Origin of the sequence: Aquipuribacter hungaricus (assembly GCF_037860755.1) — a bacterium.
GTDB classification, from domain to species: Bacteria; Actinomycetota; Actinomycetes; order Actinomycetales; family JBBAYJ01; genus Aquipuribacter; species Aquipuribacter hungaricus.
Genome location: NZ_JBBEOI010000007.1, coordinates 1 through 48,530, shown reverse-complemented (window position 1 = coordinate 48,530; position 48,530 = coordinate 1). Strand labels below are relative to the sequence as shown.

At 70.0% G+C, this 48,530-nt stretch carries 37 protein-coding genes, 1 tRNA gene and 2 pseudogenes; 17 read left to right on the top strand and 23 right to left on the bottom strand.

The window, feature by feature from the left end; genetic code table 11:
* From WCS02_RS02800 to yjfF, 5 genes and pseudogenes are all read left to right on the top strand, one after another.
* Positions 1–909: pseudogene (locus tag WCS02_RS02800) on the top strand (hypothetical protein); the annotation flags it as partial.
* A gap of 912 nt (positions 910–1,821) precedes the next feature.
* Positions 1,822–2,847: an ABC transporter substrate-binding protein gene (locus WCS02_RS02795; protein WP_340289425.1), complete on the top strand. Its 1,026-nt coding sequence runs from the start codon at positions 1,822–1,824 to the stop codon at positions 2,845–2,847.
* A 100-nt stretch (positions 2,848–2,947) separates the two neighbouring features.
* Positions 2,948–4,528, top strand: coding sequence for a sugar ABC transporter ATP-binding protein (locus tag WCS02_RS02790; protein WP_340289422.1), 1,581 nt, complete (start codon positions 2,948–2,950; stop codon positions 4,526–4,528).
* On the top strand, positions 4,525–5,562 hold the full coding sequence (locus tag WCS02_RS02785) for an ABC transporter permease (protein ID WP_340289419.1): 1,038 nt from the start codon (positions 4,525–4,527) through the stop codon (positions 5,560–5,562). The genes WCS02_RS02790 and WCS02_RS02785 overlap by 4 nt, the downstream gene beginning before the upstream one ends.
* Positions 5,562–6,599 carry a galactofuranose ABC transporter, permease protein YjfF gene (yjfF, locus tag WCS02_RS02780; RefSeq protein WP_340289416.1) on the top strand — a complete coding sequence of 346 codons (1,038 nt, stop codon included), beginning with the start codon at positions 5,562–5,564 and terminating at the stop codon, positions 6,597–6,599. The genes WCS02_RS02785 and yjfF overlap by 1 nt, the downstream gene beginning before the upstream one ends.
* 61 nt (positions 6,600–6,660) lie before the next feature.
* Here the strand turns inward: yjfF and WCS02_RS02775 are convergent, their stop codons facing one another.
* Positions 6,661–7,347 carry a nucleoside/nucleotide kinase family protein gene (locus WCS02_RS02775; protein ID WP_340289413.1) on the bottom strand — a complete coding sequence of 229 codons (687 nt, stop codon included), beginning with the start codon at positions 7,345–7,347 and terminating at the stop codon, positions 6,661–6,663.
* Between the two features lie 150 nt (positions 7,348–7,497).
* Here WCS02_RS02775 and WCS02_RS02770 point away from each other — a divergent pair, with 150 nt between their 5' ends.
* The 3 genes from WCS02_RS02770 (at position 7,498) to WCS02_RS02760 (ending at position 10,491) form a co-directional block, all read left to right on the top strand.
* Positions 7,498–7,983 carry a nitroreductase/quinone reductase family protein gene (locus tag WCS02_RS02770; RefSeq protein ID WP_340289410.1) on the top strand — a complete coding sequence of 162 codons (486 nt, stop codon included), beginning with the start codon at positions 7,498–7,500 and terminating at the stop codon, positions 7,981–7,983.
* A 194-nt stretch (positions 7,984–8,177) separates the two neighbouring features.
* On the top strand, positions 8,178–10,301 hold the full coding sequence (locus WCS02_RS02765; protein ID WP_340289407.1) for a fibronectin type III domain-containing protein: 2,124 nt from the start codon (positions 8,178–8,180) through the stop codon (positions 10,299–10,301).
* A gap of 117 nt (positions 10,302–10,418) precedes the next feature.
* A tRNA-Thr gene (locus WCS02_RS02760) sits at positions 10,419–10,491 on the top strand.
* A 55-nt stretch (positions 10,492–10,546) separates the two neighbouring features.
* Here WCS02_RS02760 and WCS02_RS02755 read toward each other — a convergent pair.
* The 10 genes from WCS02_RS02755 to WCS02_RS02710 all read right to left on the bottom strand — a co-directional run bounded on the left by WCS02_RS02755 (position 10,547) and on the right by WCS02_RS02710 (position 17,787).
* Entirely contained in the window at positions 10,547–11,746 is a 1,200-nt protein-coding gene (locus tag WCS02_RS02755) for a tyrosine-type recombinase/integrase (RefSeq protein ID WP_340289405.1), read from the bottom strand.
* Positions 11,746–11,922, bottom strand: coding sequence for a helix-turn-helix domain-containing protein (locus tag WCS02_RS02750; RefSeq protein WP_340289402.1), 177 nt, complete (start codon positions 11,920–11,922; stop codon positions 11,746–11,748). The genes WCS02_RS02755 and WCS02_RS02750 overlap by 1 nt, the downstream gene beginning before the upstream one ends.
* Complete coding sequence (locus tag WCS02_RS02745; RefSeq protein WP_340289399.1) at positions 11,922–12,212, bottom strand: helix-turn-helix transcriptional regulator; 291 nt, start codon at positions 12,210–12,212, stop codon at positions 11,922–11,924. Before WCS02_RS02745 ends, WCS02_RS02750 begins: the two co-directional genes overlap by 1 nt.
* The gene (locus WCS02_RS02740) at positions 12,202–14,064 is read right to left on the bottom strand and encodes a replication initiator (protein WP_340289397.1); all 1,863 of its coding nucleotides are present in this window, start codon (positions 14,062–14,064) and stop codon (positions 12,202–12,204) included. Before WCS02_RS02740 ends, WCS02_RS02745 begins: the two co-directional genes overlap by 11 nt.
* Entirely contained in the window at positions 14,061–14,942 is an 882-nt protein-coding gene (locus WCS02_RS02735; protein ID WP_340289395.1) for an FtsK/SpoIIIE domain-containing protein, read from the bottom strand. The genes WCS02_RS02740 and WCS02_RS02735 overlap by 4 nt, the downstream gene beginning before the upstream one ends.
* Positions 14,943–15,463: 521 nt before the next feature.
* The gene (locus WCS02_RS02730; protein ID WP_340289392.1) at positions 15,464–15,724 is read right to left on the bottom strand and encodes a hypothetical protein; all 261 of its coding nucleotides are present in this window, start codon (positions 15,722–15,724) and stop codon (positions 15,464–15,466) included.
* Positions 15,721–15,978 carry a hypothetical protein gene (locus tag WCS02_RS02725; protein ID WP_340289389.1) on the bottom strand — a complete coding sequence of 86 codons (258 nt, stop codon included), beginning with the start codon at positions 15,976–15,978 and terminating at the stop codon, positions 15,721–15,723. Before WCS02_RS02725 ends, WCS02_RS02730 begins: the two co-directional genes overlap by 4 nt.
* Positions 15,971–16,297, bottom strand: a complete 327-nt coding sequence (locus WCS02_RS02720) for a hypothetical protein (RefSeq protein ID WP_340289386.1) — start codon at positions 16,295–16,297, stop codon at positions 15,971–15,973. Before WCS02_RS02720 ends, WCS02_RS02725 begins: the two co-directional genes overlap by 8 nt.
* Before the next feature lie 144 nt (positions 16,298–16,441).
* Complete coding sequence (locus tag WCS02_RS02715) at positions 16,442–16,918, bottom strand: plasmid replication, integration and excision activator (RefSeq protein ID WP_340289383.1); 477 nt, start codon at positions 16,916–16,918, stop codon at positions 16,442–16,444.
* Between the two features lie 98 nt (positions 16,919–17,016).
* Complete coding sequence (locus tag WCS02_RS02710; RefSeq protein WP_340289380.1) at positions 17,017–17,787, bottom strand: GntR family transcriptional regulator; 771 nt, start codon at positions 17,785–17,787, stop codon at positions 17,017–17,019.
* A gap of 58 nt (positions 17,788–17,845) precedes the next feature.
* Between WCS02_RS02710 and WCS02_RS02705 the strand changes: the two genes are divergently transcribed.
* The 4 genes from WCS02_RS02705 (at position 17,846) to WCS02_RS02690 (ending at position 26,636) form a co-directional block, all read left to right on the top strand.
* On the top strand, positions 17,846–18,322 hold the full coding sequence (locus WCS02_RS02705; RefSeq protein ID WP_340289377.1) for an NUDIX hydrolase: 477 nt from the start codon (positions 17,846–17,848) through the stop codon (positions 18,320–18,322).
* A 194-nt stretch (positions 18,323–18,516) separates the two neighbouring features.
* Positions 18,517–21,603: a helicase-related protein gene (locus WCS02_RS02700; protein ID WP_340289375.1), complete on the top strand. Its 3,087-nt coding sequence runs from the start codon at positions 18,517–18,519 to the stop codon at positions 21,601–21,603.
* Positions 21,600–25,004 (top strand): type ISP restriction/modification enzyme, encoded by a 3,405-nt coding sequence (locus WCS02_RS02695; RefSeq protein WP_340289372.1) that lies wholly within the window; start codon positions 21,600–21,602, stop codon positions 25,002–25,004. Before WCS02_RS02700 ends, WCS02_RS02695 begins: the two co-directional genes overlap by 4 nt.
* Positions 25,005–25,199: 195 nt before the next feature.
* Positions 25,200–26,636 carry a hypothetical protein gene (locus tag WCS02_RS02690; protein WP_340289369.1) on the top strand — a complete coding sequence of 479 codons (1,437 nt, stop codon included), beginning with the start codon at positions 25,200–25,202 and terminating at the stop codon, positions 26,634–26,636.
* An 824-nt stretch (positions 26,637–27,460) separates the two neighbouring features.
* On the opposite strand, the gene WCS02_RS02685 is transcribed toward WCS02_RS02690, so the two are convergent.
* From WCS02_RS02685 to WCS02_RS02650, 8 genes are all read right to left on the bottom strand, one after another.
* Positions 27,461–28,018, bottom strand: a complete 558-nt coding sequence (locus tag WCS02_RS02685; RefSeq protein ID WP_340289366.1) for a hypothetical protein — start codon at positions 28,016–28,018, stop codon at positions 27,461–27,463.
* Positions 28,019–28,685: 667 nt separating this feature from the next.
* Positions 28,686–29,051 (bottom strand): hypothetical protein, encoded by a 366-nt coding sequence (locus tag WCS02_RS02680; protein ID WP_340289363.1) that lies wholly within the window; start codon positions 29,049–29,051, stop codon positions 28,686–28,688.
* Positions 29,048–30,319: a C40 family peptidase gene (locus WCS02_RS02675; protein WP_340289360.1), complete on the bottom strand. Its 1,272-nt coding sequence runs from the start codon at positions 30,317–30,319 to the stop codon at positions 29,048–29,050. The genes WCS02_RS02680 and WCS02_RS02675 overlap by 4 nt, the downstream gene beginning before the upstream one ends.
* Positions 30,319–30,603: a hypothetical protein gene (locus WCS02_RS02670; protein ID WP_340289357.1), complete on the bottom strand. Its 285-nt coding sequence runs from the start codon at positions 30,601–30,603 to the stop codon at positions 30,319–30,321. Before WCS02_RS02670 ends, WCS02_RS02675 begins: the two co-directional genes overlap by 1 nt.
* 245 nt (positions 30,604–30,848) lie before the next feature.
* Positions 30,849–32,813: a hypothetical protein gene (locus WCS02_RS02665; RefSeq protein WP_340289355.1), complete on the bottom strand. Its 1,965-nt coding sequence runs from the start codon at positions 32,811–32,813 to the stop codon at positions 30,849–30,851.
* Entirely contained in the window at positions 32,810–33,715 is a 906-nt protein-coding gene (locus WCS02_RS02660; protein WP_340289353.1) for an ATP-binding protein, read from the bottom strand. The genes WCS02_RS02665 and WCS02_RS02660 overlap by 4 nt, the downstream gene beginning before the upstream one ends.
* 1,895 nt (positions 33,716–35,610) lie before the next feature.
* Positions 35,611–35,967, bottom strand: a complete 357-nt coding sequence (locus WCS02_RS02655) for a hypothetical protein (protein WP_340289351.1) — start codon at positions 35,965–35,967, stop codon at positions 35,611–35,613.
* Between the two features lie 7 nt (positions 35,968–35,974).
* Positions 35,975–36,241 carry a hypothetical protein gene (locus WCS02_RS02650; protein WP_340289349.1) on the bottom strand — a complete coding sequence of 89 codons (267 nt, stop codon included), beginning with the start codon at positions 36,239–36,241 and terminating at the stop codon, positions 35,975–35,977.
* An 888-nt stretch (positions 36,242–37,129) separates the two neighbouring features.
* Here WCS02_RS02650 and WCS02_RS02645 point away from each other — a divergent pair.
* A complete protein-coding gene (locus WCS02_RS02645) occupies positions 37,130–38,230 on the top strand; it encodes a hypothetical protein (protein WP_340289347.1) in 1,101 nt (366 codons plus the stop codon).
* A 448-nt stretch (positions 38,231–38,678) separates the two neighbouring features.
* Here the strand turns inward: WCS02_RS02645 and WCS02_RS02640 are convergent, their stop codons facing one another.
* Together WCS02_RS02640 and WCS02_RS02635 are read right to left on the bottom strand one after the other, a co-directional pair.
* A complete protein-coding gene (locus WCS02_RS02640) occupies positions 38,679–39,854 on the bottom strand; it encodes a PD-(D/E)XK nuclease family protein (protein ID WP_340289345.1) in 1,176 nt (391 codons plus the stop codon).
* 695 nt (positions 39,855–40,549) lie between these two features.
* Positions 40,550–41,083, bottom strand: coding sequence for a DinB family protein (locus WCS02_RS02635; RefSeq protein ID WP_340289343.1), 534 nt, complete (start codon positions 41,081–41,083; stop codon positions 40,550–40,552).
* Positions 41,084–41,203: 120 nt separating this feature from the next.
* On the opposite strand from WCS02_RS02635, the gene WCS02_RS02630 reads away from it, so the two are divergent.
* The 4 genes from WCS02_RS02630 (at position 41,204) to WCS02_RS02615 (ending at position 47,489) form a co-directional block, all read left to right on the top strand.
* On the top strand, positions 41,204–43,741 hold the full coding sequence (locus WCS02_RS02630) for an EAL domain-containing protein (RefSeq protein WP_340289341.1): 2,538 nt from the start codon (positions 41,204–41,206) through the stop codon (positions 43,739–43,741).
* Positions 43,742–43,874: 133 nt separating this feature from the next.
* Positions 43,875–44,582, top strand: a complete 708-nt coding sequence (locus WCS02_RS02625; RefSeq protein WP_340289339.1) for a class I SAM-dependent methyltransferase — start codon at positions 43,875–43,877, stop codon at positions 44,580–44,582.
* Positions 44,583–44,676: 94 nt separating this feature from the next.
* Positions 44,677–45,711 carry a TIGR03885 family FMN-dependent LLM class oxidoreductase gene (locus WCS02_RS02620; RefSeq protein ID WP_340289337.1) on the top strand — a complete coding sequence of 345 codons (1,035 nt, stop codon included), beginning with the start codon at positions 44,677–44,679 and terminating at the stop codon, positions 45,709–45,711.
* A 122-nt stretch (positions 45,712–45,833) separates the two neighbouring features.
* Positions 45,834–47,489: an alpha-amylase family protein gene (locus WCS02_RS02615; RefSeq protein ID WP_340289428.1), complete on the top strand. Its 1,656-nt coding sequence runs from the start codon at positions 45,834–45,836 to the stop codon at positions 47,487–47,489.
* A gap of 40 nt (positions 47,490–47,529) precedes the next feature.
* Here WCS02_RS02615 and WCS02_RS02610 read toward each other — a convergent pair whose 3' ends face one another.
* Positions 47,530–47,961, bottom strand: coding sequence for a ChaB family protein (locus WCS02_RS02610; RefSeq protein ID WP_340289335.1), 432 nt, complete (start codon positions 47,959–47,961; stop codon positions 47,530–47,532).
* A gap of 70 nt (positions 47,962–48,031) precedes the next feature.
* Positions 48,032–48,530: pseudogene (locus WCS02_RS02605) on the bottom strand (hypothetical protein); the annotation flags it as partial.

Sequence of the window (48,530 nt, the reverse complement as noted above, 5' to 3'; positions counted from 1 at the left end):
CAGGCGCGCGCGGCCGCTGCGCCGGCTCGTCCCCCGGCCGCCCGGGCCGAGGCGCCGACGGCCGTCGTCCCGACGGTGCAGCAGCCCTACGGCGGCTGGGACACCCGACCGCCCCTCGCGCCCGCCTCGTACGCGCCCATCGCCCCCCAAGGCCACCGCACCCCGGAGCCGTACCGGGGCGGCTGCGCCGGCGCCGGGTCCACCCCGGTCGTCGGCCGCACGGACCAGGGCGGCCGCACGGACCAGGGCGGGCGGCCGGACCAGGGCGGGCGACCGTTCCACGGCGGACGACCGGACCAGGGCGGGCGGCCGGACCAGGGCGGTCGCCCGGGCGACGCGCCGGTCCGCTCCCTGCCCCGACGGGCGTGGACCGCCGTCCTCGGCCTGCTGGTCGCCGCCTCGGTGGCCGCGGTCACGCCTCTCGGGGGCGCCGTCCTCCTGCTCGCCTGGGTGACGCTCGCCCGGTCGGTGCAGTGGACCCGTGTCGCCGCCGCCATGGGCCGCGCCCGCTCGGGGGGCCGGCTCGGCGCGGGGGCGCGTACGGGGCTCGCGCTCGCCTACCCCTTCCGGGCGGTCGGCGCGCTGCTGGCCAGCCTTGGCTACCTGCTCGTGTCGGCGGTCCTCGTGTCACCCGTGCTGCTGGCCGGCGCGTGGGTGCTGCTCGACCTGCAGGTCCCCGGCTCGTGGGAGGTGGCGCGGGCCGCGGTCTGGCAGCCGCCCGTGCAGAGCGCCCTCGTCGTGCTCGCGGCCGTGCTGGCCCGGGTGGGTCCGGGTGGGAGGGCCGTCCGGCACGGCTCCCGCGCGCTCAGCGAGCCCGTCGCCCGCCACCGCGACGGCCGCCTCGTGCTCGCGGGTCTCACGGGCCTCGTCGTCGTCGCGGCGGTGCTCGTGGTGACCTCCGGCCTCTGACCCCGGGGGCGGCGGTCGCGCGGGCGCCCACCGCGCCCCGTCAGACCCTCACGGGGACGAACTACTGATGCTGAACAGGTGTGCAGCCTGAACAGGTGTTCAGCGACCTGCAACGTGTCCCGGCAGCACCGGCGGCGAGCCGGGCCTGACACCCGCCGAGCCGGGAGCCCGCCGAGCCGGATGCCAGCCGAGCCGGACGCCCGCCGCGCCTGGCACCGGGTGGGGAGACGGCCCGCGACCGGGACTGAACGGCTCCGTGGGACAGGCCCGACGACCGTTCGGTCCCAATCGGGGCCGGGGCTACGCGCCCGGCAGCCACCCCGGCTGCACAAGCCACCGTCGTCCGACCGCCAGAACGGACCCAGACGCCCAGCCGTGTGCTGGTCGGGTCGCCGGTCCGGGCTCCCGACCGGGATCGAACGGCTGCGTGCGGACAGGTCCGACGACCGTTCGGTCCTTGCCAGTGGCCCGGGCGCCGCGCCCGGGGGCGGCGACCCCAGCAGCACACGTCACCGCTGTTCCATCGCCAGCGCAACGCCGACCGCCCAGCCGTGTGCTGGTCGGGTTGCCGTGGGGGCCGGTCTCACGGGCTCGCCCGTGGGCTGCACGGCCCCGCGGTCGGCGGAAGGTCCGCCGGGACCTCGCGCGGGCCGGTCCGGGACACGCTCGGAGCCGGCTCGCCAGACGGCGGCGGAGCGCCCCGCGCGCCCTGCCGCGGACGCGCTGCGGAGTCGTACGCTCACCCCCGCGGACCTCTCGTCGACGAGCTGTCCTCGTTACGGCTTCGTTACCCGAGACGGTGGCGACAGACCAAATGTTAGCCCTAACATCACGCTACGACCCGCGGACCGCTCGCCCTGAGCAGGCCGCGCACCCGGCACAGACGCCGGGACGCATCTCGAGGAGGAGTGCATGGAACGCATCACGGGTGCTCGTACCCGCCGGACCGTCCTGGCGGGCGCGTCTGTCCTGGCCCTGGCCACCGCGCTGGCAGCCTGCGGCGGTGGCAGCACCGAGCCCGCGGCCGGCGGCGGCTCTGCCGCGGCGGGCGGGGGCGGCGGCGACACCATCACCGTCGGCTTCTCCCAGGTCGGCGCCGAGAGCGGCTGGCGCGCGGCCAACACCAAGTCCATCCAGGACACGCTGACGGAGGAGAACGGCTTCCAGCTCAGCTTCTCCGACGCGCAGCAGAAGCAGGAGAACCAGATCCAGGCGCTGCGCAGCTACATCGCGCAGGGCGTGGACGTCATCGCCTTCTCCCCGGTCGTCGAGACCGGCTGGGACGCCGTGCTCGAGGAGGCCAAGGCCGCCGAGATCCCCGTCGTCCTCACCGACCGCGCGGTCGACACGGCGGACGAGTCGCTCTACGTCTCGTTCATCGGCTCCGACTTCGTCCTCGAGGGCGAGCGCGCCGGCACCTGGGTCTCCGAGACGCTCGGCACCGAGCCGATCAACGTCGTGGAGCTGCAGGGCACCACGGGCTCGGCCCCGGCCAACGACCGGAAGTCCGGCTTCGAGAGCGCGATCGCCGACAACCCCAACGTCACGGTCGTCGCCTCCCAGACGGGCAACTTCACCCGCTCCGAGGGCCGCACGGTCATGGAGGGCTTCCTCCAGAGCCAGGACGACATCGACGTCGTGTACGCGCACAACGACGACATGGGCCTCGGCGCCATCGAGGCCATCGAGGCCGCCGGTCTCGTGCCGGGCGAGGACATCAAGATCGTGACGATCGACGCGGTCAAGGACGGCATGCAGGCGCTCGCCGACGGCAAGATCAGCTACATCGTCGAGTGCAACCCGCTCCTCGGGCCGGACCTGGCCGAGATCATCAAGTCGGTCGTCGCCGGCGAGGAGGTCGAGAAGCGCATCGTGGTCGAGGACCAGGAGTTCGACCAGGAGGCCGCCATCGAGGCCCTCCCCACCCGGGAGTACTGAGCCCGACCTGATCACCCCGGGGGCGGCGGCCGCGCTGCCGCCCCCGGGGTCACCCCGTCCCACATCACGAGGCCTGGGAGCAGGCGCTCGGGAGGCAGACATGACGACGACGTCCGACGCACCGCTCGCGGCCCCCGCGGCCGACCCGGTGCCCGTGGTGCAGATGAGCGGGATCACGATCTCGTTCCCCGGGGTCAAGGCCCTGGAGGACGTGGCGCTCACGCTGCGCGCCGGCGAGATCCACTCCCTCATGGGGGAGAACGGCGCCGGCAAGTCCACGATGATCAAGGCGCTGACCGGCGTCTACCAGGTGGACTCGGGCAGCATCCGCGTGCACGGCCAGGAGATGACCTTCAAGGGCCCCGCGCAGGCCCAGGCCGCCGGCATCAGCACGGTGTACCAGGAGGTCAACCTCTGCGAGAACCTCAGCGTCGCCGAGAACATCATGCTCGGGCACGAGGTCCGCCGCGGCCCGGTCATCGACTGGCGCGCCACGCGGGCCCGCTCGCGCGAGCACCTCGCCGCGCTCAACCTCGACATCGACCCGGCCTCGACGCTGTCGTCGCACTCGCTCGCGGTCCAGCAGCTGGTGGCCATCGCCCGCGCCATGACCGTCGACGCGCGCCTGCTCATCCTCGACGAGCCGACCTCGAGCCTCGACGCCGAGGAGGTCGCCCAGCTGTTCGCCGTCATGCGGACCCTGCGCGACCGCGGCGTCGCCATCCTCTTCGTCTCGCACTTCCTCGAGCAGGTCTACGCCGTCAGCGACCGCATGACGATCCTGCGCAACGGCAAGCTGGTCGGGGAGTACCGGACCGCCGAGCTGCCCCGCATGCAGCTGGTGTCCAAGATGATCGGCACCTCGCTGGAGGTCCTCGAGGAGCTCGAGGAGAACCCGCGCCGCAGCGCGGCGACCCGCGAGGGTGCCACCCCCTACCTGCAGGCGATCGGCCTCGGCCGGCGCGGCTCGGTCCAGCCCTTCGACCTCGACGTCTACCCCGGCGAGGTCGTCGGGCTCGCGGGCCTGCTCGGCTCCGGCCGCACGGAGCTCGCGCGCCTGCTCGCCGGCGCCGACCGCCCCGACGCGGGCGAGGTCAAGGTCGAGGGCCGCCCGGTCCGGCTGCGCACGCCGCGCACCGCGCTCGGGCACGACATCGCGTTCTCCTCCGAGAGCCGCAAGACCGAGGGCATCGTCGGCGACCTCACCGTCCGCGAGAACATCGTGCTGGCCATGCAGGCCGAGCGCGGCTGGGCCCGGCGCATCCCGCGCAGGCAGGCCGACGAGGTCGTCGCCAAGTACATCGACGCGCTGGGCATCCGCCCGCCGCAGCCCGAGGCGCTCGTGCGCAACCTGTCCGGCGGCAACCAGCAGAAGGTCCTGCTGGCGCGCTGGCTGGCCACCGCGCCCAAGCTCCTCATCCTGGACGAGCCGACCCGGGGCATCGACGTCGGCGCCAAGGCCGAGATCCAGCGCCTGGTCGCAGGCCTGGCGGAGGAGGGGATGTCGGTGGTGTTCATCTCCGCCGAGCTGGAGGAGGTGGTGCGGCTCAGCCACCGCATCGCCGTCATGCGGGACCGCGAGAAGGTGGCCGAGATCGACAACTCCGAGCACGTCACCGTCCCCGACGTCGTGTCGCTCATCGCCGGCTCCGACGTGCACCCCTCGGACGTGCACGCATGAGCGCCGTCATGGGGGTGAGCAGGCACCGCCTGTTCTGGCCCGTCATGGCCCTGCTCGTCCTGCTGCTGCTCAACACCCTGCGCGCCCCGACGTTCCTGGCGATCGAGGTGCGCGACGGGCACCTGTTCGGCGCCCCGATCGACATCCTCCGCAACTCCTCGCCGCTGCTGCTCGTCGCGCTGGGGATGACCCTGGTCATCGCCACGCGCGGCATCGACCTGTCGGTCGGCGCCGTGGTCGCGATCTCCGGGGCGGTGGCGCTGTCGTTCATCGCGTCCTCGTCGGACCCGGGCTCGGTCGGCACCGTGCTGGTCGCCGTCGTCATCGCGGTCGTGCTGTCGTTCGTCCTCGGCTCGTGGAACGGGTTCCTCGTCTCCGTCGTCGGGATCCAGCCGATCATCGCCACGCTCGTCCTCATGACGGCCGGTCGCGGCATCGCCATGCTCATCACCGGCGGGCAGATCACGACGATCACCAGCGCGCCGTTCCGCACGCTCGGCTCGGGCTTCCTGCTGGGCCTGCCGGTCGCGGTCCTCATCGCGGGCGGGATCTTCGCCCTGGTCACGGTGCTCACCCGGCGCACGGCGCTCGGGATGCTCATCGAGGCCGTCGGCATCAACCCGGCCGCCAGCCGCCTGGCCGGCCTGCGCTCGCGGGGCATCATCTTCCTCGTCTACGCGCTCAGCGGGACCTTCGCCGGGATCGCCGGCCTGCTCATCAGCTCCAACGTCATGGCCGCGGACGCCAACAACGCCGGCCTGTTCATCGAGCTCGACGCGATCCTCGCGGTCGTCATCGGCGGGACGTCGCTCGCGGGCGGCAAGTTCTCGCTGTCGGGGACGCTCGTCGGTGTCCTCGTCATCACCACGCTCACCCTCACGGTGACCGTGCTCGGCGTGCCGCCGTCGGTGACGCCGCTGTTCAAGGCCGTCGTGGTCATCGCCGTGTGCCTGCTCCAGGCGCCGGTGGTGCAGCGACAGCTCAGGGCCCGGCGCCGTGCCGCGGTCCCCGCTGCGGTGGAGGCGACCGTCTGATGCTGACCGACCGGACCGACCCTGCCCTCAAGCCCGCCTCGGGTGCCGTCGTCGCGGCCCCCGCCCGGGACCGCCGGCGCCTGCCGAAGCTCGACCAGCGGTTCACGCCGATGCTGGGGACCTTCGTCGTCCTCATCGCCATGTTCGTCATCGGCGGCCTGCGCTACGAGAACTTCCTGTCCGGCGCGGTCATCTCGAACCTGTTCATCAACAACAGCTTCCTCATCGTCATCGCGGTGGGCATGACCTTCGTCATCCTCACCGGCGGCATCGACCTGTCGGTCGGGGCGGTCGCGGCGCTGTCCGGCGTCATGGCGGCGGCGCTCTTCCAGGCCGGCTGGCCCGCGGGGATCGTCATCCCGCTGTCGATCCTCGTCGGCTCGCTGCTCGGCCTCGTCGTCGGGCTGATGATCCACTACTTCGAGATCCAGCCGTTCATCGCGACGCTCGCGGCGATGTTCCTGGCCCGGGGGCTCTGCTACGTCATCAGCCTCAGCTCCATCCCGATCGCCGACCCGACCGTCGTGGCGCTGTCCGGCACGCGGTGGGTGTTCGGGGACGGCTGGACGCTGACGCCGAGCGTGCTCATCGCGCTCGCCGTGGTCGCGGTCGCGGTGTACGTGCTGCACCTGACCCGGTTCGGCCGCACCGTGTACGCCATCGGCGGCGGCGAGCACTCCGCGCAGCTCATGGGCCTGCCCGTCGCGCGCACCAAGGTGCTCGTGTACGTCATCAGCGGCAGCTGCGCCGGGCTCGGCGGGTTCCTGTTCTCGGTGTACTCGCGCTCGGGCTACTCCCTCACCGGCGTCGGCATGGAGCTGGACGCGATCGCCGCGGTCGTCATCGGCGGCACGCTGCTGACCGGCGGCTTCGGCTTCGTGCTGGGGTCCGTGCTCGGTGTCCTCGAGCTCGGTCTCATCCAGACAATCATCACCTTCGAGGGCACCCTGAGCTCGTGGTGGACCCGCATCGTCATCGGTGTCCTGCTGCTCGCCTTCGTGGTGCTGCAGCGCGTGCTGGTGCTGCGCCGGCGCTAGCCGTGCCCGTCCCCGGCGGTCGGTCCGCCAGGGAGGACGTCGACGGGGTCGTGGCCCGGGCTCAGGCCCAGGCGACGACCCCGTCGGCGCGTCCGCGGGTCCCCTCGACCAGGCGGGCGTTGACCTCGTCGGTGCGCTGCACCCAGTCCAGGGCGGCCTCGGGCGTCCGGCCGTGCGCGACGTGCCGGGCGACGAGCCGCTCGACCCGGGTGGCGGGGTCGACGTCGACGTACCAGCAGGCGTCCAGCTGCTCGCGGACGTTCTTCCACCCGGTCATGCTCATGTCGTCCGACAGCGGGCGCGGCAGGTCCGCGTGCCGCAGCAGCAGGTAGTTGCCCTCGGTGACCACGACCCGGGTGGCGGGGGTGATCGGGAGGGCGCTGCCGATGGACTGCTCGAGGTCCCGGTCGAACCGGGGTGCGAGGACGACCGGCTCGTCCGCCGTGCGCAGCCGGCGCAGCAGGGCGACGTAGCCGCCGACGTCGAAGGTGTCCGGCGCGCCCTTGCGGTCCGCGCGGCCGAGCCGCTCGAGCTCGCGCTGGTCCAGGTGGAAGCCGTCCATGGGGACCAGGGCGGCGGACGTACCGTGCACCCGCAGCCGGGCGACCAGGGCCGCGGCGACGGTCGACTTGCCGGTGCCGGGCGGTCCGACGAGGCCGACGACGATGCGGTAGCGCTCGGCCAGGACCGCGCGCAGCTCCAGGGCGAGCGAGACGACGGCGGGGTGGTCGGCGTGGGCGACGGTCACGCGAGGAGTCTTGCGCCTCGGCCGTCGGGACGCGGCCCGACGGGCGGGTCCTGTGGGCCGACCGCGACGCGCGGCCCTGGGGACACCCGGGTCCCCGCCGTGGGGCCCGCCCCCTGGTGACGGCCGTCCCGGTCCTGGTGCGCTGGCCCCGTGAGCACCGACGTCGTCCGACCGCGGACACCGCCGCCCTGGTTCGTCCACACCGCCTGGCGGGTCCACCGCCTGCTGCACCGCCTGAGCGGCGGGCGGTTCCTGTGGACGACCGCCGACCGGCGCGGCTGGGGAGCCCTTCGGCTGACCACGACAGGGCGCCGCTCGGGGCAGCAGCGCGACGTCATCCTCGGCTACCTCGAGGACGGCGACCGGCTGGTCCTGCTGGCCATGAACGGCTGGGACGAGGGCGAGCCCGCCTGGTGGCTCAACCTCCGGGCGCACCCGCACGCGGTCGCCCGGCTGGCCGGGCAGGAGCCCCGCGCAGTGGTGGCCCGTGCGGCCGAGGGGGACGAGCGGGACCGGCTGTGGGCGCGGTGGGTCGCGGTCGACGCGACGCTCGGGCCGCTGGCCGCGGCGCGGGCGACGCCGACCGCGGTGGTGGTGCTGACGCCGGGGACGGTCACGGCGGACCCGGCGACCTGAGCGGCCCTGCCCCGGGAGCCGGCGGCCGCCACCCGCGGGTCCGGCGCTGGGCCGCCCGGGTGGGGCGGGCGACGAGCAGCGCTACTCGTCGTGCACGTTCCGCAGCCTCGTTGCTCAAGTCGGAGGGGGTCCGGGCCGAGGGGAGGGGGAGCCGTGGTCCCGAGCCCCGGCACCCATCCTGGGAGCGCCTCGACATGAAGCCCCGCACGACCCGCCCGACGCACCACGCCAAGGGGGTCCGGTCCGTCGCCGCCCTGGCCGCCGTCCTCGTCGCCGGCACCACCGGTATCGCCGCCGCGTCGGCCTCCGACGGTGCTCCCGACCCGGTGGTGCAGGACGCGTCCGCCGAGGTCGCCCAGGCCCCCGCCGAGGAGGCGCCCGAGCCCGAGCCCGAGGTCGGGGTCTCGGTCTCGCCCGAGCCGGAGGTCACGCCGGAGCCGGAGCGGGAGCCGGAGCCCGAGGTCGAGGCGGAGCCCGCGCCCGAGCTGGAGGTCGAGCCGGAGACCGGGACCGAGCCGGAGCCGGTGGAGCCCGAGGAGGCGCCCGCCCCCGTCGCGCGGCCCGTCGACGCGCCCGCCGCCGAGACGGGCACGGTGCCCGTCGAGGAGCCGGCCACGTCGGTCGACGGGGCGCCCGCAGCCCCCGAGGACGAGGTCGCCGCCGCCATGCCCACGGGTGTCCGGGCGACCTGGGACAACGGCGTGTTCACGGCGTACTGGGACCCGTCGGACGCACCCACCCGGTTCCGCGCCGGGGTCTGGAACGAGGGCGGCAACTGCGACGCCTCGCCCGCCGCAGGGACGTGCTCCTTCGCGCTCACCCTCCCCCCGGGGCAGTACCAGGTCTTCGTCGCCGACTCCTATGTCGGCGGCGACTACCAGCTGACGGACGTCACGGTCGGCGTGGTGGTCCCCCCTGAGGCACCCTCGCCCCCCATGTCCCTGACCGCGGTCCCCGGCAGCGACGGGGCAGTGACCGTCACGTGGGACGAGCCCATGGACGACGGCGGCGGCGAGGTGCTGTCGTACGCGGTGTCCGTGGACGGCGCGCTGGTCCGCTCGGTCCCGGCCGGCACGCTGTCGACGACGCTGACAGGCCTCGTGGGTGGCCAGCACACCGTCGCGGTGACCGCCACGAACGCCGCCGGGCCGAGCCAGGCCGCGACGGCGACGGTCGAGGTCCTCGCGGACCCGTCACCGGTCCGCGAGCTCGCGGTCGCCGTCGACGACGCGGACGCCAGCGCGAAGGTCTCCTGGGCGGCTCCCCAGTCGCTCGGCTACCCCGAGGTCAGCTCCTACGAGATCGAGCTGGACGACCGGCCGGTCGTCCAGGTGGACGCCAGCACCCTCACGTCCCTGCTGGAGGACCTCGAGGTCGGCGAGCACACCGTCGTCGTCACGGCGGTCTCGAGCGAGGACGTCTCCAGCGAGGGCGCCTCCCTCACGTTCGAGGTGGACGAGGTCCCGGTCCTCGCGCCGACCGCCGTCACGGCCGAGCAGAGCGGACCCGGCACGGTCACCGTCACGTGGGTCGACACCTCCGGCGACGAGCGCATCACCGGCTACCGCGTCACGGCATCGCCGTCCGCCCTCGGCTCGCTGGACCCCGACCGCGGGGTGCTCGCCGCGACCCCCGCCCCCGTCACCAAGGACGTCGGTGCGGAGGTCCGCGAGACCGAGCTCACCGGGCTGCAGGACGGCCAGGTGTACACCTTCACCGTCGCTCCCGTCACGGCAGCGGGTGCCGGCCCCAGCGGCAGCGACACCACGACGACGGACGAGTGGCGCGTGCCGTCGGCCGTCCAGGGCGTCACGCTCGAGCAGACCGGTCCCCGCCAGATCACCCTGCGCTTCTCCGCCCCGGCGGACGAGGGCAGCTCGCCCGTCACCGGCTACGTCGTCGCGCTGTCCAGCGACGAGGCCGCGGGCTACGAGGAGTTCCCGGCCGACACCCGCGAGGTCGTCATCGACGACCTCGACCCGATGACCTACGAGGTCAGCGTCACCGCCCTCAACGAGGAGGGGGACGGCGAGCGCGTCGACCTCTCCGTCGTCGTGCGTGCGGACTGGCGGGCACCGGGTACCGGCGCTCCGGGTACCGGCGCTCCCGGGACCGGCCGCCCCGGCGTGACCCCCGTCGTCGTCTCCCCGGTGACCCCGGCCGTCCAGGGCCGCCCCGCCCCGGCGGCTGCCCCTGTGCGTGCCCAGCTCGCGCAGACCGGCGTCGAGGCAGGCGTCCTCGCCGCCGGCGGCACGATGCTCCTCGGGCTCGGCGGTGCCCTGATGGCCGCCACCCGTCGCGGACGTCGCTCCGTCTGACCTGCACCACCCGGGCCCCGGCCGCACGCGACGCGCGTGCGGCCGGGGCCTCGTGCGTGCCGCCGGGACGGCCCGGGTGCCCCGCTAGCATCGACCTCGGGGCGCCCCCGTCCCGACGCTGGCGTGGCGCAACTGGTAGCGCACCCGACTTGTAATCGGGCGGTTGTGGGTTCGAGTCCCACCGCCAGCTCCCCCGTGACCTGCGGCTTCGTCCACCCTCGTTGGAGCGAGCTGCGGGAAGAGCGTCAGTTGCTAACGCCGCTGCTAACAGCGAGGCGTTCCGAGGCCTCGACGAGGGACGCAAAGACGCCGGCGACCTCGGTTGCTTGCTGCTCGATCACGTGGGCGTAGACGCGCAACGTGATGGCCGGATCGCGGTGGCCGAGCCGGGCGGCGACGACGTGGACCGGCACCGCAGCTCGGAGCAGGAACGTCGCGTGCAGGTGGCGCAGGTCGTGAAGACGGATGGCCGGCAGGGGGCTGCTCGACGTCGCGACGTTGTACTCATCGGTGATCTTCCGCATCAGCGCCGACACCGTGTCCGGGTACAGCGGATCACCGAGCTGGCGCCTGAAGACCAGGTCGCCGACCACCCACGACGTGCCGGCGAACTCTCTGTCCTCTTCCTGGCGCCGCTTGTGTTGCCGAAGGATCTCGACGGTCCCGCTGTCGAGGCTGACGGTTCGCTCGCGGCCGCCCTTGGTCGTGCCGTCGACCCGTACCCCGTCGACCACGTCGGTGCTGCCGACCACGCGAAGCCGACACCCGTCCAGATCGAGGTCCGACCAGCGGACGTTCAGGAGCTCGCCCCGGCGCGCACCCGTGTAGGCGGCGAGTCGGTAGAACGCGCCGAGTCGGTGGCCAGCGGCATGGTCGAGGAAGCGGCGGAGGTCGTCTGCGGTCCAGAGGACGGCCACCCGGGTCTGGTCGCGCCGCGGCTTCTTTGCCCGCAGAGCCGGGTTTTTGGGGATAAGGCCGTCGACCTCGACCGCATCGTTCAGCGCCTTGCGGAGCACCGCGTGCACGTAGTCGATCGTCGTGGGCGACAGCGGAGCCCCGCCCCGGCCTCCGCTCTGCGACAGGTCTCGGTAGAGCGCGCTCAGCGCACCAGATGTAAGCGCCTGCAGCCGGAGCGAGCCGATCCGAGGGTGTACGTAGGAGGCCAGGTTGTCGCGGTACCCCCTGTACGTATTGGGCTTGAGCTCCACGCGGTGCGCCTCGAGCCATCGGTCCAGGTACTGCGCGACCGTGACGGGGCTCCGGTCGACGTACTCCTTCCGGCGCACCGCCACCCGGGCAAGATCTCGTGCTGCCTTCGCCTCGGCCTCGGATACGAACCCGCCGACCCATTTCGGCTTGGACCGGCCGCTCTCCAGGTCCGTGACGCGGATGACGTAGGACCAGGTGCGGCCCCGCCGGATAATGCCGTCGCGCACCCGTGCCATCAGGTCACGCAGCGCTCGTCGACGAAGGCCCTGAGGTCGACTCCACGGATGCGCCGGCACCCGTCGATCCGGATGGAGCGCAGTGCCCCGGAACGGATGAGCTCGTACACCTTCGACTTGCTGAGGCTCAGGAGCTCGGCCACCTCTCCCACCCGGTAGAGCATCCGGTCGTCCATCAATCCTGCCTCTCCTCGTTGTCGAGCCGGCCAGTGCCCCGATTTATTTCCCCCGAGCAGGTCGGCACCTGGGTTCCCTCGACTGCGGGCCCCCCGTCCGTCATGTCGTCCTGCAGCTGGTGGAGCCAGGTGTCGACTTCGGCTGGCACGAACCGGAGGACCCTGCCGACCCGGTAGGCAGGTGGTGCCTCGCCGCGGCGGCGGAGGGCGTGGACCGTCGGGACGGCGACACCGAGGTAGTCGGCGAGCTGCTCGGTCGACCAGAGCGGTGCTGGCTCCTCAAGCGACATCAGGGACCTCCGTGTCGAGGCGGGCGCGAGTCATGGCTTCCTCGTACTGGCGCCGCCAGACGCGACGGTTGGCGACGGCGTGAAGCAGGCGTGTGGCCAGGGGCGGGATGGGGTCACCGCGTTTGGCCACCTCCCACACGAGCCGGCGTGGTTGCCCCTCGGCGTCCAGGACGTCGGGCGGTCGCACCGACCAGCCGCCCTGCCGGACGTCGGGGGGACGCTCGTCCCTGTCGACGGTATCCGGGGCGTCGGTTGCCCCGTCGGCGTCATCCACGGCCTGCAGACCCTGCCGAAGCTGCTCCTCGACCTCCCGGTCAGCGGCCTCGAGCAAGACCGCCCGGACGAACGCTGATCGCTCGGCGCGGTGGTCGGTGAGGGTCTTGCCGCTCCAGCGTCGGGAGACCAGCACTCGTCGGCCAGCGTGCCCGAGGTGGGTGCGGGCGTGCGCCTTCGACCGGCACGCGCCGGCGCGCATCCGCGGGCGGGCGTGACGGGGTTCGACGCCGTAACGCAGCCAGTTCGCACACGTCGGGGAGCAGGGCTCGTACCGCAGCGCATCGACGAGCCGGTCAACGTGAGTAGCTCGACGTGCATCGTGAGGCGCGGCGGTCCGGGCGTCCGGCTCTCCGTCGTCGCTGTGGCCCGGTGGGCGGCCGTGGTCCATGGCAGCGTCAATGCTCTTGGTGAGGTACTTGCACAGGTAGCCGATCCGGCGATCGGCTTCTGGGGTGCCGGTGAGGATGCCCTGCATGTCGGCGACAGACCCGAACCGGATGACGTGCAGGGGGTCCTCGACGTTGTCCACCGCGTCATCAAACGCGGTGAGCTGCCCACCGGTGGCCGGGTCGACGTAGTGACCGCCGCCGGGCCCGGCCTGCTCGGCGTCGGGGTCATCGGGCACCCACACCGGGGGGTGGTCGTCGTCGTGGTGGACGGTGCTGGTGGAGGGCCACCAGACCTGGTGGTAGGTGGCGTCGAGAAGCTGCCGGACGAGGGAGCGGGCGATGGTGCCGCGGACGGCTATGTGCGCGTGGAGGGCGCCGCGGCGCTGGGGCTCGATGGTGGCGAAGTACTGCACGTCGTAGCCGGCCACCCGGCGCAGGTTCTGGAACAGCCGGTCGAGCAGGCGGGCGAAGTGCAGGTTGTCGCGGGCCTGGGCGCCGTAGTCGTACGTGCTCGGCCGTCGTGGGGTGCCGTCGGCGTGGACGGCGCCGTAGGAGGGCAGCGTCACGGTGATGAACATGCTGGGCCGGTAGACACGGTCGCCCTTGGCGATGAACGCCCGCCCGAGTGTGGACCCGTTGGAGGCCCGGCGGGGCAGGTCCGGTGCGTCCTCCCGGCGGCGGGTGGAGCGCGTCCGACGTCGCATTGTGGACGGCTCGAGGGTTCCCCGGACGCCGCCGGCAGCAAGGTCGTTGTCGAGAGCGTTCAGGGCGGCGGTGGCGGCGTCTGCCTCGTCCGGGTCGTCGGCGGACCGGCTGCGGTCGCGCTCGGCGGTGACGTCGGCGCGCACGAGCACGAGGTCCCGCTCGACCGGCTCGGCGTCGCGTTCGTCCCAGGGCTCGGTGTCGCGGTGCCAGCCCTCGCGGCACTGAGTGACCCGCAGCGCCTTGGCCTTCGCCGAGCAGGCAGGACAGACCGCCTCCCGGGTGGACCCGCACGGGACGTCGACGTAGTGGACGCCACCGGTGGTCTCGTCGAGGACCTTAAGGGTGACCGGTCGGATGCAGACCCCGTTGCTGGCGGCCACGTCGCGGAGCAGGTCGGCCGCTGTGGGCTGGCTCATCCGGTCGGCACGGCTGCCGGAACCCGGTGCCGGGACCCGGACGCCGTCGTTCATGACGGTGCTCATGCCGCTTCACCCGCGTCCGTCATCGGAGTCGGTCGAGATTCGGTGATCTCGAGCTCGCCACCGCCAGAGGCTGCCGGATCGAGGTCGGTCGGGTCCTGCTCGGGCCGTTCTCCGGCTGGGTACTCCTGCGGTCGAGCGGCATCGATGCGGCCGCGGATCTCGGCGTCGTCGAGGTAGGCGGCACGGACCTTGACGAGGTCTGGTTGCCCGTCGATGCGGACGTGGCCGACGCCGGCTTGCTGGAGGCTGATCTCGTCGCACCTACCGCCGCGCTGGCGTGCCCCGTCGCCGAGAATCATGTCGACCTGGATGGGTTCGTCGAGCCGGAAGGCGATGCGGACCGCATGCAGGCCGCGCCAGCGGACGACGTCCTTGCCGGGGTCGACGGTGGTCGTGATGACGGTGAAACCGACGGCACGCCCGCGGGACAGCAGGGCACCGAGAGCGGCCTCGACCCGTCGTGCGGTCTTGGCGTCGGCCAAGGCCGTAATGGTCGCCAGCTCGTCGATAATCACGACGTGGTGCGGGCTGGCCATGGTGGGGGAGTGGGTGCGTGAGGTGCCGGAGAGCTCGGCGGCTCGTGCGTCGAGGTCGGTGACAAGCCGCTCGAGGTGGTCGGCCATATCGTCCACCCGGTCGACGACGTCCGCGACGGGGCGGGCGGCGTCGGCTTCCATGCCGCCCTTGGGGTCGAGCCAGGTCAGGCGGACGTAGCCGGCACGCACGGTGGGCAGCAGCTGGCAGACCAAGGCCCACAGGAGGCTGCTCTTGCCGGAGCCGGTGGTGCCGGCGATGAGGGTGTGGCTGCCCCGAACCGGTGTCCGCCACGGTGCCCCGTCCTCATCCCGTCCGACGGGGACGCCGGCCAGGAGCGACATGACGTCCTCGGTGCCGGCTACGACCGTCGGACGGGCTGCGATCACGGTTTGGGCCAGGTCGTCCCGTCGGCGGACGTCGAGCCAGATCCGTCCGGGTCGGTCGCTGCGGACCCGGCAGCTGGTGGCACGCAGGGCATGGCTAAGGGAGTCGCACGCCGCCCTGACGTCGTCCGGCGTGAGTCCTGGTGGCAGGTCGAGCCCGAGCCGGTCGACCCCGCCCAGGCGGACGACCCGGCGTAGCCGCACGAGCTCCGGTGCCGGCGGGGCGACGTCGACTCGTCTGTCGGCGTTGCGCTGCGGGGCACGCTCGGGCGTCTTGTCAGTGGCGGCGAGCCCGTGCCGCCTGGCCAGTGCCGGCCACCTCGGTCCGTAGACCACGCGATATGCCCACCACGACGCGGAGGCCCGGGCGGGTCCCCGGCGGAACGATGCCGGGTGCACGACGCGCCACAAGGTGAGCGAGGTGACGAGGACGCCGACGCAGACGAGGGACCAGGTGGCCAGCTCGGAGACCAGGCCGCTCACGGTGCGTCCCGGACCACGGCCGCGGCGATGACGAGGTGCCAGTACAGGGCGTCGCACTGGTTGGCCACCGTGCGGGCGTGCTCGGCGAGCCCGGCCTGCGGGACGTCTGTGACCTGCTTGGACAGGTCGAGGAGATCCCAGCGCCACTGGTCGACCTGGCCGATGAGGCGGTTGAGGACGGCCAGGGCTTGTTCCGACGTCTCGACGTCGAACGCCGCTTCCCAGCCGGTGGTGGACGCCGCTGGCTGGTCGCTCATTGATGACGCTCGATGTCGCGCAGCGCCTCGTAGAGCGTGTCCTCGCAGTCGGCCAGAGCGCCGGCGACGCGGCGCGCGGCGGCACGGACGTCGGCGTCGGGGTACTCGAGGATCTTTCGCGAGCAGCCCTTGAAGTCCTCGACGAGGCTCTGGGTGACGGTCAGCAGCCGGCGGGTCTCGCGGTAGGCGGCCTCTGCGGTGCCCACGCCGGTGATCTCGACGGACCAGGACAGGACACGGTCGATGTCAGCCAATGTGGGCTCCGGCGCGGCGCATGACGGCCTCGACCGTCAGGAGCGGGTCGCTGAGCCGCGCGGCGGCGTCGGACACGGCCCGCGGGATGTCGTCGTCCGGCAGATCAGCGACGAAGCTGTGGAACCGCCACAGCTCGGAACCGAGGGCGTCGACCTGCTTCCAGAGCTTGAGCAGCTCGTCGGGCAGCTCGTCGAGGCTGCACCCGAGAGCCTCGGCCCACTCCTGTGCCTCGCGGGTCTCCCGCCAAGGGTGGTCCTCGTACCTCGTGTGCCGGCTGACCTGCACGGGGCGGTGGTAGTCGGTGGTGCGTCCGGTCATGATCCACTCCCTCACCTGGGCCGCCGGTGGGCGGCGCGCGTCTGTGCGTGGGGTGATTGCTGGGGGGTGGGTCCGGCGCCCGTCGTGGCCTCGGCTCGACGACGGGCGCCGGTGACGTGCTGGCGTCCCTGTGTGTCGGGACGCTCAGGCGGCCTGGTTGCCGCCGGTGCCCGGGCTGGGCTGGGTGCTGGGGCGCTGGCTGACCGGAGCGGGGTCGCTCTTGGCCGGTGCGCGCATGCTGGCTGCCTTGAAGGACCAGGCGAGCCGGGGCCGGGCGCGGTTGGTGTCGACCCACGCGGTGGCGGTGAGGCCCTCGAAGACGACGGGCCGGAACGGGACGCCGGGCAGCGCCTCGGGTGGGACGGGCTGCACGTCGGCGACGACCTTGACGGTCACCTCCGCCTGGCCCTTGCGGACGAGGTCGTCGGCGTCGACGACGCGCACCGCCCACATCCGCTTGCCGGTGTTCTTGTCGCGCGTCTGCACGTCAGCAGACCGGCCGGACTCGCGTGCTGCCTGCACGAGGTCGAAGTCCTCCACCGGCGTGACCTCACCGATGACGAACGCCCCGTTGGGGAACGCCACCCCGTGCTCGATCGGGATACCACTCGGCATCGCCATGACCTGCTCCTCTCACTTGTCTAGACGGGCAAGGGCGACGCTACACCCATCTAGACAAGTAGCAAGAGTTGAAACGCGATCTGTGCACGACAGGGGAGTCAGGTGGCGTCCACCCGGTACTCCAAGATGTAACTCTGCGAAGACTTCACGGTGTCGCAGACCTCGACGGGGACGTCGTGGACGTCGTAGGCCGTGCGCAGGACGGTGACGACGGGCACGCCCGCCGGCAGCTGCAGCCGAAACCGTTCCTCCTGGGTCGGCATCCGGGCCGCGACCTCCTCGACAAAGTGGTCGAGCCGGTGTCCAAGCTCCTCGAGGCGGGCGTAGATGCCGCCCGGTCCGGTGTCGTCGTCGGCGATCTTGGTGCCGGCCGCGATGGCCTTTGGGATGTAGGACACTGCCGTCTCGACGGGCTGGCCGTCCAGCAGGTACCTGCGCGAACGCACCACGACGTCAGTCACCCCACCGAGCAGCCCCGCCACGCTGTCGGGCGGGCGCCCCGAGGTGACCTGCACCTGGTCGACAGCGGGCGTTGCTCCCACCTGGCTCGCCTCGGCCAAGAACGCTGCCTGACCCGCATCTCGGTGCCGGCGCGCGAACCGGTCGGACGCCAGGCGCCGTACGGGCGGCCGCGGTCGGACGAACACCCCCTTGCCCTGCTCAGAGACAATCAGGCCCTCGCTGCGCAGTTCGGCGATCCCTCCGCGGACGGTCATGCGGGCGACGCCGAACGCCCGGGTCAGCTCGGTCTCGGACGGGAGCTTGCTGCCTGGTGGGTAGGCGCCCGAACGGATCTCGTGACGGAGTTGCCGGGCGATCTGTAGGAAGCCGGGCTCCGGCGCCGACGCGTCCACAGCCCGCAACGCCACAACAACCTCCGCCACTTGTCTAGTCGACTCTGTAGCCTGACACACAGGAGGGATCCTCATGACCGACACCCCGAAGCACTCCGTCAGCGTCGCCGGCGTGGTCGTTGACGACGCTGGACGCACCCTGGCCATCCAGCGGCGCGACAACCTGGCGTGGGAGCCGCCCGGCGGAGTCCTCGAGTTGGGGGAGTCATTCGAGGACGGCGTCGCCCGAGAGGTGCTAGAGGAGACCGGCCTCGCCGTTGAAGTAGGGACCCTCACCGGGGCCTACAAGAACATGAACCGAGGAATCGTGGCCCTCGTCTTCCGCTGCCGCCCCCTCACCGCGCCGTCCCCGTCGACCAACGAGGCCGTGCAGTGCCGCTGGCTCTCGGCGAGGGAAGTGTCGGAGCTCATGTCGGAGGCCTACGCGGTACGCGTGCTGGATGCGCTGTCCGGTACCACGCATGCGCGGGCGCACGATGGTGTGGACTTGCTGCCTGCCGAGCCGGACCCGCTCCTGGGCCCCCCTGGGGCGGAGCTCCGAGCCTTATAGCCGCGCTGGCGCTGTCAAACGTCAAGGCGGAAGGTCGGCTGCCCGGGGCTCTTGACGGTCCGCGCAGTAAGGCGGCCGTCGACGCTCACTTGATGATGGTCACGCTGCGACGCCCCCGGCAACGGCGGGTTCTCCCTACGCCGCCGTAGCCAGCCAATACAGTGCACGCCAGACCAGGATGAGGAGTATGCCGCGTGGCGACACCAGACCAGTTCATCGTTGACAACACCGCTGAGGACTGGAAGGCGCTTCAGTACGTCCGCGAGTGGTGCGACATTAGTTCGTCGATCGACATCGCCACTGGCCACTTTGAGATCGGCGCCTTCCTCGCCCTGGATGGCGCATGGCAGAAAGTGGAGAAGATCCGGCTGCTAATTGGCGGCGAAACCAGTCGCACGACCGCCGACGCTATCGCGGCCGCCCTGGACACATCAATCGTTCTCGAACGCCAGACCGGTGACGCCTTTCTGACCGGCGTTGACGCAGTGGTCGAGAGCATCCGTACCGGCAAAATCGAGATCAGAGTCTACAAGCCTAAGAAGTTTCACGCTAAGGCCTACATCACCCACAGCAAGCTGAAGGTCGTCGGCTCGGCCGCCCTGGTCGGCTCATCCAACTTCACTCGCCCCGGGCTCACGCAAAACGTCGAGTTGAACGTGAAGTTTCAGGGTCCCGAGGTGGCTGACCTCCAGGAGTGGTACGACAACCATTGGGACGAAGCGACCCGGGTCAACACGGAGTTGCTCGCGGTTCTGGAGCACAACGCCCGCGAGTTCACACCCTTCGAGGTGTATGCAAAGGCGCTGCACGCACTCACCGCGAACGTCGACCCGACGGACAAGACCTGGGAGGACTCCGAGTCTGTCATCTATCCGATGCTCGCGCCCTACCAGCAGGAAGGTTTTCATTCGCTCATCGAGATGTCGCGCCAGTGGAACGGGGGATTTCTGACCGATGGCGTCGGATTGGGCAAGACGTTCGTCGGCTTGATGCTGACTGAGTATTACGCGGTGAGGCACCGGAAAAATGTCCTCATTATGGCGACCAAGACCGGCCAAGACGCGGTTTGGAACCCTGAGCTGAAGGAGCGGCTTCCCGAGCTGTTCGGCCAATTTTCTAACGTGCTTGTCCGCGCGCACACTGATCTGACAACCCAAAAAGGCGCCGACGAGATCGAGCACCTGGCTAAGCGGGCCGACGTCATAATCATCGACGAGGCCCACAACTTCCGGAACCACGGCAAGAACCCGACCGAAGAGAACCCCTGGGGCTCCCGGTGGTGGCGGATGCACGAAATCTGCAAGGGGAAGACCGTCTTTCTTCTCACGGCCACACCCATCAACAACTCGCTCTTCGACCTTGTGCACCAGGCGGAGCTCTTCACCGGTGTCGACGCGGACAGCCACTTCGCAAGCATTGGCATCACCAGCCTACGCAAGTATGTCGTGACTCTGGAAAAGCCCTTCAAGTCCGCAGTTCCCGACGCCCTGGTGATCGCGGACCTCATGTCGAAGGACAGGCTGTTCCAGTCGGTCATTCACCAGAACAGTCGAAAGTACGCCGTGGAGAGCGCGAAGGTCGCTGGCGGCGCCGCGGTCGTGTTCCCCGAAACTCAGGTGCCCCGCGTGGTCCCCTATGACTTCGGCACCCTCTACACCCCCCTGTTCACCGAGTTGCAGAACGCCTTCAGTCGAGCAACTCCCCTGTTCGTGCTGCCAATGTATTACCCGCTGGCCTTCTCGACCGATGGCAATATCGACACCCGCGCGGAGAACCGTCAGCGCCAGGTGGTGGCCCTGATCCGCACCATCTTCCTCAAGCGGTTCGAGTCGAGCCTGGCTGCGTTTGCGGGTTCGTGCCTTGATCTGTCGGCCAAGGTGCTGGACTGGCTCGATGTCAACACCAAGATTCACTCTGAACAGGAGAGGCGCCTCACCGACTGGCGCGCCGTCAACGAACCGACATTGCAGGCGATCCACGATCGATATCGCTCAACTTTGGAAGAGGTTTGGCACGAAGAAGACCTTACTGAAGAGGAGCTTAATGAACTCGACTACAACCTTGTTGGAGGCGAGTACCGGCTACAGGACATGATCGACGCGGCCTTCGAGGACCTCGACCAGCTCCAACGCTTCATGGAACTGATCCTCGATGGCGCTGGGGTCGACAACAAGTATCTGCGGCTACGCGACTTGCTTATCGGCCAGGCGAAGCGCTCAACCGAGAAGCTGGACAAGGACGTCTTCACCCCAGAGTTTCGCAATGAGCCGGTGATCGTTTTCACCGAGTTCGCCGACACTGCGCGCTACATTGAAGAACAGCTGCGACAGGACGGCCTCGCGAACGTCGACAGGATTGATGGTACGCGCCGCAACGACCGCTACGAAATGATCAAGCGGTTTGCGCCCTTTTACAACAAGGTGTCTGCAACTGACCGCAAGAAGCCTGAAGCGCTCCGCGTCCTAGTTTCCACCGACGTGCTCAGCGAGGGAGTGAACCTCCAGGATAGTGGCCTCATCGTGAACTACGACATTCACTGGAACCCGGTCCGCCTGATGCAGCGCATCGGTCGAGTCGATCGTCGGATGAACCCAGCCATCGAGAGGGAGCTGGTCAAGGCGAGACCAGCGTCGGAGAGGTCACGTGGACACATTCAGGTCCGCAACTTCTTGCCACCCGCCGACATCGAGACTCTCCTCACCCTCTATAGCCGCGTGCAGAGCAAGACGCTCATGATCTCGAGCACGCTCGGCATCCCCGGCGGCAAATTAATTGATGAGTCGGACATGTACGACGACGTGAAGGTCTTCCAAGCCTTCAAGGACGAGTACAACGGCGAGATTGCCCCCATCGAGGAGCTTCGCCTCCAGTGGCTCAACCTCGTCAAACACCATCCTGACCTCGAAGACCGTGTCGCGCGGCTGCCCGAAGGCATCTCCACGGCCAAGGAAGGCGATCCCGCCGGCGTCTTCGTGTGCCGACGAATTCCGGTGCTCACCAAGGCTGCCGATGACGACGCGGAGCCCGAGTGGACCATTGATCGGGGCCAGGTCGAATGGTCCCTGCGGACGACGGACCGCGTTGAGCGATCCCTTCACTCGATCGACTCCGCGATCACCGCCGGACCGACCACCCCGACTGCATCGTTCAGCGACCGCACCAAAGTCCAGGCGTCACTACGCGGGCTAGAACGGGACGAGACCAAGCGACTGCGCAAGGAGACCCAGTTGCCGATGGATGCTCCGACCCCAAAGACGATCTGCTGGATGGAAGTGCAATGACCGCCAACGAGACCCGACTCCGTCAGTTGCTCAGGGCAGCACCGCAATCGACCGAGCACCTGCTCACCCTGCTCCTCGACGGTCTGGACTGGCCGATACCAGACGGCCTCACATGGGACGACCTACAGCTCGAATGGGAGCCTGAGGAACTTCACCTTGACCCGGAGAAGGTTGCGAAGCTCAGGCACATCTCCCAGATTCCTCAGCTCAAGAAAGATCAGGACTTCGGCGTTTGGGTTCTGGAGTTTGACGGGGGCCGCCTCCCGGTCGGGGCAATCCGGCGCCTGGTGCAGCGCCTCGTCAAGAACGAGCGCGCACGTAAGGGCAGCGGTACCCACGCCCAGTGGGCGCTTCCGGACCTGCTCTTCTTCTGCCTGTCAGAGGGCGAGGAGCATCTGCTTCACGTCGTGAACTTCCGCGAGAAGGACGGCAAGCGCGTCCTCAGCGTGCTGTCCTGGAGCAACGAACCCACACAAGCCCGAATCGACCTGCTCGTTCAGCGCGGGGTCCCGGACCTGGTGTGGACTCCGCCGGGCGGACCGAGGATCGTGCTTAGCCCGGAGTTCGGGAAGGGATTCCACGGCTACCGTGAGGGCATCAAGTCTGCCAAGGCGCTCTCAGCTCGTATGGCCCAGGTAGCCCAGGACGTCCGCGATGAAGTCCGCGTGCTACATGAGATTGAGATCGAGGGCGGCCCCATCCGCGCCCTCTTCACCGACGTCCGCGAGCGACTCCTCGGCGACCTCACACCGGAACGCTTCGCCGACGTTTACGCCCAAACGATGGTTTATGGGCTACTCACCGCCCGCATTGCGCACCCCGAGGAGTTCAAGGCTGACCGATCGATTTCGGCACTCACTTTCGACAACGACTTCCTCGACGCAATCTATTCGCGCTTTCGCGACGACTCCGACGGCGTGATCGACGTCGACGAGCTCGGCCTCAACGAGCTGGCGGAGCAGCTCGCAAGCACCGACGTCGATGAACTCCTCGCGGACTTCGGCGCGGACAACCAGCGTGACGACCCAGTCGTCTACTTCTACGAAGAGTTCCTGGCCCAGTACGACCCCGAGCAGCGCAGGAACCTTGGCGCCTTCTACACTCCGCTACCGGTGGTGCGCTTCATAGTAAAAACAGTTGACGACGCTCTCAAGTCATTCGGACTTCCGCTTGGCGTGGCCGACTCAACGACCTGGGCCAAGTACGTCGCCGACCACCCCGAGATCAAGGTTCCGAATCGAGCAATGCCGGACGACGCCGTCGTTTCAATGTTCGACCCCGCCAACGGGACGGGAACCTTTCTCGTCGAGTGGCTGCGCCAAGCGAAGCGCAACGACGAGAAGAGAGGTGAAGCGGCGGGGCTTTCCCACGCGTCGGCATGCGAAATCTCGCTCGCCTCGTACGCTGTGAGCCACCTCAAGGTTTCGCTCGACATCTCCGACGAACTGCGAGAGAAGACGCGTTTGCCGATCTACCTAGGCGATACGCTTGGCGCGAGGCACCCGCATGTCATTGAGGGGCTCGGCGATCCAATCAGTACCGAAGGCGCGCGCGCCGACGAGGTGAAGTACGAGTGGAACCACAACGTGCTTATCGGGAATCCCCCCTACGACCGTGTCGAGAGCATGGGCACCGGCGGCTTCGTCACGTCCCTTCAGGAAGGCGCGTCACGCTCGCTCTTTGACGACATTTTCGACGACGCCAGAAGGCACGTCATTTTTAGTGCCCATGCGAGCCTCTATAACCTCTACGTCTACTTTTGGCGCTGGGCCATCTGGAAAGTCTTCGAGGAGAACAGCGGCCCCGCTGTGATCTCGATGATCACCGCGTCGTCCTGGCTCGACGGCCCCGGCTTCCTCGGGCTGCGCCGCCTCGCTCGTGAGGTGGCCGACGACATCGTCGTCGTGGACCTTCACGGCGACAACAAGGGCACCCGCAAGGACGAGAACGTGTTCGACATCGAGTCCCCCGTTGCGATCGTCACCCTCATCCGGCGCGGCAATGGTGACCGTAGCCAGCCCGGCCGAGTTCATTACGCCAGCTACAGGGGCACGCGCGCCAAGAAGCTCCAAGCGCTCACAGACATGGCCGCTGGCAAGACGAACCTGGAGACCGCCGAAGCCCGGGCGGACTGGCACGCTCCTTTCATCCCTGCCTCCGGTGGTCTCGACTGGGCGGCCTACCCCAGATTGATCGACCTCTTTCCGTGGCAGCAGCCAGGCGCCATGGTTAGCCGTACCTGGCCAGTAGCACCGTCCGTGAGCATGTTGGAGGAGCGGTGGCGAGCCTTCGTGGCGACCAGCGTTCCGGAAGAGCGCCTGAAAAATTTCGCGCCTTCGAAGACCGGGCGAACCATCACGACCAAGGTCTCAGGCATGGTGCCCCTCGCTGAACTCAAGCCCGGAGCGCCCCACCAGCCCATCGTGCCTTTCGGAATGCGCTCCTTCGACCGGCAATGGACCTTCCGTGATCCGCGTGTCGCCAAAACCGAAAGCCCTTCCTTGTGGGCGTCTTTGTCCGACAGGCAGGTCTTCTTGACGACGATGACCACCACCCGCCTCGGCGCTGGGCCCGCGGCCACGCTTACGACGGCGGTGCCCGACAAACACTTCTTCTGCGGGCGCGGTGGTAAGGACGCTATCCCGCTCTACCGCGACACCGTGGGCACGCCCAACACGTCCCCGGCCACGATCAAGGCGCTCAGTGCGACGCTGGGGACTGCAGTGACCGGCGAGCACCTCTTCGCCTACGTCTTTGCCGTGCTCGCAGGCGCGGACTACACCGAGCGGTTCCGCGACGCCCTAGAGACTCCAGGACCCCGAGTGCCTCTAACGGCCGACGCTGGCCTGTTCGCTCGCATGGTTTCCCTCGGCCAAGAGCTGATCTGGCTCCAGACCTTCGGGGAGCGCTTCGGCACGGGCGAAGTGCCGACCGCCGGGGTTGAGTGGGGGCCAGAACCCACGCGTCTCCCCACAGCGAAATTCGATATCGCGTTCGACCCAGCTACAGAGACCTTGCACGTCGCCGACGGAGCTCTCACTGGCGTGACGGAGGCCGTCTGGAACTTCGAAGTCAGTGGCATGGACGTGGTTCCTAAGTGGCTCGGCTACCGGATGGCCAAGGCGGTCGGTCGGGCGGCGTCTAGCGAGTCCCCGCTTGACCGCATCCGCCCGACGACGTGGGCACCCGAGTGGAGCACGGAGCTCACTCAGATTGTTGCGGTGATCCGGAGGACGCTGGCGCTCATCGCGGACGGCGTCGCGCTGCTCGATGAGATCATCGCTAGTCCGCTCGTATCCGCCGACGACCTCCCGGCCGTGCCCGACGCACTTCGCCAACCACCGAAGTCGGGCGGGGCGGACACGGGCCAAGACGAGTTGTCCTTCGACGACGAGGCTTAACGCCGGCCCGCCCGGCGCGCGCTTTTGGGGGCCCGCCGTGTACGGGCCGACTGCCGAGTCGACCTGTATGAGATCAAGGCGCCGCGCTGCGCGCGGCGCTCGGGCGGCTTGCGCGTGCGGCGCAAGCGCCGTTCGCGCCGCCCTCGGCCGGCTGCAAGCCTCTGGGTACTGCGTCAGCAGCTCTAAGTTGAGCGCATGACTGACGAGACAGAGGCCGCGCTGGGTTCAGTTCGATCTGCCGCCCAGGTGTGGGTCGAAGCGGTGATCAACGTGCTGCTTGCCGATCCCAGCTCGTTCCTGATCGACGACGATGTCTTCACATCGTGGGTACGTACCGACGAGAACACCTTCGCCAAGCGGCGTGCCACAGCTACATGGCATCCGCGTCTGTACGACGAGGCGGCAGCGCTACCGGAGCATGATTCACTCCTGCAGAGGGCGCGGGAGTCGGCCGTTATCAATGGGCAGTTGGGCCAACTGGTGGGTAGTCCGATGGGGTCGGCGCGCATGGAACCCGAGAGGTTCGCCATGGCTCTGCTTCCGGGACCGACTCAACTGGATGGCTACAACTTCGACGTGGCGTGGACGGCATGGGTCGAGGTATTCACCGAGGACGTAGTCGCGCAGAAGACCGTGATTCCTCTCTTGGGGCTGGACCTCGAAGGCGCCACCCTCAACTGGGATGCAAACACCGCAGTGCGACCGTTGACCGATAATGAGGTGGTTGCTGGCCTCAGGGTCGGGGTCCTCCGCAGCGCACACTACGACTCTGGCGTTTTCACCGTCTTGGGGAGCAGCATCGCAGGCCTGGTGATCGAGCAGTCACTGCCCAAGGTAGTAGGCGAGTGGCCCGCCGACGCCATGTTCCAGTATGCGCGAGAGAACGAGTCGGAACTCGCTAGCAAAGTCGACCTTCTCCGCCAGAGTCTGGCTCTCGTGGGCTTGGGTGCGGTAAAGCTCGCGGGACGCTACGGCTTCACAGAGGCCCCGGTGCTTGGCCGGAGCGTCACCTACCAAGCCTTCACGGGCCCGCTTCGCTTAGGCCCCAGCGTGCCCATACGCGCGGCGCAGGTCTCACAGTTCGAGGACACCTGGGTTGTCCTCGCGAGTGCGGCAAGCGACAGCCATAAGTCACTCGCGCTCGCCTCCCGTAGGCTCAGTTTCGCACACCAGAGAGAGCGTGATGAAGACATCATCCTCGACCTCCTCATCGCGTCAGAAGCCTTCTATCTATCCGGGAATAGCACCGAACTAAGGTTCAGGCTCTCATTGCGCGCGGCCTACTGGAACGAGCTGCCGGGCTGGAGCCGGCGAGAAGTATTTGACCTGTTCCTCAAGGCGTACGACGTACGCAGCAAGGTGGCACACGGGGGTACTGCGAAGGCGAACGATATGCAAGTCCGTGGCAGCGTGGTGAGCCTTCACGACTTCATCGAAGCAACCGACGCGGTTCTCACGGCCGCTCTGCAGAAGGAGGTGCGAAGACTGCACCAAGCTTCCACTCCGTTGCAGCCCGTTGCCTGGGAAGACTTGATCGTGGGGTCGACCGCGGCTCCAACAGATTTGGCTGTAGTAGAAGACGGCGACACCGGCAGCTCCGGCGACTCCGGCACTCGAGAGTCCACCGCCTGAGTGAACGTGGACGAACGACGCAGTCGTGTCTGCCCGATCTCTCGACAAGCGCCCAATCCTTGACGTGGTGCTGTGAGAGTGAGCCGGGGGTGCGCCCCCAAACCCGGCCTCGGCTCCGGGATGCGGGAAGGCGCCAGGGCGGTGATCCCGTCGCGCCGGCCAGCCACAGGTCAGCCGCCCCGGTACCGACCTGTTCAGGACCTGCGGCCGCTACGCGGTGACTCCGTCATCCCGGACAGGTCGGTACCGGGTCGGCTAACGACCCACCTGGCCGACGCGACGGGATCACCACCCACACCACCTGAATTGGGGGCAACCCCAAGCCCCGCGAGCCATTCAGCGTCAGCGGAGAGTCAGCGGGACCGGCGCCACGCCCCCCACCGCGACGTCACAAGACGTCATTCATTGCTTGGTCGAGGGATGTACCCGGCCGGTGTGCCTACGTTCGCAACGAGGGGGGTGAGTGTGCAGACTCCGGGAACTTGCCGTGGCAAGCCGAAAGTGCACCAGAACCGAAGCACGGTGCCTCACCTGTGCAACAGGTTCCCCGTAGCCGCTTCACTCGCCTCCCTCTCAGGCTTGCAGTCTGGCGGTTCGCTCACACCGCAGCGAAGGGGCGTTCGCCTCTTCGAGGACGGCACGGTGGAGCGGGGATGCGGCGGTGCGGTAGGCACGGATGCTCCACAGGGCCGCCCGACTCGGCCGAGGGCAACCGCCTCGCTCTGCGCAGTGAGGCGACGGGAGACGACGAACGACTCGTCCGTTCGGGCAGATCGGCCACAGCAGCACGTTGCCAGGAGCAGGACAGCAGCACCGACAGTGAGTTATGCGGGTCGCGCTTGCTTGTCCAAAAGCCAAAACAAGTAGTGCGGTCGCTCGCGAACGTCCGCTCGCCCCTCCAAGCGGTTTTGTACAGCAGTCACCAGCGCCCAGATTCCGCCACCGACACCGACCACACTCGCCGCGTCCGCCAAGGCGGCTACATCCAGAGCTACGAGTGCCGCTGTGCACACAGCCAGGCTTCCGCCCGACGCTTGCACGGCGTTGACGCGGGAGGCTTTACGCAGCTCGCTCTGGAGTAGACGGACTCCATCGGAGATCTCATTCGACAATAGGGCGAGTTGCGCGTTGTATTCGTTCGGATCACCGCTCGCTGTGACTGCCATCAGTTTCGGACGTAAGTAATGCTGCAGCGAGTCGAGCGCGTTAGCCTCCTGGACCAGGATCGTGCAATAATCGCGAAGGCTGGTCCCCTCGATGCACGGAAGGTCCAGCATTAACAGCGGCTGCAGCAAACGAGCCTTATAGGCGTCTTGAACAATGTCAACGACTCTGCCATTGGTAACCACAAGATCTGCAAGAAGATCCGTCTCACTAAGCACGTCAGGAGGCGAGGGCCATATAGAACTGCCTGGCTCGGAGCGCGCGACGTGCCTCTCAACGCGGGGGAGGTATGTGACGAGGCCGGCTTCCAAGATGGGCGCGGCGTCCTTCAAGAAGATACCTAGATTCGCTAGACCACCACAATAGGCGTAGACCTCTTCCGTCGTGCCGAATAGGGCGCCGTCCCGCCACTGTGAGACCAGTCGGGGCGGATGCTCGCGCCGGCTAACCCGGTCTGCAAGAGACGGAGATCCGTCGCTAGGCGCGGAGTGAGAGATTACAAGGCGGTCGGATACCAGCGGTCCGCGTTTCGCCAGCAGCTCTATGGAGGCTTGATCGGAAATGACCGAAAGGTGAAAGGCGCCGTCCCCACCTCTCACGCGTTCACTGCCCACTCTGTCGAGTAGGCCACTGTCGACGTAGTTGGTTATGTATGCTTTCGCTAGCTCAACGGGCTCCAAGCCATTCCAATTGCGGGCGTCCCGGAAGAATCCCTGAGCGGGACTGGTGAGGTTGTCCCCGTAAGCAGCGTCACGGCGGTGCCGCTGGAGTAGGCGACGTCGACCTCGAAACTTCACGACCGGCTCTCGTTCAAGTCGAGGGCCAGGAGACCCCAGTCGCTAGGCTTATTCACTGAGGTTAACCCTGTGCCGTGGCGCCGGGAGGTCACCCATCATTGTGTCCGCCGCTTCGCGCCCTGCTTTCAGACCCGCTGCCCGCACTCGAAGCAGGGCGTTCGACGAAGACAAGTGAGGCGTTAAGGGTTGTGTGTACCGCCTGGATGCCGTTCAGGTAGTAGTCGGCTTCCTGGGCGACGTCGACCACTTGGCGACCGGATGGGTCCTCGTAGCGTTCACTGGTCGCCCGCAGGTCGAATACCCACGCAGTGGGTTGCAATACCACTACTCGCTGTCCAAGGACGCGTCCGTCGTAGCCTCTCACCGCCACGGCCTCGCGTGCCTCAGGTGGGCGGACGGGCACGACCAGGTCTCCGTTCGATGCGACGTCCGGGTAGACCGGTTCGGTGGTCATGAGGCGACCGTAGGACGCTCGGCGGGCAGTCGCGAAGCCCCGGCTGATGCACCGTCGTCGGCGGGGAGCGGTGGGCGCGTGACGCTGACAAGGACGGTTGACCAGTACGGGTGGTTGAGCACGTCGGGTACGTACTCGACGGTCTTGCCGGTGCGAGGTGCGTGGACCATGCCGCCGCGGCCGTCGAAGAGGCCGTCGTGGCTGACCCGGCTGCCCCCGATGGCGAAGGACAGCACGTCACCCGCTTGAGCCTGGGACGGGTCGACGCGCGTGCCCATGGCCTCGATGGCGACGGAGCTGTGCGGCAGACGAATGCCGGCGGCCTGATACCAGGCGTGCAGGATGAGTCCGGAGCAGTCGAAGCCGACGATCCCTGCGCCCTGGGCGAAGCCCTCCGAGGGACCGGAGATCGTGCCCCCTCCCCAGGAGTAGGGCGTGCCGATCCACTGCGCAGCCGCGTTGACGGCCACCTGACCGACGTCCTCCCCGGGTAGCGCGGCGAAGTCGGCCGGGATGGCGCGAGTCGCACACGGGTCCACGGCAGCGCCAGCAGCTGGCTGGACACCGCGGGGCTCCGGGTCCGGAGACGCAGCCGGGCTGGGAGGCTGCGCGGCCGGGACGGTGGTACTGCTCAGCGCGGTGAAGATCTCGCCCGCCAGCGGCTCCCAGCGGGCGTAGGCGTTGGGGAAGGCGGAGCGCTGCACCTTCTGCGCGGCGATGGTGAGGGGCATCTGCTGCCAGCCGGGGACCTGGACGAGGGTGTCGTAGAACTTGCCGGCGGCGTAGCTGGGGTCCATCAGCTCGTCGAGGGTGCCCCACCAGGGGTACTGCTGCTGAAAGACGTTGACGCTGCCGTGGTCGCGGCCGACGGCGTCGTGAGGGTAGTTCAGGGAGCGCGAGACGTCGCGCTGGTCGGGGCGGAGCTGGCCGGTGCCGTCGTTGGCGTAGTTACGGAACTTGGACTCCTGCGCGGCGACAGCCAAGGCGACGCGGATGCCCTGCTCGGGTATGCCCTTCTGCCGGCCGACCTCCACGATTGTGGCGGCGTGCTGGAGCTGGGTCTGGTCGAGGCCGGCGATGGAGAGCCCGGTCGGGTTGATGGTGACAGTGCATTCGCCTCGGACGTCGGTGGCCTCTTCCTCGAGCGTGGAGCTCATGAGCGCGGAGCCGACGCTAAGGCCGAGCAGCAGCGGGACGGCCAGGGCCACCGCGACGAGCTTCTTCCACGGCACGGCACCGGCGGCGCGAAGCGCGAGGGCTTCCCACATCAGGGGGCTCCGGCGGCGTCGGGCCCGTCGACGGGCTGCAGGTCGTCGAGCAGCCAGCCCGTCTCGTCCTGCACAAGGAGGGCGACTAGCGCGGTGCCGTCCTCAAGCTGGACGTCGACGAGGGCCTGGCCGTCGGCCTCGACGCGGAGGCTGGTCTCCGTGAGGGGCGAGGTGGGAACTCGGGAAGGTTCGATGTCCGCTGCTGCCTGCTGATAGGCAGGTGTGGCTGTCGTGGCCAGGCCGTTCGACCGGGCGGCCAGGTCTTGTTGCTGCCAGGCGACCACGGCGTCGGCCGCGACGATCTCCGGCTCGGTGGCTTCGGGGCTACCTGCACCGGTGGACGCGCTTGGGTTAGGTGCGGGATCAGTCTCGGACTCAGGCGTCGCGAGCGGGGCGTCGCTGGGGGCGGCCGGTGGGAGCGCTGGCACTGCCTGGGGGTCGTTGGTTGATCTGCCGAGCAGGACTGCCGTGAGGGCACCAGCGCCCAAGACGACGGCTGCGGCGAGGCGCGGTCCCCGTGCGGCAAGCATCAACGTGCCTGGGAGGTGGCGGAGGTGACCTCGCCGGCGACGACCGCACGGTCGGTGTCGGCAAGGTCGACGACGGGGCCGTCGAGGGTGTGGATGACGGCGACGCTACGGCCGTCCACGACCACCGGATCGAAGTCCAGCAGCGGTGCCATCTCAGGCCGCCGGTCCGATGTCCGGGGGTCGACGTCGTCAGGCTCGGCAGGACCTCGAGCAGACCTTGAGGCCGATTCGGGGACGACGGCGCGGCGGGGGCCGGGCAGCGGCCGGGGCATAGCGGAGCGTGGGCCTGTCAGAGCGGGTGCCGGAGCCGGACCGGGGAGCTCGGCCGGGGGACCGCTGCGGTCGACGGCTCGCTCGTCGTACGCGGGCGCGGCGACGTGCTCGGGTCGGATCTCGCCGGGCCCGTAGCGGTAGGGCTCGAAGGGGACGGTGGGCGTGTTGCCGGGCGTGGTGGCTTGTTCGGCGGCTGCGGTGGCGCGGTTGCCGGCGAAGACGCCGAGGGCGACGGTGCCGGCGCGGCTGACGAAGCTGGTGGCGCCGCGCTTGGTGCGGGCGTACTCGGCGCGGGTGGTCTTCACGGCGTCGGTGCCGCGGACCATGGTCGTCAGGCGCCGGTAGGGGCTGAGGATGATCCACATCGCGATGCCGACGAGGAACGCGAGCAGGATGCCGAGCAGGGCAGGCAGGCCCGTGTCCGGGGACAAGAAGACCCCGTAGAGGTAAGCGGTGACCGCGGCGCCGACGGCGAACACGATGCTGTTGATCAGCGCAGCGGCGCAGAGGCTGAGGACCCCGCGCAGGGTGCCGCGCAGCAGCAGGGCGATGAGCGCGACGAGGGGCAGGAACATGACGACGAGCCGGATGATCAGGTAGCTCATGGCCACGAGGACGAGGCTCATGACGAGGATGGGCAGGATGCCCATGAGGGCGAAAGCGACGATGGCGTGCCCGATCCGGTCCAGGCTGCGGGCGCCGGTGAGGTACTCGTAGGCGTCGGGGTCGCTGGCCTTGATCGCCTCGGCGGCCTCGCGCCACTGGTCCTGCTTGGCCTCGATGAGCTCGGCGCCAGCGCCGTTGGGGTCGGTGCGGACGACGTCGGTCTCGGCCCAGGTCAGGGTGGAGGCGGTGAAGAGGACGGGGCCGTACTCGCGGGCGGTGGAAGAGGTGGTGTCGCCCAACGTCCCGGCGACCCAGCGGTCGTAAAGGATTGCGTCGACGAGCGGCCGGACGGTGGCGGCGCTCGGGTCGGCGCCCTCGGTCCCGACGATGGCGCGGTTCACCGACGTGATGGCCCCCGAGGTTACGGAGTCGGTGAGGTCGGCGACCCGGGTGGGGTAGTTGGCGGCGAACGCGGCCAGCGTGGCGGCGACGAGGACGAGGGTGCCGGTGCTGATGGCGGCGGACAGCCGTGCCCGGCGGATGCTGACGATCATGACCACGCCGACGGCGACGGCGAGGACGGGGAAGAACGGCTGCGTGAAGCCCTCGTACAGGGCGTTGGAGACGTAGCCGACGGGGGCGTCGAGCTGGTCGAGCCAGGTCTGGTTGTAGACGACGTCGGCGAGGGTGGCGACGAACCCGACGGCCAGGACGGGCCAGGCCATGATGCTGTTGGCGGTCGAGGTGAGGGCGGAGTTGGTGGCCTGGCCGGGGCCGGGGACGCAGGAGTCGACGTACATCGACCAGCGGTAGCCGGCGAGGCCGGTCGTCTCGTAGACACCGGTCGTGGCGCCTTCGGCGAACGGGTCGGCCTCGAGCGGTGGCGGGTCGGTCGGGCGGGGGGTGATGAAGCCGCTGAACCCGCGGTCGGGGGACTGCGGTACGGGCGGGTTCTGGCACGACGGCAGCCCGGGGATGGGAAGCATGGGGACCGCGGCGGACGCTGGCGCTGCCCCAAAGAGGATTGCGACGACGAGCATCCCCAGGACTGCGAGCACCCGGGACACGACCGGCCGGTGGCTCACGCGATGCTCCAGTCCACGGCGTCGGCGTCGGCGTCCAACTCCGTAACGGCGACGGCAGGGCGCAGGTCCACGGTGGGCGCGGCCTCGACGGTGTGCAGGGCCCGCCTGCCGGTGCGCTGCTCGACGAGCTGGGCTTCTGTGGGTGCGGTGGTGGGGTTGCCGACGGCGGTGGTGTCGAGGGCGTCGAGGACGTGCTGGAGGTGGCCGAGGTCCCAGCGGACACGTTCGGTGTAGCCGTCGGCGTCACGCAGGATGAAGTCACGCGCCCCGGTGCGGCCGCGGCCGACGTTCGGGCGGAGTCCGCCGAGGGCGAGGGTGGCGACGGCGCGTTCGTAGCCGAGGCCGGTGGGGATGCGGGCGAGCTGGAGCGCGCCGGCGGCTCCGGCGGGGTCTTCGATGCCGCCGATGACGCACTCGTCGATGAGGCCGCCGGCCTCGAGGCTGAGCAGGTCGCTGGGCTTCTGGGAGGCGGCGAGGACGCGGGTGTTCCACTTGCGCGAGTCGCGGGCAAATCGTTCGACCAGGGCGCGGCCGGCGGGGGTGCGGCGCAGGGCGTGGGCCTCGTCGATGACGACGACCTTCCGTTCGCCCATGCGTCGGCCGTAGACCCGTCGGGAGGCGTAGTTGGCGGCGAGGCTGAGCAGGGGGACGCTGATCCGTTCGTCCTCGCTCCAGTTCGTCTCCTCCGCGTCCGGCTCCGGGAGGGTGAGCCCGCCGAGGGTGAAAACCAGCAGCGTCGGCTCAGGTGCGCCGTGGGCAGCGCGGGCGGCGCGGTTCTCGGCGAGGTAGCCGACCTCGAAGAACAGTCGGGCTGAGGGGAACTCGGACATGTCGGTGAGGACGTCGTAGATCTCGTGGTCCGCGTCGCGGGGGTCGCGCTTGATCTCCTGCAGCACGCTCATGAGTGAGGCGGTGTGTTGGCCGCCGACGGCGCGGACCGCGGAGCGGACGATGAGGCTGGCGTCCCGGGGCACGGCGGATCTCCGGCGGGAGAAGCAGACGCAGGGTGTCGGTGGCCAGCTGCAGCCGGCGACGCTGGGCCAGGTGCCGGGCGTCGGTGTAGACCTCGTCGAGCATCGCCTCGTACTCGGCGCCGGTGAGGCCGATGAGCCTCTCGTCGTCCACGAGGTTGGCCCGTTCTGGTTCGGGGACCGCCGTGTACGGCGAGAGGGTGCCGGGGGCGGAGCGGAGCAGGTCGATGTGCTGGGAGACGTCGGCGATCTGAGGGATACGGGTGAGCCGGGCCAGCGGGCCGGACGGGTCGAAGATGGTGGTGCTAATCCCGCGGAGGGTGGCGTCGTAGGCCAGCGAGCCGACGACGACGGACTTGCCGGACCCGAGCCCGCCGATGACGGGGGTGAACCCGGACCGTTCGCGGACCTCCATCGCGTGGTGCAGGTTCCACGCGACCGCGCGGCGGGAGGTGCCGACGGTGTAGCCGATGTAGGAGCCGTCGCGGGTGCCGACCGTGCTGGAAAGGTGGGGCAGGGCGCCGGCGAGGAGCTCGGTCTTGCCGCGGCGGCGGTGGGCGCTGGATGCGGCTGGTTCGCCGGGGACGAACTCGCGGTGCAGGCCGTGCTGGTCGGGGTCGCGGTGGAGCTCGATGCGGTACTCGCGGTAGCGGTTGAGGACGGTGTTGACGCGGTCCTCGAGCTCGGCGGGTGAGGAGGCGGTGACGCCGGTGTGGAAACGGCCGTCGACCCGGGCCACGGCGTGGGCGCCGCCGTCGGCGATCTCGTCGGCGGTCGCGCGTGCCTGCTCCCCGGTGCGGCGCAGGGCCGGCGGGACCTCGACGGAGCTGCTGGCGATGTACTGCTGCTCCTGATCGACGACCTGGTCGATCCGGGTCTGCATCGCAGTCGCGGCCTCGCGGCCGGAGAGCAGCCGAACCTGAGCGGACCACTCGACGGGGAAGGGCAGGGAGTCGGCGTAGGCCATCCACGGCAGGTGGGTCTGAGGGATGATCAGGTTCTCCATCCGCCCGACGGTGAGGACGGTGGCGTACCGCTCGAGCGGGATGGCGTCGCCCGTGCGCTGGGGGCGGGCGACTAAGCGGACGTAGGGCTTGCCGGGGGACGGGTCGACGTCGAGGGTGCCGGTGAACATGGTCAGGTCGGACGTCTCGACCGGGACGGTCATGCCGTCGACGACGGTGTGCGGCTGCGGGAGCCCCAGGCCCAGGCTGCGGTGGACGAGCCACTCGACCTCGTGCTGCTCAGCCTGCACGGCGTCAAGGCCGGGGAAGGCCATGAGCGCGTCGACGCGGACCAGGTCGGCGTCGACCTTCGCGCGGGTGCGGGCGGTGATGCGGTCGCCGCGGTGGGCGGGGGTGAGGCTGACGCCGACGTAAGTCTCGGTGTCAGAGAACGTCGACCCGCGCAGGTGGCGCTGCACGTCGACGAGGTGCTGCCCCCAGTCGTCGCGGCTCGACGGGTGGGGGGTGTCCTCGGCCAGCGCCTTCGCCCACTGGTGGATCGGGTAAGGGCGCTGGACGGTCCGGATGTGGAGGTTTCGGCCCGCGAGGGCGGAGTACGTGTCGCCGATCTGCCGGATGAGGTTCTCGCGCCGGTCGTCGCCCTGCCACGACCACTGCTGTGGTCCTAGCCGGTACCAGGCACGCAGCCCGTTCCGGGTGATCGAGATGCAGCCTTCGATCCCGCGCAGTGCGAGCGGCAGCGGCGGGAAGTCGACACCACCGCCGGCGACGGGAGCACCCAGGAGCCGTGCGAACGGCTGTGGCCTGGGGCGCCGGGTGGCGCCAGCGCGGCGGCGGAGCAGCCGTGTGGTTGCGGTCATGTCAGTCCCCCGGGAAGACGTGCGTGCGCGGTGCGGCTCTGCGCGCGGTGTGGCGGCAGCGGAGCCAGTGGCGAGCAGCTCGCACCTCGCCGCGTGCATAGGCGAGCCACGAGATAAGCGGGCGTTCGGCGGTGAAGTGCGGGGCGAGCAGGTAGCCGACGACGAACCCCGTAGCCAAGGCGTAGAGCCCTCCCGGCCACAGGCCGAAGACGGGTAGCAGCGGGATCGAGACGAGGAAGGTGACGGCGGCGCCGATGGCCAGGACGCTGTACCGGGGCTGGCCGATGACGGTCCAGCCGCGCAGGTCGATCAGGCGTGGCTGGTATCGCCAGATGGCGTCGTCGTTGCTGATCAGCACGGCTGCCTCACGCGAGCAGCCAGTTCAGGACGTCGTCGCTGGTGCCGGTGATGAGCGGGACGCTGATGCCGGCGATGAGCAGCGCGATGATGACGATGGCGAAGGTGCCGAGCGCGTCGCCGATGCTCGAGCGCTTCACACCGAACAGCACGATGATCGCGACCACCACGAGGCCGACGCCGAGCAGCTGCAGCAGCAGCGACTGGATGCCGTCCACGTTGACCGGAGCGGCCGAGGCTGGCGCGGCGAGCAGAGCGGGAAGTACAGAGTTCATGACAGGTCTCCTCAAACGAGGTCAGACCGGTGGATCCCCCGAGCCACTACGACCCTGGTCCACCGGGCGGGTGGGATGGCAGAGACGAACCGACGTGACTTGCACCCATGTGGGCGGGTTCGACGGTAGCGACCACGTCGCTCTCCGTGTGAGCGACACGACGGTCTGTGGACAGCGGTCATACCCGTTATCCGAATGGCCTGGGAGAGAATGGCGACGGCAGGTCAGCCGCGCGACCTCCGCCCCTGCTACACGGTAGCCAGGTTCAGGCCCACCTGTCTAGACGAGCCAACCCGAGGCGACCTGTACGGCTGATCGGGTCTGTTGCTAGGCCGAGTAGGCGGAGAGGGCCGTGCACGCTCAATGGCCTCCGACGAGGCGTCGACGGACGATGACGTGACCGAACTACCAGAGCAGCACGAGCTCAGGATCCGCGTGCCCAGCGATCTACACGTGGACAGCCTTCGGGGCGCGCTGGACGCCATATTGCGAATTGTCGGTCAGGACTTAGCGTCCAGATGCGCCCCACAGATGCACCGAGCCGTCGGCGAGACGTGGTCCGACGGGGTGCAAGCTTCGAGTGGGGTTGTGCAAGACCCAGCCTTTTGGCTTAAGGAACTATTGAATCCTGCTTCGCCGGCTAGAGCGGCGTTTCCGGGATGGCAGGTCTCGAGCAAGCATAAATTGGGAGAGGCGCTAAGCTTACGCAATCGCCTCGCCCACTATGACATGGGTTCAGAAGAGGCCATGCCTAGGTCGTGTGCTGCGGGCCTGGCAACCCTCAGTCGCCTGGCGAACACGCTTCGCCTCCCCTGTCGGCTCGAAGTCCAGGCTACTAGTGAGCAACTGCAACTTCTGCTCTCTGGTGAAGCAATTGTCCAACTATCCGTGGCAGAGGTCGCACGCCTAGTGGAAAGGCAAAGGGCGCTTGACGCTGAGAAGGATCGTGAGCGCGCCCGGGCAATCGCTGCCGAAGAAGAGCTGGAGCGGGTTCAAGACCGAGCCGCGGCTTTGGACGCGGAGCTTGCCTCGTACTCGGGCGTCGAGCAAGAGCGGCTTGTGCTTGTCGGACGACTTGAGGCCGCCCAGTCCTCGATCGTGCGACTTCAGCAGGAGAACGAGATTCGTGAGCGGCACCAGGTCATACTTGATGAGACGGCCGGAGAATTGGCTGTCGAACAGGCGCGTGGATATACCCTCACCCCTCTCCTTGCCGAAACTTTCGCCCGACTGTACGCCGTCGCAATTGGGCTAGCGGGAACGTCCAGCGACTTCAAGGCACAACTTGACGGAATCGACGGAGGGCTTGCTCCAGATGCGTTGGAGCTCGTCAAGACCGCCCGAGAAGCCGCGGCGTCGATGGAGGACATGACCTCCGAAGTCATCGAATTGTTTGATGGCCTGGGAGTCCCAGAGCACCACGTGGTGGATGGCGAAGGGTCGGCGGCAGATCTGAAGAGGCACATGGCCGCGTACAAGTCTCTCATCCGCACGAAAGCCTATGCGGACGAGGTGTCTCGGCTCGATGATGAAAGTCAACAAATGATTAGCGCACTGCAATCGCTGGGTGCGCGATGGCTCAACTTCGCAAAGAGGCGGAAGTGGCTGCAGCAACAGATTGACGAGTTCGTTAGAATCCGAAACGGAAGAAACGTTGTAGTCCCAGGCAATCAGTTTTCGGGTTCTGACGAGCTCCTGCGGCCCGGGGATGTGTGGCCCTACCTCCGTGGCGAAGACGTATGGGTGCTTTCTACCCTCCGCAAGAAAATCTGCCGGCCCAGGGGGCGTGAAGGCACGCTCGGCGATCGGGTGGGTCCAAAGCGCGAAGCGGAGCTGGTGGAAAGTTTCCTGCGGATTCGACCTGAGGGGGGACGACTCTGGATCGACGCCGACGGGGACGTCTGCACGCGTATTGGATCGTCGGACATCTACTTGGGCCGGGTCGACGACGCGTCTAAGGCGCCACTGCCGATCAAGGTTCCGGCGTGAGGAAGACGTCGCCCGCTGTGGGGCCCTAGGCGCCGTCGTCCACCGTGCCCCTATTGGCCACGCCTAGCCCGGTCGCGTTGTCCCCGGCCAGCAGGTCGGTGGTCCGCAGCGAGTCCGCACTGCGACCGAGGCACCCACTCGGGAACCAGAAGGACCACGAGTATCCGGACTGGTGAGGATGAAACGGTGGCCCTAATCAATACCAACGGGTTGACCTCGTAATGCGAAGGTCAAGGGTTCGACTTCCTTAGGTGGCTCCACGGCAACGCGGCAGTTCATTCGCTCTCGGGAACGGTATGGGTCGGTCCAAGGGGCGATCAAGCCGAGGTGGTCCGCACCTGGTCCGCAGCGCGCTCGCATCGGGCTTGTTCGGGCGGTCTGCGAGGGCGTGGTCATCCGTGACTGGGGTGGCGTTGACGTCGAGCTTGCCCCAGCCACTGTGAGCCACTCAGTCCAGGGCGATGAGCTCGAGGAGCGCGTCGCGCAGCCGCACGTCCTCACGCGGCAGTCCGTCAAAGACCTCGGTGAGGAGCACCTCTGTCTGAAGGATGCAGTCGAGGCCGCTACCGGTGGGTGCCTGCCGAACGACGAACAACTTCTTGAAGTCCGGCGCCTCCAGGGGCACGGGGACGAGCGCGTTCTCGGCGACGACGGTAGGACCGAACACGATGAAAAGGGTCGGAGAGGAATCAGCGCGCCGCAGGGCTACCCCCCACTCCCACTGGCCGGAGAAGCGCGCTTCGACCTTGACCACGCGACCCGAGGACACGCGTTCGCTCAGCTGGTCGGAGAGGGTCGTCTGAGCGAAAGTCTTCAACGAGCGCTTGAGTTCCGAGAGGGCCTGGCGCCCCTCGTCGAACTGCCGCCTGGCGTGCTGTGCTACGAGCTCCGCGAACTCCTGCGCGGCAACGTCCTGCGGCCGATAGCCGTAGCGCGCGGACTCCCCGGTCTCGCACATGGTGGTGAGGAAGGCGATACGGTCGTCGAGGTCCAAGGCAGCGGGCCCTTTCAGGAAGTGCTGGAACAACTGGTCAAGGGAAGAGTGCTGCTGCGGATGGTTGCGCTTCCACCCGCGGTCATCATGAACCGCGCTCTGGAGTCCACTCAGCAGATCGCCGTAGGTGACGACTGTCGCCTCGTCCCAGCCCGCCGTTTGCAGGTGGGGTTCGTGCCTCGCGCAGAGAAGGACGACCACGGCGTTCTTAGCACGAAGTCTCCCGTGCTCCAGGTAGCTGTAGTAGTCGTGGTCGTGGCCGTCAGACGTGCCGTAGTTCTCGATCACCACACACGCGTCCGGACCGGTCAGCACGATGTCGGCGATGTCCTTGCCCGGCAACTGTGGCCCGAGGGTGTTGACCTCCTGAGTGACTGTGTAGCCCGAGGTCGGGAGCGCCGTTCCGATGGGTGAGGAGTTGTTGACCAACTCGAGAAAGATGCGCTGGCCGCGGTCCCCCAGCTCATGCGTCGCGTCGGCGTCCAGGAGCCAGGCGAAGACGTTCGACAACTGCTTCTCGTGGGTGCCGTGGCGCATGACGCGAAACACGTTGAACTGGGCCGCAAGGCTCCTTGACAACGACGGCACGAGGCCGATGATGGTCTGATCCAGCGAGCTCACGGCCTGCATCCCTGGACCATGGTGGTCCCGCCGTCCCCTACGTAAGGATCTTGGCGAAGACGGCGAGTGGTCCTACCCACCGCAGGTACGAAGGGCCCCCTAAGCGTCACCCGGAGAAGGAACGTCGGCTCCGCCAGAGTCTTCAAGATCAAGGGGTTCCTCCCGGTGAGGGCGCTGCGCGTCTGACCACGGCGTCTGAGGGGAAGGGATCGGCTGCAGGCTGTGTGACTTGAACCCCCGGCTCTCCCCGCCACCCCTTCGGTGGAGCCTCGGGCATCGTGATGTCGACCGACCCCCGGCCTCCTCCCGTGCGGGCACGCTGATCAGGGAGTCTCAAGCGCCGCGCTGGCGGTCCGCCCGGAGGCGAAGTAACCCGGCACGGACCATCCCCGACCAGGTTCGGCGTTGCTGGCCTCCGCCGGGGGCACTTGACGGCGACGACTCTGATGCTGTCGCGCGAGTTGGCGCGTCGACCTCGACTGTTCTCGCAGCCCTCGGCCCCTGGGTAGGCGCGAGCTCTTACTCGCCCTGCCCACTGCTAACGCCTTGCTAACCAGACAGGCGCGGAGGCGGCCCGATGGTGAACTGGACTTGACCCCGGCCGGGGTGGAGTCAAACACCAGCCACACGCCCGCCACATCTACGTGTCACTTGTAATCGGGCGGTTGTGGGTTCGAGTCCCACCGCCAGCCCCCTCGGTGTTCTCACCCCATCGTCTTCTGCCCGTCGACCGCCTCCCGCAGGATGTCCGCGTGCCCGGCGTGCTGGGCGGTCTCGCCGACGATGTGGACGAGGACGCGTCGGGCGGACCGCGTCGCGCCGGTCTCGAACCACGGCGCCTCGGGCAGGGGCTGCGCCGCGTCGAGGTCCGGGAGCGACAGCACGAGCTCGTCCGTGCGGCGGGCCACCTCCGCGTAGGCGGCGAGGACGCCCTCGAGCTTCTCGTCCCGGCGGAGCACGAAGCCGTCGGCCCGCTCGGCCCAGCTCTCGTGGGTGGCCGCCATGACCGCGGGACCGTCGAGGACGAAGTCGACCCACTGGCGCTCCGTGAGCAGCACGTGCTTGACGAGCCCGCCCAGCGACAGCTCGCTGCTCGGGACGGGCCGCAGCCGGGCCTGCTCGTCGGTCAGCCCCTGCACGGTGTGGCGGAGGAAGGCGCGGTGCGCCCGCAACGACTCCAGCAGGTCGGCGCGCTCGCGGTCGGTCTCCTGGGCGGTGGTCGGTTCGCTCGTCGTCATGGCCAGGACCGTAGGAGCGGGGTGCGACATCGCGGCCGGGCGCTGAAGACGGTGACCCGGCGCCCCCGGACGTGGTTGCCTTGCCCCCTGACCGGTCGACCGCCGAGGGGGGTGCCGCCAGTGGTCGCTGCCGACCACGCGAGCCGCGGCGCCGCCGACCCCGCGAGCTGGCGGACGCCCGTGCAGGTGCTGGCCGACCTGGCGGAGCCGGCCGTCGTCGTGCTCGCCTCGGACCCGCTGCAGCGGGTGGAGCGGCTGTTCGACGACGACCCGGGGCTGCGCCACGTCGTGCTCGAGGCCGGGGACGCGTTCCACCTGGTCGACCGGCTGCACCTGGACCACCTGCGGCGCGAGCGGCCGTGGCCGGGTCTCCGGCTCCACCGGCGGACCCTGCTCTCGCAGGTCGAGCTGCCGACGTCCGTCGTCCTGCCCTCCACCACGCCGGTCGACCAGGCCGCGGCGACCGTGCTCGGCCGGGACGCCACCGCGTCGCTGGAGGCCGTGGTGTGCGTCGACGACCACGGCCGGCCCGGGGTCGTCCCGGTGCGCCGGCTGTTCGAGAGCCTCTCGCGCACCTTCGCGCGGCAGTCCGTCCTGGACCCCCTGACCGGCCTGCCCAACCGGCTGCACCTCATGAACCTGCTCGACCGGCGCGCCCCGTCGACCCCGGCCGCCCTGCTCTACGTCGACCTCGACCGCTTCAAGGACGTCAACGACAGCTACGGCCACGGCGCCGGGGACGCGGTCCTCGTCGAGTTCGCCGCCCGGATGCGCCGCTGCTGCCGCTCGGAGGACGTGGTGCTGCGCCTCGGCGGCGACGAGTTCGCCGTGCTCGTCCCCACCGACGTCGGCGACGGGGCGCTGCTGGCCCTGGCCGGGCGCGTCGTGGCAGCGGCCGCGGCGCCGTTCACCGTCCCGCTGCGTGGGCCGGACGGCGCGCAGACCGGCGAGGCGACCGTGCACGTCGGCGCCTCGGTCGGCGTCACGCACCGCGCGGCCGGCCGGGGCGAGGACGCGCTCGCAGCCATGCTCGCCGAGGCCGACGCCGCCATGTACCTGGCCAAGGACCAGGGCCGGGGCACGGTGCGGACCTTCGAGGAGGCCCGCCGCGTCGCCGAGGCCGCCACCGACGACCGGCCCAGCCGGCACACCATCGAGCGGCGGCTGCGCGAGGCGCTGGACGGCAGCACCAGCAGCCGGCTCCACCTGGTCTACCAACCGATCGTCGACCTCACCACCGGCGCCGTGGTCGAGCTCGAGGCGCTGGCGCGCTGGGACGACGGGGTGCTGGGCACCGTGCCACCCGACCGGTTCGTCCCTGTGGCCGAGGCCGGCGGCCTCATCCTCGAGCTGGGCCGGTGGGCGCTGCGGGCGGCGTGCGTGCAGGCCGCGACCTGGGCGGCGGTCGGCCGGGTGGCGCCGTCGGTGTCGGTCAACGTGTCGCCGCTGCAGCTGGTCGACCCGGGTTTCGAGACCGACGTCATCGACGCCCTCACCGCGGCCGGGCTGCCCGCGGACCGGCTCGTCCTGGAGATCACCGAGGCCGCCGGGGTCGACGACCTTCCCCGCACCGCCGCCGTGCTGCACAGCCTGCGCGGCCGGGGCATCCGGGTGGCGCTCGACGACTTCGGCGCCGGCCGGTCGTCCCTCACCCTGCTGCGCGAGCTGCCGCTGGACACCGTCAAGGTCGACCGCTCGCTCGTCAGCGCGTCCTCCGGCACCGTCGCCGACGCGCTCGTCCTCCGCCTGCTCGTCGAGGTCTGCCACGGCCTCGGCCTGCGGGTCTGCATGGAGGGCGTGGAGGAGGAGGTCGAGGCGGTCCGCCTCACCGGGCTCGGCGCCGACACCGGCCAGGGCTGGTGCTTCGGGCGCCCGGCCGCCGGGGTGGGCGCCGACGCCACGACGGGCACGCTGCGGGCGCTGCGCCCGCGGCCGCCGCACCCCGAGGAGCGCGGGTCGGACGAGTTCGTCGTCGCCGTCGACCGCGAGGGGCGGGTCGTCTACGTGTCCACCCGTGCCTTCGACGTGCTGGGGTTCCTGCCCTCCGACGTGGTCGGGCGCCCCTTCGGCGACCTCGTCGACGAGGCCGACCGACCCGTCGTCACCGTCGCCGGCCGCTGCGTCATGGGCCCAGCCCACGCGGGCGGCACGGTGCGGATGCCGCACGTCGACGGCGCACGCCGCTGGGTGTCGGTGCGGCCCGCCGGCGGTCCCGAGCGGGCTCCCGGGATGGACGCCGCCCTGCTGCTGCGCTGCCGTGACGTCACCACGGTGGTCGAGGCGCAGCACCGGCTCCGGGAGGCCGAGGAGACGTTCCGGCTCGTCTTCGACGGCGCCCCCACCGGCATGGCGCTGTCCGGGCTCGACGGCACCATCCAGCGTGTCAACGCCGCGTTCGCCACGATGCTCGGCCGCGAGGCCCACACCCTGGTCGGGCTCCGCGTCGAGGAGATCACCTGGCCCGAGGACCGCGCGGTCGACGAGGTCCACCTGGGCCAGCACCGCGAGGGCAAGTCGCCCGAGGCCCCCGTCCGCAAGCGGTACGTCGGCCACGACGGCAGGCCCGTCCACGTCGAGGTGCAGGTGTCCCTGGTCGCGTCCGCGGACGGCGAGCCCGCCGCGGTCGTGGCCCACGTGCACCCCGCCCCGAGCGCCTGACCGTGGTGGTGGGCTGGACACCTGTCCAGCCTGGACGGGTGTCCAGTCCCACCACCTGCCGCCCCCCGCCGGCGCCGTTGCCGGAACAGCACGGCCGCTGGACCCCACCGCCGGGCGGGGCTGTGATGCGGCCATGACGTCGCAGACGCACGGGCAGGACCACCACGGCAGCGGGAGCACGGGGACCGACGGCGTGCAGGACGTGGACGCCGTCGTCGCGGAGATGATGCGGCAGGAGTTCTGGGACGCGCGCTACGCCGGCGAGGGCCTCGCCTGGAGCGGCGACCCCAACCCGCAGCTCGTCGCCGAGGTGGCCGACCTGGAGCCGGGCCGGGCGCTGGACGTCGGCTGCGGCGAGGGCGGCGACGCGGTCTGGCTGGCCCGCCGCGGCTGGGACGTCACCGCCGCGGACCTGTCGCCGCTCGCCCTGGTGAAGGTCGAGGCCGTCGCCGCGGCGGCCGGTGTCGGCGACCGGGTCCGCACCCTCCACCTGGACGCGGTGGCCCAGGCGCCGGAGCCCGCCGCCTACGACCTGGTGTCGGCGGCCTTCCTCCACCTGCCGCCGGAGCCCCGCGCCGCGGCGATCGCCGGGCTCGCGGCGGCCGTCGCCCCGGGCGGCACGCTGCTGTGGGTGGCGCACTCCCCGCTCGACCTCGCGCTGCCCGGGCACGGCCCGCGGCCGCCGCAGCTGATGCCCACCGAGACCGAGGTCGCCGCCGCCCTGGACCCGCAGGCCTGGTCGCTCGAGGTCGTCGAGGCGCGGCCCCGGACCCGCACGGGCGAGGACGGCACCGAGGTGCTCCACCACGACGTCGTCGTGCGCGCCCGCCGGACCGGCTGACCCCTCGCCTGGCGGGCGAGGGGCCGCCCAGGGGGGTCCCGGTGCCGCCGGCGCATGGTTTCGCGGCGCCGGGGCACCGGGTACCGCCCTGGCGATGACTGTCTACGGTTTCCACGCCTCCCACGAGCAGGTCCATCCCTCCGACCTCCTGCGCGCCGTCCAGCTGGCGGAGCAGGTCGGCTTCACGGGGGGGATGTCGTCCGACCACTTCTCGCCGTGGAGCGTCCGCCAGGGCCAGTCCGGGTTCGCCTGGTCGTGGCTCGGTGCCGCGATGGCCAGCACGTCGCTGCCCTTCGGCGTGGTCAACGCGCCCGGCCAGCGCTACCACCCGGCGATCGTCGCCCAGGCGATGGCGACCCTGTCGTCGATGTTCCCGCAGCGGCTGTGGGTCGCGCTCGGCTCGGGCGAGAACTCCAACGAGCACATCACCGGCCAGGGCTGGCCCCGCAAGAGCATCCGCAACGCCCGGCTGCTGGAGTGCGTGGAGATCATCCGTGCCCTGCTCGCCGGCGAGGAGGTCACCCACGACGGCCTGGTGACCGTGGACCGCGCCCGGCTGTGGACCCGGCCCGAGGTGCCGCCGGCGCTCATCGGGCCTGCCGTGACGCCCGAGACCGCGGCCTGGGTGGCGTCGTGGGCCGACGGGCTCGTCACCACCAACGCCCCGCACGACAAGCTCCGCACGATGGTCGACAGCTACCGCGACGCCGGCGGCGCCGGCCCGGTCCGGCTCCAGGTCCACGTGTCCTGGGCGCCCACCGAGGACGAGGCGATGGCGCTCGCCCACGACCAGTGGCGCGGCAACGTGTTCCAGCCCCCGGTGTGCTGGGACCTGGAGACCGTCGAGCACTTCGACGAGGTCGGCGAGCAGGTGAGCGACGAGCAGGTCCGCGAGGTCGTCCTCGTCTCCAGCGACCTCGCCCAGCACGCGGCCTGGCTGCAGGGCTTCGCCGACCTCGGGTTCGCCGAGATCGCCGTGCACCACGTCGGCCAGGAGCAGCGGCCGTTCCTCGAGGCCTACGGCGAGCACGTCCTCCCGCAGCTCGACGTCACCCCGGCCGAGCCCGTCACCCCCGCGCGCACCACGTCGGGCACGGGCCCGCTGGACTCGCGCGAGCGCCTCGCGTGAGCCCGGCTGGCACGGCGGGCAGGGGCACGAAGGGCGCGGGCTCCGGGTCCTCCGCGGCCGCCCAGGGGCAGCACCGCGTCCCCGGTACCGGCCCGGGCGCGACCACGGCCTCCTCCGCCGACCTGTGGTGGAAGACCGCGGTCGTCTACTGCCTGGACGTCGAGACGTTCATGGACGGCGACGGCGACGGCACGGGCGACATGGTCGGCCTGGTCCGGCGCCTGGACCACCTCGTCGACCTCGGCGTCACGTGCCTGTGGCTCATGCCGTTCTACCCGACGGCCGAGAAGGACGACGGCTACGACATCACCGACTTCTACGGCGTCGACCGCCGGCTCGGGGACCACGGCGACGTCGTCGAGCTGGTCCGCGCCGCCCGTGATCGGGGCATGCGCGTCATCGTCGACCTCGTCGTCAACCACACCTCGAACGAGCACCCGTGGTTCCAGGCGGCGCTCGAGGGGCCGGACGACCCGTACCGGGACTTCTACGTCTGGCGCTCGGACCCGCCGCCGGACACCTCCTCCGAGGTCGTCTTCCCCGACGAGGAGGGCGGGATCTGGACCCTCGACGAGCCCAGCGGCCAGTGGTACCTGCACCGGTTCTACGCCCACCAGCCCGACCTCAACGTCGCCAACCCGGCGGTGCGCGCGGAGATCCTCAAGGTCGTCGGCTTCTGGCTGGAGCTGGGCATCTCGGGCTTCCGGATGGACGCCGTGCCGTTCCTCCTGCAGACCGACGGGCTGAGCACCGAGGAGCTCCAGAGCTTCCCCGAGCCGCACGACTTCCTGCGCGAGGTGCGCCAGTTCGTCGCCTCGCGGCGCGGCGACGCCATCCTGCTCGGCGAGGTCAACCTGCCCTTCGAGGACCAGCTGACGTACTTCGGCGGGTCCGAGGGCAACGAGCTCGACATGCAGTTCGACTTCATCGGGATGCAGCGGATGTACCTGTCGCTCGCCCGCGGCGACGCGCAGCCGATCGTCACCGCGCTCAAGGAGCGCCCCGGTCTGGCGGACCGGTCGCAGTGGGCGACGTTCGTCCGCAACCACGACGAGCTCACGCTGGACAAGCTCGGCCGGTACGAGCGCCAGGAGGTGTTCGACGCCTTCGGCCCGGAGGAGGAGCACCAGCTGTTCGGGCGCGGGCTGCGGCGCCGGCTGCCCCCGATGCTCGACGGGGACCAGCGCCGGATCCGGATGGTCTACTCGTTGCTGTTCGCCATGCCCGGCACCCCGGTGCTGTTCTACGGCGAGGAGATCGGCATGGGCGAGAACCTCGCCGCCGACACCCGCCAGGCGGTCCGCACGCCGATGCAGTGGTCCGACGGCCCCAACGGCGGCTTCTCCACCGCGCCGCCCGAGGCGCTGCCGAACCCCGTGACGACCGGCGCCTTCGGCCCGCAGGCGGTCAACGTCGCCTCGCAGGTCGACCAGCCGGACTCGCTGCTGACGTTCGTCTCGCGCCTGGCGCGGCGCTACCGGCAGTCGCCCGAGCTCGGCCGCGGCGAGGCCGAGGTGCTCGACGTGCCGCAGCACCACGTGCTCGCCCACGTCATGCGCTACCAGGGCACGGCGATGCTCGCGCTGCACAACTTCGCGGACGAGGCCGTCGAGGTGCCGGTCTCCTTCGCCTCCGACGACCACCTGGGCCGGCTCGTCGACCTGCTGGCCCCCGGCAGCATCGAGCTCGACGCCGACGGGGCCGCGACGGTCCCGCTCGAGGGGTACGGCTACCGCTGGCTGCGGCTCGTGACCCCGTCGGACCACCGGCTCAACTGACCTCCAGGTCGACCGTCGGCCACCGGCCCGCCGTGCGCGCTCAGTCCTCGCGCGCCCGGCGGGTCTCGCGGTCGTTGGCCTTCTGCAGCGCCTCGACGAGCTCGGGCTTGGTCATCCGCGACCTCCCCGGGACGCCGAGGCGCTTGGCCTGCTCCTGCAGGTGGGCCTTGGTGGCGTTCTCGTCGACACCGCCGCGGGTGGGGCGGTCGGTGCCTGCGCCGCCGGCCGCCTGCGGGTCCGACGGCCCCTTCCGGCCGCCCTCCTTGGGCTCCCAGTGGTCGCCGACCTTCTCGTGCGTGTGCTTGACCGCGGCCCACGCGACGCGGGCGGCCCTGGAGTCGTCCCCGTCGTAGGTGTCCTCGGCGGAGTCGTAGGTCTTCGCCCACGTCTCCTGGGCCTTGTCGTCGCTGCGCTGGAGCGTGCTCGGCAGCTCCGACTGCCTGGCCGTCCCGGCCTTCGTCGTCTTGGGCACGTCGCCTCCTCGGTCGTCGTCGCTGGCTGTCCGGTCGGTACCCCCGCCCGGACGCCTGCATGCCGTGGCGTCAGCCGCCGGCGACGAAGGCCGCCGCGACCGCGGCGGCCGACACCGGGGACGCGCCGTGCGCCCGGACCAGCGCGCCGGCGGCGGGGACCGGCGTCCCCGGCGAGGGCCAGCCGAGGTCGACGAGCACGGCGTCGGGCCGCGCGGCCAGCACCCCGTCCAGCCAGGACCGGACGTCGGCGGAGCGGTGGGTGTCCCGCGCGGCGACGACGAGGGGGCGGCCGGGCGCGAGACCGAGGACGTCGGCCGGGCTGCCGGTCGGGTCCGCGTCCGTCGCCGTCACGCCCGGGACGACGGCGGCGAGGGCGTCGGCCAGGCCCCACGGCACCGACCCCACCGCGGCGTTCGCGCCCTGGACCACCCGGACGACGACCGCCCCGGCCAGGTCCGGGACCACGCCGGTCACGCGGACCGCCGCCCGCGCGGCAGCCAGCGCCCGCACGTCCGCCCCGGCCACTCCGTCCGCCCCGGCCACGGCGTCCGCCCCCTCAGCCCCGGCC

What these genes read in the sequence shown, in the direction of transcription:
- WCS02_RS02795 (WP_340289425.1), top strand. Translation starts at nt 1,822, where the DNA reads ATGGAACGCATCACGGGTGCTCGTACCCGCCGGACCGTCCTGGCGGGC.
- WCS02_RS02790 (WP_340289422.1), top strand. Translation starts at nt 2,948, where the DNA reads ATGACGACGACGTCCGACGCACCGCTCGCGGCCCCCGCGGCCGACCCG.
- WCS02_RS02785 (WP_340289419.1), top strand. Translation starts at nt 4,525, where the DNA reads ATGAGCGCCGTCATGGGGGTGAGCAGGCACCGCCTGTTCTGGCCCGTC.
- yjfF (WP_340289416.1), top strand. Translation starts at nt 5,562, where the DNA reads ATGCTGACCGACCGGACCGACCCTGCCCTCAAGCCCGCCTCGGGTGCC.
- WCS02_RS02765 (WP_340289407.1), top strand. Translation starts at nt 8,178, where the DNA reads ATGAAGCCCCGCACGACCCGCCCGACGCACCACGCCAAGGGGGTCCGG.
- WCS02_RS02755 (WP_340289405.1), bottom strand. Translation starts at nt 11,746, where the DNA reads ATGGCACGGGTGCGCGACGGCATTATCCGGCGGGGCCGCACCTGGTCC.
- WCS02_RS02750 (WP_340289402.1), bottom strand. Translation starts at nt 11,922, where the DNA reads ATGGACGACCGGATGCTCTACCGGGTGGGAGAGGTGGCCGAGCTCCTG.
- WCS02_RS02745 (WP_340289399.1), bottom strand. Translation starts at nt 12,212, where the DNA reads ATGTCGCTTGAGGAGCCAGCACCGCTCTGGTCGACCGAGCAGCTCGCC.
- WCS02_RS02740 (WP_340289397.1), bottom strand. Translation starts at nt 14,064, where the DNA reads ATGAGCACCGTCATGAACGACGGCGTCCGGGTCCCGGCACCGGGTTCC.
- WCS02_RS02735 (WP_340289395.1), bottom strand. Translation starts at nt 14,942, where the DNA reads ATGTCGCTCCTGGCCGGCGTCCCCGTCGGACGGGATGAGGACGGGGCA.
- WCS02_RS02730 (WP_340289392.1), bottom strand. Translation starts at nt 15,724, where the DNA reads ATGAGCGACCAGCCAGCGGCGTCCACCACCGGCTGGGAAGCGGCGTTC.
- WCS02_RS02720 (WP_340289386.1), bottom strand. Translation starts at nt 16,297, where the DNA reads ATGACCGGACGCACCACCGACTACCACCGCCCCGTGCAGGTCAGCCGG.
- WCS02_RS02715 (WP_340289383.1), bottom strand. Translation starts at nt 16,918, where the DNA reads ATGGCGATGCCGAGTGGTATCCCGATCGAGCACGGGGTGGCGTTCCCC.
- WCS02_RS02705 (WP_340289377.1), top strand. Translation starts at nt 17,846, where the DNA reads ATGACCGACACCCCGAAGCACTCCGTCAGCGTCGCCGGCGTGGTCGTT.
- WCS02_RS02695 (WP_340289372.1), top strand. Translation starts at nt 21,600, where the DNA reads ATGACCGCCAACGAGACCCGACTCCGTCAGTTGCTCAGGGCAGCACCG.
- WCS02_RS02690 (WP_340289369.1), top strand. Translation starts at nt 25,200, where the DNA reads ATGACTGACGAGACAGAGGCCGCGCTGGGTTCAGTTCGATCTGCCGCC.
- WCS02_RS02680 (WP_340289363.1), bottom strand. Translation starts at nt 29,051, where the DNA reads ATGACCACCGAACCGGTCTACCCGGACGTCGCATCGAACGGAGACCTG.
- WCS02_RS02675 (WP_340289360.1), bottom strand. Translation starts at nt 30,319, where the DNA reads ATGTGGGAAGCCCTCGCGCTTCGCGCCGCCGGTGCCGTGCCGTGGAAG.
- WCS02_RS02660 (WP_340289353.1), bottom strand. Translation starts at nt 33,715, where the DNA reads ATGAGCGTGCTGCAGGAGATCAAGCGCGACCCCCGCGACGCGGACCAC.
- WCS02_RS02650 (WP_340289349.1), bottom strand. Translation starts at nt 36,241, where the DNA reads ATGAACTCTGTACTTCCCGCTCTGCTCGCCGCGCCAGCCTCGGCCGCT.
- WCS02_RS02640 (WP_340289345.1), bottom strand. Translation starts at nt 39,854, where the DNA reads ATGCAGGCCGTGAGCTCGCTGGATCAGACCATCATCGGCCTCGTGCCG.
- WCS02_RS02635 (WP_340289343.1), bottom strand. Translation starts at nt 41,083, where the DNA reads ATGACGACGAGCGAACCGACCACCGCCCAGGAGACCGACCGCGAGCGC.
- WCS02_RS02625 (WP_340289339.1), top strand. Translation starts at nt 43,875, where the DNA reads ATGACGTCGCAGACGCACGGGCAGGACCACCACGGCAGCGGGAGCACG.
- WCS02_RS02620 (WP_340289337.1), top strand. Translation starts at nt 44,677, where the DNA reads ATGACTGTCTACGGTTTCCACGCCTCCCACGAGCAGGTCCATCCCTCC.